The sequence below is a fragment of the Mesorhizobium calcicola genome, assembly GCF_042682105.1.
Lineage (GTDB): Bacteria > Pseudomonadota > Alphaproteobacteria > Rhizobiales > Rhizobiaceae > Mesorhizobium > Mesorhizobium calcicola.
In genome coordinates this window covers 114952-172622 of the sequence record NZ_JBHUGY010000028.1, presented here as the reverse complement: position 1 = coordinate 172622, position 57671 = coordinate 114952, and the positions used below count along the sequence as shown (strand labels likewise).

45 protein-coding genes, 1 tRNA gene and 5 pseudogenes (2 of these 51 only partly in view) are annotated in these 57671 nt (G+C 61.1%); 13 read left to right on the top strand and 38 right to left on the bottom strand.

Translation table 11 applies throughout. The annotated features are described in order from the left end of the window. The 3 genes from ACFSQT_RS19240 to melA form a co-directional block, all read right to left on the bottom strand. Positions 1 to 493, bottom strand: the start of a protein-coding gene (locus tag ACFSQT_RS19240; protein ID WP_379021055.1) for an ABC transporter permease. 515 nt of this gene lie to the left of the window's left edge; only the first 493 of its 1008 coding nucleotides appear in the window; its start codon is at positions 491 to 493; its stop codon lies beyond the left edge, outside the window. A 113-nt stretch (positions 494 to 606) separates the two neighbouring features. After that, positions 607 to 2691, bottom strand: a complete 2085-nt coding sequence (locus ACFSQT_RS19235) for an ABC transporter substrate-binding protein (RefSeq protein ID WP_379021053.1) — start codon at positions 2689 to 2691, stop codon at positions 607 to 609. Positions 2692 to 2804: 113 nt separating this feature from the next. After that, on the bottom strand, positions 2805 to 4271 hold the full coding sequence (gene melA, locus ACFSQT_RS19230; RefSeq protein ID WP_379021051.1) for an alpha-glucosidase/alpha-galactosidase: 1467 nt from the start codon (positions 4269 to 4271) through the stop codon (positions 2805 to 2807). Positions 4272 to 4516: 245 nt separating this feature from the next. Between melA and ACFSQT_RS19225 the strand changes: the two genes are divergently transcribed. Beyond that, on the top strand, positions 4517 to 5392 hold the full coding sequence (locus ACFSQT_RS19225) for an AraC family transcriptional regulator (protein WP_379021049.1): 876 nt from the start codon (positions 4517 to 4519) through the stop codon (positions 5390 to 5392). Between the two features lie 249 nt (positions 5393 to 5641). On the opposite strand, the gene ACFSQT_RS19220 is transcribed toward ACFSQT_RS19225, so the two are convergent. The 5 genes from ACFSQT_RS19220 to ACFSQT_RS19200 form a co-directional block, all read right to left on the bottom strand. After that, positions 5642 to 7669: an aldo/keto reductase gene (locus ACFSQT_RS19220; protein ID WP_379021047.1), complete on the bottom strand. Its 2028-nt coding sequence runs from the start codon at positions 7667 to 7669 to the stop codon at positions 5642 to 5644. Positions 7670 to 7702: 33 nt separating this feature from the next. Beyond that, positions 7703 to 8782 (bottom strand): ABC transporter ATP-binding protein, encoded by a 1080-nt coding sequence (locus tag ACFSQT_RS19215; RefSeq protein WP_379021045.1) that lies wholly within the window; start codon positions 8780 to 8782, stop codon positions 7703 to 7705. An 8-nt stretch (positions 8783 to 8790) separates the two neighbouring features. Beyond that, the gene (locus tag ACFSQT_RS19210; RefSeq protein WP_379021043.1) at positions 8791 to 9627 is read right to left on the bottom strand and encodes a carbohydrate ABC transporter permease; all 837 of its coding nucleotides are present in this window, start codon (positions 9625 to 9627) and stop codon (positions 8791 to 8793) included. After that, positions 9624 to 10484: a carbohydrate ABC transporter permease gene (locus ACFSQT_RS19205; RefSeq protein WP_379021041.1), complete on the bottom strand. Its 861-nt coding sequence runs from the start codon at positions 10482 to 10484 to the stop codon at positions 9624 to 9626. Before ACFSQT_RS19205 ends, ACFSQT_RS19210 begins: the two co-directional genes overlap by 4 nt. A 111-nt stretch (positions 10485 to 10595) precedes the next feature. Beyond that, on the bottom strand, positions 10596 to 11867 hold the full coding sequence (locus ACFSQT_RS19200; protein ID WP_379021039.1) for an extracellular solute-binding protein: 1272 nt from the start codon (positions 11865 to 11867) through the stop codon (positions 10596 to 10598). 85 nt (positions 11868 to 11952) lie between these two features. On the opposite strand from ACFSQT_RS19200, the gene ACFSQT_RS19195 reads away from it, so the two are divergent. The 4 genes from ACFSQT_RS19195 (at position 11953) to ACFSQT_RS19180 (ending at position 16271) form a co-directional block, all read left to right on the top strand. Further along, positions 11953 to 12846, top strand: coding sequence for a helix-turn-helix domain-containing protein (locus ACFSQT_RS19195; RefSeq protein WP_379021037.1), 894 nt, complete (start codon positions 11953 to 11955; stop codon positions 12844 to 12846). Between the two features lie 326 nt (positions 12847 to 13172). Continuing rightward, a tRNA-Phe gene (locus ACFSQT_RS19190) sits at positions 13173 to 13248 on the top strand. A 212-nt stretch (positions 13249 to 13460) separates the two neighbouring features. Then, on the top strand, positions 13461 to 14690 hold the full coding sequence (locus ACFSQT_RS19185) for a tyrosine-type recombinase/integrase (protein WP_095088668.1): 1230 nt from the start codon (positions 13461 to 13463) through the stop codon (positions 14688 to 14690). A gap of 240 nt (positions 14691 to 14930) precedes the next feature. Beyond that, complete coding sequence (locus ACFSQT_RS19180) at positions 14931 to 16271, top strand: IS1380 family transposase (RefSeq protein WP_379021035.1); 1341 nt, start codon at positions 14931 to 14933, stop codon at positions 16269 to 16271. 204 nt (positions 16272 to 16475) lie between these two features. On the opposite strand, the gene ACFSQT_RS19175 is transcribed toward ACFSQT_RS19180, so the two are convergent. Then, on the bottom strand, positions 16476 to 17102 hold the full coding sequence (locus ACFSQT_RS19175) for a GTP pyrophosphokinase (protein ID WP_095088670.1): 627 nt from the start codon (positions 17100 to 17102) through the stop codon (positions 16476 to 16478). After that, on the bottom strand, positions 17099 to 18118 hold the full coding sequence (locus ACFSQT_RS19170; protein WP_143748826.1) for a hypothetical protein: 1020 nt from the start codon (positions 18116 to 18118) through the stop codon (positions 17099 to 17101). The genes ACFSQT_RS19175 and ACFSQT_RS19170 overlap by 4 nt, the downstream gene beginning before the upstream one ends. 229 nt (positions 18119 to 18347) lie before the next feature. Here ACFSQT_RS19170 and ACFSQT_RS19165 point away from each other — a divergent pair, with 229 nt between their 5' ends. Continuing rightward, positions 18348 to 19223 carry a restriction endonuclease gene (locus tag ACFSQT_RS19165; protein ID WP_095088674.1) on the top strand — a complete coding sequence of 292 codons (876 nt, stop codon included), beginning with the start codon at positions 18348 to 18350 and terminating at the stop codon, positions 19221 to 19223. A gap of 112 nt (positions 19224 to 19335) precedes the next feature. Here ACFSQT_RS19165 and ACFSQT_RS19160 read toward each other — a convergent pair. Next, positions 19336 to 19650: pseudogene (locus tag ACFSQT_RS19160) on the bottom strand (helix-turn-helix domain-containing protein); the annotation flags it as partial. Positions 19651 to 19695: 45 nt separating this feature from the next. Between ACFSQT_RS19160 and ACFSQT_RS19155 the strand changes: the two are divergent. Next, the gene (locus ACFSQT_RS19155; RefSeq protein WP_245330990.1) at positions 19696 to 20001 is read left to right on the top strand and encodes a LexA family protein; all 306 of its coding nucleotides are present in this window, start codon (positions 19696 to 19698) and stop codon (positions 19999 to 20001) included. A 16-nt stretch (positions 20002 to 20017) separates the two neighbouring features. On the opposite strand, the gene ACFSQT_RS19150 is transcribed toward ACFSQT_RS19155, so the two are convergent. After that, the gene (locus ACFSQT_RS19150) at positions 20018 to 21142 is read right to left on the bottom strand and encodes an IS630 family transposase (RefSeq protein WP_379016738.1); all 1125 of its coding nucleotides are present in this window, start codon (positions 21140 to 21142) and stop codon (positions 20018 to 20020) included. 45 nt (positions 21143 to 21187) lie between these two features. Here ACFSQT_RS19150 and ACFSQT_RS19145 point away from each other — a divergent pair, with 45 nt between their 5' ends. Next, positions 21188 to 21493, top strand: coding sequence for a LexA family protein (locus ACFSQT_RS19145; RefSeq protein WP_245330990.1), 306 nt, complete (start codon positions 21188 to 21190; stop codon positions 21491 to 21493). Here ACFSQT_RS19145 and ACFSQT_RS19140 read toward each other — a convergent pair. From ACFSQT_RS19140 to ACFSQT_RS19070, 15 genes are all read right to left on the bottom strand, one after another. After that, positions 21468 to 21752 (bottom strand): DUF2274 domain-containing protein, encoded by a 285-nt coding sequence (locus ACFSQT_RS19140; RefSeq protein ID WP_095088676.1) that lies wholly within the window; start codon positions 21750 to 21752, stop codon positions 21468 to 21470. The genes ACFSQT_RS19145 and ACFSQT_RS19140 overlap by 26 nt on opposite strands. Positions 21753 to 21764: 12 nt before the next feature. Continuing rightward, a complete protein-coding gene (locus tag ACFSQT_RS19135) occupies positions 21765 to 22979 on the bottom strand; it encodes a TraB/TrbI/VirB10 family type IV secretion system protein (protein ID WP_379021032.1) in 1215 nt (404 codons plus the stop codon). Between the two features lie 11 nt (positions 22980 to 22990). Beyond that, the gene (trbG, locus tag ACFSQT_RS19130; protein WP_379021030.1) at positions 22991 to 24019 is read right to left on the bottom strand and encodes a P-type conjugative transfer protein TrbG; all 1029 of its coding nucleotides are present in this window, start codon (positions 24017 to 24019) and stop codon (positions 22991 to 22993) included. Further along, positions 24009 to 24740, bottom strand: coding sequence for a conjugal transfer protein TrbF (gene trbF, locus ACFSQT_RS19125; protein ID WP_378923814.1), 732 nt, complete (start codon positions 24738 to 24740; stop codon positions 24009 to 24011). The genes trbG and trbF overlap by 11 nt, the downstream gene beginning before the upstream one ends. Beyond that, a complete protein-coding gene (trbL, locus tag ACFSQT_RS19120; RefSeq protein ID WP_095088685.1) occupies positions 24741 to 26063 on the bottom strand; it encodes a P-type conjugative transfer protein TrbL in 1323 nt (440 codons plus the stop codon). Between the two features lie 30 nt (positions 26064 to 26093). Beyond that, positions 26094 to 26819 (bottom strand): P-type conjugative transfer protein TrbJ, encoded by a 726-nt coding sequence (gene trbJ, locus ACFSQT_RS19115; RefSeq protein WP_095088690.1) that lies wholly within the window; start codon positions 26817 to 26819, stop codon positions 26094 to 26096. Further along, positions 26816 to 29266 carry a conjugal transfer protein TrbE gene (gene trbE / locus ACFSQT_RS19110; RefSeq protein WP_379021027.1) on the bottom strand — a complete coding sequence of 817 codons (2451 nt, stop codon included), beginning with the start codon at positions 29264 to 29266 and terminating at the stop codon, positions 26816 to 26818. Before trbE ends, trbJ begins: the two co-directional genes overlap by 4 nt. After that, entirely contained in the window at positions 29260 to 29532 is a 273-nt protein-coding gene (locus ACFSQT_RS19105) for a VirB3 family type IV secretion system protein (RefSeq protein WP_095088697.1), read from the bottom strand. Before ACFSQT_RS19105 ends, trbE begins: the two co-directional genes overlap by 7 nt. Beyond that, positions 29532 to 29840: a TrbC/VirB2 family type IV secretion system protein gene (locus ACFSQT_RS19100; RefSeq protein WP_095088699.1), complete on the bottom strand. Its 309-nt coding sequence runs from the start codon at positions 29838 to 29840 to the stop codon at positions 29532 to 29534. The genes ACFSQT_RS19105 and ACFSQT_RS19100 overlap by 1 nt, the downstream gene beginning before the upstream one ends. 11 nt (positions 29841 to 29851) lie before the next feature. Further along, the gene (gene trbB / locus ACFSQT_RS19095) at positions 29852 to 30820 is read right to left on the bottom strand and encodes a P-type conjugative transfer ATPase TrbB (protein ID WP_095088701.1); all 969 of its coding nucleotides are present in this window, start codon (positions 30818 to 30820) and stop codon (positions 29852 to 29854) included. After that, entirely contained in the window at positions 30817 to 31230 is a 414-nt protein-coding gene (locus ACFSQT_RS19090) for a CopG family transcriptional regulator (protein ID WP_095088703.1), read from the bottom strand. The genes trbB and ACFSQT_RS19090 overlap by 4 nt, the downstream gene beginning before the upstream one ends. A gap of 119 nt (positions 31231 to 31349) precedes the next feature. Next, positions 31350 to 33377, bottom strand: coding sequence for a conjugal transfer protein TraG (locus ACFSQT_RS19085; protein WP_379021025.1), 2028 nt, complete (start codon positions 33375 to 33377; stop codon positions 31350 to 31352). An 882-nt stretch (positions 33378 to 34259) separates the two neighbouring features. Beyond that, complete coding sequence (locus ACFSQT_RS19080) at positions 34260 to 34616, bottom strand: IS110 family transposase (protein ID WP_167392229.1); 357 nt, start codon at positions 34614 to 34616, stop codon at positions 34260 to 34262. A gap of 361 nt (positions 34617 to 34977) precedes the next feature. Continuing rightward, the gene (locus ACFSQT_RS19075) at positions 34978 to 35694 is read right to left on the bottom strand and encodes a hypothetical protein (protein WP_095088709.1); all 717 of its coding nucleotides are present in this window, start codon (positions 35692 to 35694) and stop codon (positions 34978 to 34980) included. Positions 35695 to 35870: 176 nt separating this feature from the next. Further along, a complete protein-coding gene (locus tag ACFSQT_RS19070) occupies positions 35871 to 38510 on the bottom strand; it encodes a Ulp1 family isopeptidase (protein ID WP_379021023.1) in 2640 nt (879 codons plus the stop codon). 713 nt (positions 38511 to 39223) lie between these two features. On the opposite strand from ACFSQT_RS19070, the gene ACFSQT_RS19065 reads away from it, so the two are divergent. After that, positions 39224 to 39865, top strand: a complete 642-nt coding sequence (locus tag ACFSQT_RS19065; protein WP_379021021.1) for a plasmid pRiA4b ORF-3 family protein — start codon at positions 39224 to 39226, stop codon at positions 39863 to 39865. A gap of 302 nt (positions 39866 to 40167) precedes the next feature. Here ACFSQT_RS19065 and ACFSQT_RS19060 read toward each other — a convergent pair. Beyond that, a pseudogene (locus ACFSQT_RS19060) lies at positions 40168 to 40611 on the bottom strand (CBS domain-containing protein); the annotation flags it as partial. Positions 40612 to 41031: 420 nt separating this feature from the next. On the opposite strand from ACFSQT_RS19060, the gene ACFSQT_RS19055 reads away from it, so the two are divergent. Further along, positions 41032 to 42372, top strand: a complete 1341-nt coding sequence (locus tag ACFSQT_RS19055) for an IS1380 family transposase (protein WP_379020993.1) — start codon at positions 41032 to 41034, stop codon at positions 42370 to 42372. A gap of 301 nt (positions 42373 to 42673) precedes the next feature. Here ACFSQT_RS19055 and ACFSQT_RS19050 read toward each other — a convergent pair whose 3' ends face one another. The 9 genes and pseudogenes from ACFSQT_RS19050 to ACFSQT_RS19010 all read right to left on the bottom strand — a co-directional run bounded on the left by ACFSQT_RS19050 (position 42674) and on the right by ACFSQT_RS19010 (position 53057). Then, complete coding sequence (locus ACFSQT_RS19050) at positions 42674 to 42973, bottom strand: cold-shock protein (RefSeq protein WP_379021190.1); 300 nt, start codon at positions 42971 to 42973, stop codon at positions 42674 to 42676. Then, positions 42922 to 43230 (bottom strand): hypothetical protein, encoded by a 309-nt coding sequence (locus ACFSQT_RS19045; RefSeq protein ID WP_095088717.1) that lies wholly within the window; start codon positions 43228 to 43230, stop codon positions 42922 to 42924. The genes ACFSQT_RS19050 and ACFSQT_RS19045 overlap by 52 nt, the downstream gene beginning before the upstream one ends. Positions 43231 to 43318: 88 nt before the next feature. Further along, a complete protein-coding gene (locus ACFSQT_RS19040) occupies positions 43319 to 44257 on the bottom strand; it encodes a Ulp1 family isopeptidase (RefSeq protein ID WP_379021019.1) in 939 nt (312 codons plus the stop codon). Between the two features lie 783 nt (positions 44258 to 45040). After that, the gene (locus ACFSQT_RS19035) at positions 45041 to 46006 is read right to left on the bottom strand and encodes a hypothetical protein (RefSeq protein WP_379021017.1); all 966 of its coding nucleotides are present in this window, start codon (positions 46004 to 46006) and stop codon (positions 45041 to 45043) included. Positions 46007 to 46302: 296 nt separating this feature from the next. Continuing rightward, a pseudogene (locus ACFSQT_RS19030) lies at positions 46303 to 46764 on the bottom strand (transposase); the annotation flags it as partial. Between the two features lie 55 nt (positions 46765 to 46819). Continuing rightward, positions 46820 to 47531, bottom strand: a pseudogene (locus ACFSQT_RS19025) (IS6 family transposase). 302 nt (positions 47532 to 47833) lie between these two features. Next, positions 47834 to 50905 (bottom strand): efflux RND transporter permease subunit, encoded by a 3072-nt coding sequence (locus tag ACFSQT_RS19020; RefSeq protein WP_095088727.1) that lies wholly within the window; start codon positions 50903 to 50905, stop codon positions 47834 to 47836. Continuing rightward, positions 50902 to 51987, bottom strand: a complete 1086-nt coding sequence (locus ACFSQT_RS19015) for an efflux RND transporter periplasmic adaptor subunit (RefSeq protein WP_095088729.1) — start codon at positions 51985 to 51987, stop codon at positions 50902 to 50904. The genes ACFSQT_RS19020 and ACFSQT_RS19015 overlap by 4 nt, the downstream gene beginning before the upstream one ends. Next, a complete protein-coding gene (locus tag ACFSQT_RS19010) occupies positions 51984 to 53057 on the bottom strand; it encodes an efflux RND transporter periplasmic adaptor subunit (RefSeq protein WP_095088731.1) in 1074 nt (357 codons plus the stop codon). The genes ACFSQT_RS19015 and ACFSQT_RS19010 overlap by 4 nt, the downstream gene beginning before the upstream one ends. A 112-nt stretch (positions 53058 to 53169) precedes the next feature. Here ACFSQT_RS19010 and ACFSQT_RS19005 point away from each other — a divergent pair, with 112 nt between their 5' ends. After that, the gene (locus ACFSQT_RS19005; RefSeq protein WP_095088733.1) at positions 53170 to 53790 is read left to right on the top strand and encodes a TetR/AcrR family transcriptional regulator; all 621 of its coding nucleotides are present in this window, start codon (positions 53170 to 53172) and stop codon (positions 53788 to 53790) included. Between the two features lie 187 nt (positions 53791 to 53977). Here ACFSQT_RS19005 and ACFSQT_RS19000 read toward each other — a convergent pair whose 3' ends face one another. Continuing rightward, positions 53978 to 54922 carry a hypothetical protein gene (locus ACFSQT_RS19000; protein ID WP_379021014.1) on the bottom strand — a complete coding sequence of 315 codons (945 nt, stop codon included), beginning with the start codon at positions 54920 to 54922 and terminating at the stop codon, positions 53978 to 53980. Positions 54923 to 55037: 115 nt separating this feature from the next. On the opposite strand from ACFSQT_RS19000, the pseudogene ACFSQT_RS18995 reads away from it, so the two are divergent. Further along, positions 55038 to 56493 (top strand): annotated as a pseudogene (locus tag ACFSQT_RS18995) (ISKra4 family transposase). Positions 56494 to 56771: 278 nt separating this feature from the next. Then, positions 56772 to 57671, top strand: the 5' portion of a protein-coding gene (locus tag ACFSQT_RS18990; protein ID WP_379021012.1) for an ABC transporter substrate-binding protein. It continues 153 nt past the right edge of the window; only the first 900 of its 1053 coding nucleotides appear in the window; the start codon lies at positions 56772 to 56774; the stop codon falls past the right edge of the window.

Sequence of the window (57671 nt, the reverse complement as noted above, 5' to 3'; positions counted from 1 at the left end):
GGAGATAGACGATGATCAGCGCCATCAGGAAGCGCGGCACGGTCATGCCGAGGAAGGAGATGGCCGACAGCGTCGAGTCGATCCAGGTGTATTGCCTTGTCGCCGCCCATATGCCGAAGGTGATGCCCAGCACCGAGGCCAGCAGATGGCAGACCAGCGCCAGGAGCAGCGTGCGCGGCAGGCGCTCGCCGACGACATCGGCCACCGGCTTGTTGTAGTAGAGGCTGTAGCCGAAATCGCCGCGGGTGATGATGCCGCCGATCCAATTGAGATACTGGACGGGCAGTGGCTTATCGAGGCCATGCTCGACGCGATAGGCATTGGCCTGGGCGTCGGCCTCGGCGAAGGAGGCTCCGCCCTGGTTGATCAGTTGCGAGCGGATGTAATCGGCATAGTCGCCCGGCGGCGCCTGGATGATGGCAAAGGTGACCAGGCTCAAAATGGCGAGGACCGGGATTGCCGACGCTATGCGCGTGAGCAGGAATCGCAGCATGGACGGTCCGTTTCCTTGTCTCGCCGGTCGTGCCCTTGGGTTGCGTCCGGAGTTTGGCTTTGTCCGGCCGCGCCAGCGGCGCGACCGGAGTTCTCTCAGTCAGGGAGGTAAACCTAATTCATCGGGCCCTTGTCTCCGGGTTTGCCGGGCAGTTCTTCAGGGAACAATTCGTATTTTGCCTGCTTGTCGGCCGCGACAAAGACCCGTTCGCGAACGATCGAATCCTCGGCCCAGTTGAACATGAAGATCGGCGTGCCCTGGGGAATGTTCGAGAAGCGCTTGTTGACGATCAGCGCGCCTGGATATTCCGTCAGGCCGATATTGTAGACGTGTTCGGTCGAGATCTTCTGGAACTCTTTCATCAGGCTGGCGCGTTTGTCGTTGTCCTCCGACGCGACGAACTTGTTGACGATCTCGACGAGGTCTTTTTCGAAAGGCATCAGGTCGACCTCGCCGCTTTCAGGCGCGCGATGGTTCCAACTGGTCTTCGGACCGACGGGCGCGAGCTGTTCGGTGTTCTGCACGACCGATGTCAGTTCCTGGTCGTTGCGCCGGATCAGCCAGTCGAAGCGGCCCGAATATTGCGAGGCATCGCGCTGGGTGCCGTTGAGGCCGTTCAGCACGACCCGCAGCCCAAGCTTTTCCATTTGCGCGACGACACCTTCGGCAAGGCTTTTGTCGGTGCCGTAGTCGTTGTTGACCAGCATCACGATCTCGACGTTCTTGCCGCCGGCGGTGCCGGCCGGGAAGTTCACGAAACCGTCGCCGTCGGTATCCTTGAGGCCAGCCCTGGCGAGTTCGGCCTTGGCGCCTGCGAGGTCGAACGGATAATAGACGGTCGACTTCCGGTCATAGAAGCTGGTGCCCGAGGAGAAGCCGCCGGGATAGATGGCGGTGAACGGCCCTTTGACGAGGGAATCGCCGAGCGCCTTGCGGTCGAGCGCCATGGTGACGGCCTTGCGGAAATCCTCATTGCGGTTCAGCTCGCGAACCGCCTGGCTGCGTTCGTCCGGGTTGCCCCAGCCATTGGCGGAAAAGTTCATGCGCAGATTGTAGCCGATGAGCCGCGGGCCGAAGGCCAGGCGTGCCGGCGCATTCGCCTCCGCCGCACGCTTCAGCGAGGCGACGAAGTTTTCCGGCTGCTCCAGATTGGAGAAGTCGGCCGCGCCGGCGACCGCCTGGACGTCGCGGTCGGCCCAGGTCGACAGCTTGTAGTGCAGTTCGTTGAGGTAGGGCAGCTGATTGCCCTTCTCGTCGACCTTCCAGTAGTAGGGATTGCGGCGCATGACGATGATGTCGTCCGGTCGGTATTCGACTGGCACCCAGGCGCCCATCACCGGCATGTTCATGAATTCCGGCGGGAAGGCATTCTTGAACTGGTCGTAGGTGTTCTTCGAATATTTCGGATGCTGCGGCTTCAGGATATGCGCGGGGCCGGGACAGAAGGTGCCGTAGGCCATCGCATAGAGGTACTGCTTCGGGAAGGCTTCCTTGAAGGTCCATTCGACGGTGTAGTCGTCGATCTTCTTCAGCGTCGTGCCGACACCAAAGGTTTCCGGCGTCGCGCCGTTCAATGGCGAGACGTTGGGATCAACGACCTCGTCGTCCCAGTAGAACATCACATCATCGGCGTTGAAGGCAACGCCGTCTGACCATTTTGCGCCTTCGACAAGATGCATGGTCAGCTTGTGGCCGTCCTTCGACCAGTCCCAGCTCCTGGCCAGGTTCGGCAGCGGTTCGGTGTCCTTGGCCTCGACCTGGAACAGCGGCGCGGTGCGCGTCAGGCATTCGGAAAGGCCGATATCGATGCCGCCCCAGCCCTGTGTCTGGCCGGCGCCATAGTTCCAGCCTTCCGGCCGGCCACCGATGACATGGCGCATCGTATCGCCATAGACGCCGATGCCGTCCTGCATGTTGGCCGTCTTGAAGACCAGCGGTTCTTTCGGCAGCCTGTCTTTCACCGGCGGCAGCTTGCCGGTCTTGACGTATTTCTCGGTGACCCAGTCGGGCTCGTGATATTCGGGCAGCGCCTTGAACTCCAGAATGGAGTCACGCGCCACATATTTGATCTTGCCCTCGGCGGGGAACGGTGTCGGCGCCGGCGGAACCGTCGGCTCGGAAGCGTATGCATTGAGTGCCGAAACCGAGACGCTCAGCGCCAGTCCGGCAGCAAGGCCGATATTGCGTAAATTCCTCACTGTCTCTCTCCCTCTTGTTTGTTCCGGAGCGTTCGCCCCGCTTCTCCTCGTATTCAAGCGGCTTCGTGGCGGTGGAACTGCCTCCCGCGGATCCACCATCACCACTTGAGGTTTCAGCCGGCCTGCTTCAGCGCGGCTTTTTCGGCGCGCAGCTCCTCGATCGAGCGCACACTTCGCCGCGCCGCGCCCGCCCATTCGCGGGTCTTCACCCCCGAAGTCGACAGCCGCTCCCTGGCGGCCGGAACCGCGTGGGCATATTGCGGCAGCCAGGCTGCCTGGGCGACGACCATTTCGTCGACCATCTGCCAGACCTCCTCCGGGGTTGAAACCGCGCCGACCAGCGGATCATGCAGCACGGCGAGCTTGAGCAGGTCGATATCGCCCGATATCGCGGCATGGACCGACATGCGCTGGACATTGATCGAGGCGATGCAGGTGGCGGCGCAGGCTTCCGGCAACGTGATGCCGGCGGCCATGTTGATGCCGAAACGATCGACGAAACCGGGCGACTCGATGATGGCGTCCTGCGGCAGGTTGGTGATCACGCCATTGTTCCTGACGTTGAAATGGCCGCGATAGACGCGGTTGGTCTCCAGCGCCTCCAATATGTGGCTGGCATGCTCGTTGGAGCGTTTTTCCGGGTCGATCGGCTTGGACGCCGCTTCGAGGAACTGCGGATATTCCGTTTCGAACCAGTTGCGGGTTTCGGTCGAGTAGCGGAGATAGCCGCCCGTCTCACCGTGGATCCAGTCGGACATGTCGATCCAGCGCGTGATCTCGTCGGGGCGCTTGCGGTACCAGGGCAGGTATTCGGAGAGATGGCCGTTGCTTTCAGTCGAATAGACGCCGAAGCGTTTCAAGACATCGATGCGCAGCTTCTCCTGCCTGGAATAGACCGGGTGCGCCTCGAAGGCGGCGACCAGCTCGTCCTTGCCGATCTCGCGGCCGTTGAGGCGCAGATCGATGAACCAGGTCTGGTGGTTGATGCCGGAACAGACGTAGTCGAGTTCCTGCCTGGACTTCGCGCCCAGCACCTCGGCGATCTGCTCGGCGCCGTGCTGGACGCCGTGGCACAGCCCGACGGTGTCGACCTTGCCGTATTCGATCGCCGCCCAGGTGTTCATCGCCATCGGGTTGGCGTAGTTCAGGAATTTGGCGTTCGTCTCGGCGACCTCGCGTATGTCCTTGCAGAAATCCAGGATCACCGGAATGTTGCGCTGGCCATAGAGAATGCCGCCAGCGCAGATCGTGTCGCCGACGCATTGGTCGATGCCGTATTTCAGGGGAATCCTGATATCGTCGGCATAGGCTTCGAGGCCCCCGACCCGCACGCAGCTGATGACATAGCGCGCGCCTTCGAGGGCCTTGCGGCGGTCGGTGGTCGCAGTCACCCTGGTCGGCAGTCCGTTTGCCTCGACGATCCTGTCGAGGATCGCCTTGATCATCTCAAGATTGTGCGCGCTGACGTCGGTCAGCGCGAATTCGATGTCTTTGAATTCGGGCACGCACAGAATGTCGGTGAACAGCTTCTTGGTGAAACCGACGCTGCCGGCACCGATGATAGCGATTTTGAAACTCATCAGCCGGACCTCATCTCATTCGAATGGTAGGCAAGGAATGACAAGGGAAGGCTTAGCCACATGCCATAACATGTGTGCAGGACAAGCCGGAATCCAGCCTGCCATCCTCCCTGTCCGCTCCTTGACTGCGGATCTTTCTCGCTTTTCGAAGGGGATTATGCGCTTATTCGCGAGCACGACCAGAGAAGGATTGTGCTTTCAAGGGTAATTTTGTGCTGCACGATTTGATAGCCAACGGACAGTCCATGCGCACGATCTCGCTGCCGCGCGGCCGCCAGCGCCTGCACGCCATGCCGACGAGCACGGGCTATGAAGTGCGCGAGGACGAGATCTACGACTGGGACGGGCGCAAGCGCGGCCAGACACCGTTCACCGTGCTCCAGCACACGATCAGCGGGACCGGGCGGCTGCGTTACGAGAACCGCAACTACCGCCTGCAGAAGAACGACACATTGCTGGTGCTGGTGCCGCACAACCACCGCTACTGGCTGGCCAAGGATGAGCGTTGGGAATTTTTCTGGATTTCGATGAACGGCGATGAGGCGCTGCGCATCCACAAATCCATACTCGGCACTTCGGGCCCGGTGTTTCGGCTGCAGCCGGCGACGATCGATCACCTTGCCGATTGCAGCCTGCGCCTCATCAAGGGGGCCGCTTCGCCGGGCGCTGCTTCCGCCGTCGCCTATGAAGCCGCGATGGCGCTCTATGACGATGTCTTCGGCTCACATGCCTTTGCCGAAAAACAGAGCGCCATGCAGCCGGTCATCGATCACATCAGTGCCAATCTCGATGGGCCGCTGCCGGTGGCGGACCTCGTCCAGATCAGCGGCCTCAGCCGGGCCCATTTCTCGCGTTGCTTCGCCGAGAGCGAAGGCCTGCCGCCCGCCGAGTTCGTGCTGCAGCAGCGCCTGCAGCGCGCGGCCAAGCTGCTGACCAAGGCGGATTTCCTGCCGGTGAAGGAAGTCGCCATCCTGTGCGGCTTCGAGGACGCAAATTATTTTTCGAAGGTGTTCCGCCGCTGCTACGGCATCACCCCCAGCCAATTCCGCACCACCGGCATGTATGCCAGCATGCGAACCCCGGCCAGACGCGGCGCCAGGGTGCCGGACGACGAGACCTGACGTCGCCTTTTGGGATCCTTGTTTGTGCATGTCGACCCAAAGCACTGCTTGCTTCGAGCGACATGCACCCGTTTCATGCATGTCTCTGCGCACTTTTGGGGCGAGATGCACTTGTTTTCATGCATGTCGTTGTCCCAAAACCGCTGCGCACCCTCGGGTCAAGCCCGTGGGCATGCTTTTGGGCGACATGCATCTCGTTTCATGCATGTCGTTGTCCCAAAACCGCTGCGCACTTTTGGGCGACATGCATCAGGCAGCGTGCAGCCTGCCGCCGTCCAGCCACTCGAGATCGGCCGGCGAAAGCGTGATGTCGAGGGCAAGCAGGCTATCGTCCAACTCGCCCAGCGTGCGTGGCCCGATCAGCGGAATGGATGGGAAGGGCTGGTTGAGCACATAGGCCAGCGCAATATGGATCGGGCTCTTGCCCAGCCTCGCGGCAAGTTCGATCGCCCGGTCGCGGCGGCCGAAATTCCGCTCCGAGTACCAGACCCGCACCAGTTCCTCATTGTCGTGCCTGTCTCGCCCGGCGCGATCGGTGAAGAAGCCGCGCCCCTGGCTCGACCAGGCGAAATTCGGCATCTGGCGGGACGTCAGCCAGGCCTTCCACGCATCGGTCGAGGACGTCACGCAGCCAGCCCAGATCGGCTCCAGCATTTCGGCCAGCGAGAAGTTGTTGGACAGCGCGCCGGGCTTCTGCTTGCCGGTGCGTTCGGCATAGGCAATAGCCTCGTCCATGCGCTCCATCGTCCAGTTCGAGCCGCCGAACGGGCCACGGATGCGGCCAGCCTTGACCTCACGATCCATCGCATCGACGAATTCGCCGACGGGCACATCCGGATTGTCGCGGTGCATGAAGTAGACATCGACATGATCGGTCTGCAGGCGATCGAGCGACTGGGCAAGCTGCTTGCCGATCACATCGGGATAGCAGAGCGGCGAATGAGCGCCCTTGCCGATGACCACCGATTGCGCACGCACGCCACGGTTCTTCAACCACTCGCCAAGCAGAGTCTCGGTGTAACCGCCGCCGTAGACATAGCCGGTGTCGAAGAGATTGCCGCCGGCCTCGAAAAAGGCATCGAGCAGGATCGAGCCCGAGGAAAAGGTGCGGAAATCCTCGAAGCCGAGCGCCACCACCGACGCCGGCTTCGACAGACCCGGAATGGTGCGTTTGCCGATCGCCGTTCCGCCGGATCGCAAAGGCCGCCCGGAGATGGTGCTGGTGCGCTGCGGGGCCTTTTCGATCCCGTATTCCAGGCCCGCCGCCGCCCGCCATCTGTCAAGGACGCGCAAGGTGCCGAGACTGTCCGCCCAGCCCATGCCAGGCCAGGCGAATTCCTGGCGTCCGGCGAGGATGGCCTCGCCGGCGGCGTCGACCTCGAAGGAGTAGACATGGCGCTTCTCGTTGACGCTGATGGTCTCGCGCGAGCCATCGGACCCGATCACGTCGATCTTGCCAAGGCCGACGTCACGGTTGCCGCCGGCGAACCAGAAGTCCGGCACCTCGATGCGGCCCCTGGTGCCGAAGATTCGGAGCACATTGTCCTGGTTGAGCGAGATGCTGCAGGAAACTTCGGCAATGATGCCGCCCGGGAAATGCAGCAGCGCCGAGGCCCATTCGTCGACGCCTGACTGGCCAAGATGGGCGGCACCAACGACCTTGTCCGGCTCGGCGAAGGGGAGGCCTGCCGCCGCCCCGGCAATCAGCCGCACCATGGAGACCGGATAGCCGCCGACATCCAGAATGCCGCCGCCGGCAAGATCGTTGGCATAGAGGCGGTGCTCCGGCATGAAGCCCGGCATGGCAAAGCCGAAACTCGACTTGATCATCCTGATGTCGCCGATGACGCCCGATCTGATCAGTTCCACCAGCTTAAGCGTCTGCGGGTGCAGTCGGTACATGAAGGCTTCGCCGAGAAAGGTGCCGGCCTTGCGCGCGGCATGGATCATGGCGTCGGCCTCGAAGGCGGTCAGCGCAAGCGGTTTTTCGCAAAGCACATGCTTTCCAGCTTCCGCCGCCCTGATCGCCCATTGCGCATGGCCAGGGTGCGGTATCGAAATGTAGACGGCATCGATGTCGGGATCGGCGAGCAAGGCATCGTAGCCGTCGAGGATGCGGGCGCCGGGAAAGCTCTCGGCGAGGCCTGGCTTGGCGGGATTGCGCGCGCCGATGGCAACCAGCTTGCCGGTGCGCGAAGCGGCCGCGCCGCCGGCAAAGGCCTGGGCGATGCTGCCCGGGCCGAGAATGCCCCAGCGAATGGGCGTGGATGAAGTCATTGTCATTCTCCTTGAAGGCTGGAGGGCGGCCGATCAGCGCAGCCGCAGTCCTCTTTCGTCGAACAGGTAGGATTTGCGGATGGAAACGGTGATCTCGGACGCATCGGGAACCTTTGCCGCGTCGCGCTGGATCACCACGTCTTCACCATGCGCCGTCCTGGCATAGAGAAAACTTGTGCCGCCCAGGTGCTCGACCACGTCGATGCGAACCACAAGGTCGGTGTCGCCCTCTCCGGCACCGCCGAAATGTTCGGGACGCACGCCGACGATGACCTTGCTTCCTGCTTCGGGCGCAGCGCCCGTCAGCGGTTGCGCGATACGGGTCTTCTCCTGACCCGCAAGCTCGACCACGACACCATGTGCATCGCGCCCGACAATGCGGCCGTTGATGAAGTTCATCTTCGGCGAGCCGACAAAGCCGGCCACGAACTGATTGTCGGGATCGTCATAAAGATCGAGCGGCCGGCCGATCTGCTCGATATGGCCGGCGCGCATCACGACGATCCTGTCGGCGAGTGTCATCGCCTCGGTCTGGTCGTGCGTGACATAGATCATGGTGGTGCCCAGTTCCTTGTGCAGGCGCGATATCTCGACCCGCATCTGCACCCTGAGCTCAGCGTCGAGATTGCTCAGCGGCTCGTCGAACAGGAACACCTGCGGTTCGCGCACGATGGCGCGGCCAATGGCGACGCGCTGGCGCTGGCCGCCCGACAATTGCCTGGGACGCCGCTTCATCAGTTCGTTTATGCGCAGGATTTCGGCCGCTCGATTGACGCGCCGGTCGGTGTCGGCCGTCGGATTGCCGGTCATCCTGAGCCCAAAACTCAGATTCTGCTCGACGCTCATGTGCGGATAGAGTGCGTAGGACTGGAAGACCATGGCGATGCCGCGGTCGGCCGGCTCGATATCGTTGACGAGCTTGCCGCCGATGGCGATCTCGCCGCCGCTGATGTCCTCGAGCCCGGCGATCATCCTGAGCAGCGTGGACTTGCCGCAGCCGGAGGGGCCGACGAAGACGACGAACTCGCCGTCCTTGATGTCGATGTTGGCGCCATGGACGACCTCGAAGACGCCGAAGCGCTTGACGACATTGTTGAGCGTGACCGTTGCCATGCTGCCCCTTACTTGATCGCGCCGGCGGCGATGCCGGCGATGAAATGGCGCTGCAGGAGGACGAAGACGATGAGCATCGGCACCGTCAGCATCACCGCGCCCGCCATGATGCCGCCCCACGACACCTTGGTGAGGCCGATCAGCGTGCCGAGCGCCACCGGCGCCGTCATCGAACCGGGCTGGCTGTTGATCAGAAGCGGCCACAGGTAATTGTTCCAGGAGGCGAGGAACAGGATGATGGCGAGCGCCGCCAGCATCGGCCGCGCCAAGGGCAGCGCGATGAAGAGGAAGATGCGCCATTCCTTCACCCCCTCGACGCGCGCCGCATCGAAGAGGTCGTCCGGCATCATCGAGAAGCTCTGCCGCATGAACAGCACGCCGAGCGAATTGAACAGCGGCGGCACGATCAGCGCCACCCAGGTGTTGGCGAGCTTGAAGTCGCGCGCCACCATGATGAATTGCGGGATGAGCACTACTGCATAAGGCAGCGTGATGGTGCCGAGGATGATGGCGACGACCACGCCCTTGCCGAAGAACCGGTAGCGGGCCAGCGCCCAGCCGGCCATCGACGTCAGCAGCACCGACAGGAAAGTGTAGGTCACCGCCACCGAGACCGAAATGCCGATGGCGCCGACGAAGTCGGTGTCACGCTGCAGATTGTTGAAATTGTCCATGAAGTTGCCGTGTGGCAAAAGCTCGATGCCGGGGCTGAAGATGCCGTTGTCCGGCATGGTCGAGAACACCACCATCATCCACAGCGGAAACAGCCAGATCAGCGCCAGCGGCGTCAGGACCAGATGCAGCGCGACGCTGCGTCCCAGTCTGGCGGAGGAGCGCGAACTCATTTCGGTTCCCTCGTCAGCCAAAGCTGCACCAGCGTGATCGCAATCGCCAGCCCGGCCATGGTGTAGGCAACGGCCGACGCGTAGCCGAAGTTGAGCGACCGAAAACCCTGGCGGTAAAGCAAAAGGCCAAGCGTCTCGGTGCCGCCGCCCGGTCCGCCGCGCTCGGTGATCAGGAAGGGCTCGGTGAACAGCTGCATGGTGCCGATGATCGACAGCACGAGGCAGAAGACGATGACCGGCTTCAAGAGCGGCAAGGTGATGAAGAAGAACTGCTTGAGCTTGCTGACGCGGTCGAGCGTCGCCGCTTCGTAGACGTCTTCGGGGATGGACTGCATGCCGGCGAGCAGGATGATGGCGTTGTAACCGGCCCAGCGCCAGGTGACCGCGATGATGATCAGTGCCATCGCCGGCGTGACGTTGGAGAACCAGTCGACGCTGGGCAGGCCGACGCTGTTCAAGAGCTTGTTGATGATGCCGAAATTGAGGTTGAACATCAGCCGGAAGACCGCCGAATAGGCGACTTCGCCGACCACGACCGGGGCGAAGAAAGCGAAGCGGTACAGGCCGCGCGCCTTGAGCAGCGGCGAGTTCAACAGCACCGCCATCACGATCGCCAACGTGATCATCACCGGCACCTGGATGACAAGGATGAGCAGTGTGTTCTTCAGGGCGTTGAAGAAGGCGGGGTCGCCTATCAATCGGCCCCAGTTGAAGGCAGGCGCGAACCGCCACGGCACGGTGCGCGTCGCCTGGAAGGAGATCATGAAGGAATCGATGATCGGCCATACCCAGAAGATTGCAAAGATCAGCAGGTAGGGCGCGAGGAAGCGATACGCCGTGGCGTTCTGATAGCGCATTGTTGCCTCCTTTCCGCGTTCAAGGGGTGGCGCGCGCCTTGCTGAAACGCGCGGCGCGTTCGGGAATGGTCCCGGGCGGCATCAATGCAGCCCGGGACCATCTCGTCCAGATCAAGATTTGACGGGCAATCCGGTCGCCGCGGCGATCTGGCTTGCGGCATCGTCGAGCGCTGCCTTGGCGTCGGGGTAGCCACCGGCCAGGTATTTGGTCTGCACGGCGCGGACGATGATTTCGGCGTCGCTCTGGAACTGCGTGCCGCGGCTCGGAACAACCTTGGGCAAGGTGCCGAGGATGTCCTTCCACACCGCCTGGCCGCCCCAATAGGGCAGGCCTTGCGCGACATAGGGGTCATTGAGCGCCGACACCAGCGAGGGCACCAGGCCGAACTCCTTCAGCATGGTGATCTGGCCTTCGTTCGTTCCGAGCGTGTATTTCAAGTAGGCGTAGGCGGCCTCCTTGTTCTTGGACACCGATGTGATGGCCAGCGAGGAGCCGCCGAGATTGGCGGCGCGCGGCCCGTCGGCGGTGAGGCTCGGCATCAGATAGACGCCCCATTTGCCGTTTTCACCGGCCGATTCGGTACGAATGGTGCCTTCATACCAGCCGCCATAGATCTGGGTGGCGACCGTGCCGGCGGTGTTGTTGGTGATCTTGGTGCCCCAGTCGGCCGACGAGATGATGCCGGCGTCCTTCATCTCCTTGACCTTGGTCATGGCGTCGACGCATTTGGGCTGGTTGACCGTGATCGACTGTCCATCGGCGGAGAAATAGGCGCAGCCCTGTTCGTTGGAAATCATGCGGAAGAATTCGCTGTCGCCATTGAAATCGGCATTGGTCATCGAGACGCCCGGGTTGGCGGCCTGGATCTTCTTGCCGGCGGCGATGAAATCGTCCCAGGTCTTGATCGATGCCGGATCGACGCCGGCCTTTTCGTAGAAGTCGCGGCGATAGAACGCGGCGACCGGACCCGAATCCCACGGCATCGCATAGGCCTTGTCGCCGACTTCGAGCTCGGTGCGTTTGAAGTCGGGGAATGCCGCCTGGTCTTGCGCCGTGTAGCCCAGCGTATGCAGGTCGACGAAGCAGTCGGGGAACTGACTCCAGTAATTCTCGGCCTCGCCGTTCTCGATGGTGACGATGTCAGGCAGGCCGACGCCGCCGGCGGCGCAGCCGGCGATCGACTTGTCGTAGGTCGGCTGGTTGCCGAGATCCTGGACCGTCACCTTGACGTCGGGAAATTGCTTGTTGAAGCCGGCGATTGTCGCCTTCAGCGATGAAGCCGCGACATTCCAGCTCCAGATCGTGATTTCGCCCGATTGCGCGAAAGCCGGGGCAGAGCCCAGGGCAAGCGCGAGCGCGGCGCAGGTCATTGTGATGCGCATTGAATTCCTCCCATTCCATTTGCTCTCTCACTGTGAGCGTGGCTAGACTATGCGGTGGGCAGGGCCTGTCGCCGTCAAAGGGAATATGAAATTGGCGGAAAGTAAGATGTCGGAACGGCCGTTTTACCAACCTGGCGCCAGCAGCGTGGAAGGCCTGCCGCTGCTGCTGCAGATGTTTCACACCAACCCCCTGGTGATGCTCAAACCGCATTGGCACGCCCAGGTCGAGGTGAATTTCATCGTGCGCGGCAGCGTGCATTACCGCATGAACGACCACGAGATTTCGCTTTCGGCCGGCGAGATGTGCCTGTTCTGGGGCGGCCTGCCGCACCAGATGGACGATTTGTCCGACGACGCCATCTATGCCGGCGCGCATCTGCCGCTGGTGCATTTCTTCCGGCTGCACCTGCCCACGGATATCCGGCACCGGCTGATGACGGGCGCCACGCTGGTGACCAGCGCCACCGACCAGTCCGACCACCATAATTTCGAGCGCTGGAACCGCTATGCCCGGTCCGGCGACCAGGCCAGGGCGGAACACGCCGTCAACGAATTGCTGCTGCGGCTGGAGCGGGTGCGATTCGAACCTTACCGGCTGGTGCCCGAAACCGCGCCCGGGCAGGAAACGGGCAGCGCCTTCGATCAACAATCGTCGCGCAATGTCGGGCGCATGTGTGATTTCATCGCCGAGAATTTCCTCTACGACATCGATTGCGTGAACATCGCGGCGGCCGCCGACATCCACCCCAAATACGCCATGAGCCTGTTCAAGAAATCGACCGGCATGACGCTCAACGAATATGTCAACCTTTTGCGGCTGAGCTATGCGCAGGCGCTTTTGATGCATCAGGACGCCAATGTGCTGCGCGTCGCCATGGACTCTGGCTTCGGCTCGCTCAGCGCCTTCAACAAGTCGTTCCGCAAGCTGGCCGGCATGTCGCCCTCCGATTTCCGCAGAGGCGTGTCCGGCGCCAGATAGAACGCGGCGGCCGGCAGGGCATGCCCGGCGCCGCTAATGCATTGCCGGACCTCGATCGTCGGCTAAAAGACGGGCCGCGTCGTTGCGGCCCGCGATGGCAGCGGGGACAAGGACGCCGGCGGCCGAAATGGACCGGGCCTACGCTCGGTTCCGGCTGTCGCCGCGGCAACGCAACCGGACCATTGCACGGCGTCTCTTTTCCTGTCTGAAATCGCCATCTGGGCGCTGGACAGGCCGGATTCCCGTGCTATAACCCACGCGCTTTCAAGGGGCGCCCACGGCGCCTCGATGAAATCCGGTCAACGAGATTTCGTTTGCCGGAACAGGCCCAGATAGCTCAGTTGGTAGAGCAGCGGACTGAAAATCCGCGTGTCGGTGGTTCGAATCCGCCTCTGGGCACCATCCTCTCCTTCCCCCGCGCACTCTTTCGCCGAAGCCTCTACGCTCTGCTCGCTATAACCGCCTGAATTCGCTGCTATTTTCAGCACGAACGACGTGCTTGGGCGAATTTCGTCGTAGCTCGGCAAACTTGGTCCAACGAGGCGAGCTGTTGGTATTTTTGTTGGTATCTGAGAGTCTGTTGGTATCGAAGCGCCAAACAGGAGGTCCCACAAATGGCTCTATCCGACGTGAAATGCCGCAACACCCGGCCCGCGTCCAAGCTCCAGAAACTCTCCGACGGCGGGGGGTTGCAGCTGTGGGTGCAGCCATCGGGCACGCGGCTTTGGCGCCTGGCGTATCGGTTCGACGGCAAGCAGAAGCTTCTGTCCTTGGGCAGCTATCCTGTCATTTCTCTCGCAGATGCCCGCCAAGCGCGCGATGAGGCAAAACGCCTTCTTAAGGGTGCTGCCGACCCAGCGCAGGAGCGCAGGTTCCGCAAAGCCAATTCGCCAAAAGACACCTTTCGGTCAATCGCGGACGAATATGTTGACAAGCTGAAGAAGGAGGGACGTGCCGACCGGACGATCAGCAAGGTCAAATGGCTGCTCGACTTTGCCTATCCGACAATCGGCGATAAGAGCATTCGAGAGATCAATGCGTCCACAATTCTCACTGCCCTTCGTCGCGTGGAGGTTCGGGGGCGGTACGAGTCGGCCAGGCGCCTTCGTTCCACTATTGGCAGTGTGTTTCGATACGCAATCGCGACCGCACGCGCTGAGGCAGATCCAACGTTCGCCCTGAGGGGCGCACTCATCAGTCCAACGGTCACACCGCGTGCCGCCGTTACCGATCCGAAGGCATTGGGCGGCTTGCTGCGTGCAATCGAGACATTCGACGGACAGCCTACAACCCGAGCCGCCCTGAAGCTGATGGCGCTGCTGTTTCCTCGTCCCGGTGAGCTTCGCGCCGCAGAATGGGTGGAGTTCGACTTTGAAAATTCGGTTTGGATCATTCCGGAAGCGCGCATGAAAATGCGACGACCACACCGGGTTCCTCTTTCCAGGCAGGCGGTGACTATTCTGACCGATCTTGCAAAAATCTCCGGCAATGGGACGCTGCTATTTCCAAGCGTGCGATCGGCTTCCAGGCCGATTTCCGACAATACCCTCAATGCGGCCCTGCGTCGTCTTGGCTACAGCAAACGAGAGGCGACGGCGCACGGCTTTCGCGCAACGGCATCAACCCTACTAAACGAATGCGGCAAGTGGCACCCCGACGCCATAGAGCGCCAACTGGCCCACATCGAAAACAACGACGTTCGCCGCGCTTATGCCCGCGCGGAGCACTGGGAAGAGCGCGTAAGGATGTTGCAGTGGTGGGCAGATTATCTGGACGAAATTGAGAGCGCTGATACCCGCGGCGGGCTGAGTCAAAAAAGTCTCAGAGCAAACGCACATCCGTGAACATGAAAGTCTGGTTTGGGCCGCAAGCCGTCAGTCCGCTATCGGAGCGAGTTCTGCCCTTTGCTGCCATTGCACCGGATTACTCAGGGGATGAAGGATTCGGAGCTTCCCAGTACGCTGAGGCAGTGATTTAGCCCGGAAAATTCATGGGGGTTGGCGGATGTGGTGCAAGCCGTTGAAATGACGTAGGATTTGGTTGCTTAAGCCGATCCGAACCATTTCCCGGAGACCACACCCGCCATGAATGATCTTACGCTGCCGCTGAGCGGTTTGTCATCAGTCGGCGGCAAGTCCGTCGTCGCCCGTTTTGACGGCGGCATGTTGTCCTCGAACAGTGGTGTTCTGGCTCTGGCCGAGGTGGAAAAGCGGCTGCGTGTGGCCGACCGTGTGGCGCGTTGCATCGACGATCCGCGCCGCCCGGACCAGATCATCCACAGCCTGGCGGACATGATCGGCTTTCGCATGAAGATGATCGCCGCCGGTTATGAGGATGGCAACGACGCCAACCGGCTGCGCTGCGATCCGGTCTTCAAGATGGCCCAGGATGCGCTGCCTTCGGGTCGGGATCTGGCCTCGCAATCGACGATGTGCCGGCTTGAGAACCTGCCTGGCGTGCGGGAACTGGTCGTTATGGGCCGGGCGATGGTCGACCTCTATTGCGCTTCCTTCCGCCAGGTTCCGAAGCGGATCGTGCTCGACATTGACGACACTTTTGACGCCGTGCATGGCGGCCAGCAGCTCCGCCTGTTCAATGCCCATCACGACGAATACGGCTTCCAGCCGATTGTTGTGTTCGATGGCGACGGCCGGTTCGTCGGTGCGGTCCTGCGACCAGCGAAGCGGCCGAGCGGGGCAGAAATCCGCCCCCACCTGCGCCGCCTGGTGCGGGCGATCCGCAGCAATTGGCCGAACATCCGCATCCTGATCCGGGCCGACAGCCACTATTGTAGTCCGCAGGTCATCGACTGGTGCCGCGCCAACGATGTCGACTTCATCCTCGGCGTGGCGCCCACCACGACCCTGCGCAAGCATGTCGCGGACCTGGAGAGCAGCACGATGGCGCGTTTTGAAGTGTCATCGAAGACGAACAAGGTCCGCCGCTTCAAGGAGTTTTTTGACGGCGCCGCCAGTTGGAGCCGCGTAGAGCGCATCATCGCCCGCGTCGAGGTCGGCGCCCAAGGTGCCGATACCCGCTTCATCGTCACCAACCTTGCAAGTGGCAAGGCCAAGGCGCTCTACGAGGATGTCTACTGCCGGCGCGGCGCTGCCGAGAACCACATCAAGTCGTGGAAGACGCATCTCGCCGCCGACCGCACATCCTGCACAAGAGCGACGGCCAACCAGTTCCGGCTGTTCCTGCATGCCGGCGCCTACTGGCTGATGTGGGGCCTGCGCGCCGCGATGCCGAAACGCTCGAGCTTTGCCGTCGCCCAATTCGACACGCTGCGATTGCGCCTCATCAAGATCGCCGCCCGCGTGGTCGAGATGAAAACCCAGATCCGCCTGCACCTGCCGACATCCTGCCCCGACCAGCGTATTCTGCGCATCGTCCTCAGCCGCATCCCGCAACTCGCGACATAAACGATGGGGCGCAGACGTCCCGAAACAAACCCGCCGACCTCAACCCGCAAACCCCCGCCTTCCACCACGACGGATCATCGCCGGCGCCCGACGAGGCTTGTCAAAATGCACCCCAAGGGCGGCCAGATCGCCATGCAGGCCGCCGAAAGCCGATCGCCGTGCATCAAGCGGGTTAGCAGCGGGGTAGAAATCCCCACGCAGGCCTTAGCCCGCACTGCGCAGAACGCCCTCCCTCGCCAAGAACAGCTCATTGAACATCCGATCCGCCCCCCATGCTTGTGCTGAAGTATACGCCAGCTGACGAAGTTGGTCGGCCTCTAACGGTTGAGATCCGGGTTTGTACCCCAGATCATGTTCTGCCTCGGACCAAGCGTGCTGGAAGAGGGTTTTAATCTGGAGTTCGAAAAATTCCGGTACAAGAGCCTTGTCTATCGAAGAGTCGACCACATCGGCCGGTAACATCAAGATATAATGTTGTCCAAAGTAGCCAAACTCCCACTCGCGTTCCGGCACGATTTTTTGGCGTTCGATGGCATGGAAATAGGGTAGGACAGCGTCAGCGACCCGCGGCACGTCCTCGAGATAGAAGGTGATGATGCGGGCGCCGATCTGATCCTGGATCTGATGAAGCGGATCGTCGTATTTTGGTCTGTCATCCTTGAGTTTAGTTGCCTTGGCCACAAAGCGATCTATTGACTTAGGACGTGTCGAAACGCGGTCTATTCGTTGGATACCTTTCAAAAGGTCGTTCAGATAGGTCGCCAACGATCCTGCTATCGGTGTCAACGCCTTGTCATGGCGGAGACGATAGTCACCCTCGATATCACTCATCGGGATTTTTCCAGCTTTTCACTGACGATCTTGCCTTCGGTAGAAAATCGAATTTTATCATGGTGGCCGGCGACCGGCACCTGACTGAAGACCTGGTCGAAATCGCTTGCGCCAGCGGTTAGAAAAGCGCCTGAATCGAGCTCAACTGTCCGGTAAGGCAGCTGCTTTTCGAACTCGGCCGCGCTGAACTGGAAATTGTCGCCGGCAAGGTCCTCCCGACCCAACGCAGTCGTCACAGCACTTCGGGCTTCCTCGGTAAAATTATACCGGACACAGAATTCGTTCACGCTCATTGCCTGTCCGTCCAGATTGCCGGCGAGGGTCACGGCGGCGCTTATCTGCTTCTTGATGTCGATGTTTGGAGCGCTTTTGATGGCGTCCTTCAGCGCTATCGCCAACCTGCGGGTCCCCGATGCAGCGCTGGTTTTGAACGAAGAGCTGAGGAAGTCCTTCACCCAATAATCGGACGACTCCAAATCTTGGCTGTTAATCTGCTTGTCGACTGCCATGCCATCCCAGAAGCCCCCTGTGAGGGACTGATGGCGATACACCACCGCTTTGTAGGAATGCGCGTTTTTCATAAAAACACGGTCGATGAATTCGACTGTCAGCATATCGGCGGCTTCGTTGACTACGACGCCGTTGTTGGCGCGGAAACGCGAGACAACTACCTTGTGATGCACCCCCTCCATGCCACGTATCAAGAACATCAATCCCAGGCCGGACCTTTTCGTCGTTACACCCGATAGCCTTTCGGCTAGACCTCGCCCTGTAGCTATTGTCGGCGCATTTGCATAAGCTAAAAGTAGATTTCGGCATGGATTTGACTGGATGCCGTTAGCGGCCGGATTGAAAGCAATACCGATGTTACATTCCACGTCTGCTTTCGCGTAAACAGAGCTCAACAGCGCGTACATATCCCCCACATGAGGTACTTCATTGCCAACTACGGCAGCTGCGTTTTCGACCCCCTTGTTGGGGTGAACCAAGTAAGTATGGATATTTTGAATTGGCAATGTCCCCTCCTGGCCCGGAAGGCCTTCTTTAGCACAGGTATTTTCAAAACAAATCTGTTCTCGCAGGGTCGCCGGGCTAGGCCGATGGGTTTGGAACGACGCTCATGTGTTGGTGAGAACGGGCTGTCAGCGGGAATGTGGACAGGCGGATGCACCAACAGAAACGCAATTGCGTTCGTGTTCGGTGCTGGATCAAATTGGTCGCTGAGATAATTGGAATAGTGAGTCGATGAGCGGCGAAATCAAGGCGGTAGATCTGAAGCTTGTCGGCGATCTGTTCGGCGACGGTTACGTCATGGACTTCACTAACCGCACCTACCAAGAATTCTTCCGGGACGATGTGGGCGTCGATATCTACAACGACGCCTATCTGATCGACAACGCCAACAGTAAGGGCAAGCGCCTGCGCGCATTTATGCAGAAGGCCCAAAAGAGCGCGATCGTAAAGGCGCTGCACGGCCTTTGGGAATATCGCGTGGCCTATATTGCGGGACACGAAGATTGCGTTCCCCAGGGGCGCGAGCGACTGAGCGCACTGGTTGAGCGGCTGGGCGGCAAGCCGATTCCGGGCGCGGCCACCCCTGAACCCAATGCGCCGCTGGGCCGCGGGTTAACCGAATCCACACAGGTCGATCTCGAAAACGAGTTCATGGTGCTGCATGGAATGGACGATGCAGCACAGGCGCGTGGTTACGCTTTTGAGAAGTTTCTGAAGCGCTGGTTCGATGCCTGGGGGTTAGAACCGCGAAAGGCCTTCAAGCTCAAAGGCGAGCAGATCGACGGCAGCTTCCTGCACGGCAACACCGTCTATTTCCTCGAAGCGAAATGGCGCAATGGCCAGACCGGCGCTGCTGAACTCCGGTCGTTCCAAGAGCTGATCGGGCAACACTTCGAAGGCGCGCGTGGCCTGTTCGTTTCATATTCGGGATTCACTCCGGAAGGACTCCAAGCTTTCGTCGCTAGGCGCATCGTCATGATGGACGGCATGGACGTCGTCGAAGCGTTGCGTCGCCGGATTTCGCTCGAAAAGATCGTGGCCAAGAAGCTCCGCATCGCGATCGAAGAGCGGCGGCCGAAGGTGTCCGTGCGCGAGCTGTTTCCATGACGAATGGTTATCGACTTGGTCGTCGCGCTTCTCCGCAGGGCTTCGACATAATGGACTGGAAGTGGGACGAGTCGGTATCGGTTGGGGCAAGTAGACACTCACTAGGTCGAGGCGGCGGACTGGAACAGGCGGTGGCCACCAGCCGGGCTTCTTCCTTGCCCGTCAGCTTGCGTTGCGCGCCTGCGCGTGGCTCTTCGCTGAGCGCCGCCTCCAGACCCATCTCCACGAAGCGGCGCTTGGTGCGATAGACAGTGGAGCCGCCGACCACCACCGTCGCGGCAATGGCCTCGTCACCCAAGCCCGCGTCGACGGCGAGCAGGATCTGCGCCCGCTTGAGCTTGCGAGCCGGCTGCTTGCCGCCTGCCAGCATCGCTGTGAGTTCATCGCGTTCGGGTTGGTCGAGATCGACACGATAGCGTAGATTCATCCAGAAAGCCTCCTCGGTTGCCAAGGGTTCCGGATGAATCGAAAATTGAATCAATTACTTGACGGGCAAACGCCTGCGGGTCCCAGCTTCACCGAAAAACAGGGCCAGTACCTCGCCTTCATCTGGGCTTATATGCAGATCAACCGCCAGCCGCCGGCCGAACGCGACATGCAACGCTATTTCGGCGTCACCCCGCCGTCCGTCCACCAGATGGTGCTAACCCTCGAACGCTCCGGCCTCATCCGCAGGCAACCAGGTGTCGCGCGCAGCATCCAACTGCTCGTCGACCACGACATCCTACCCAAACTTCAGCCGGTTCAACCCGTCATAACCTCTGTGCAGAGGTACTAGTACCTCTGCACAGAGGTTATGACTCTTTGGAAGTCGGCTTGGGATAGGCTTTGGCCATCTTAAGGCGTGCGTTTTCGGTAGAGAACATCCAGTTGATGCGAGCGCCACTGGTGTTTCGCAGGTGCTCCCAGGCAGCGGTCTCCGCGACGAGGCGATCATAGCTATTGATGCGACGATCGAGGCACTGGCCGCGCAGGACGCCGATTTCGATCTCGACCATGTTGAGCCAGCTGGCGTGTTTGGGCGTGTAGTGGAATTCCAGCCGTCGAAGGACGCGTCGCGCCTGTGAAGCAGGCAGAGCCTGGTAGAGCGCGGCGGCCGAGTGGGTTGACAGATTGTCGAGCACCACCCTGACGCGTTCGGCCTGCGGGTAATGGATATCGACGAGGTCGCGCATGCAATGGGCAAAGTCTTCCGCGGCGCGCCGCTCGGTGACCTTGACTTTGCGCCAGGAGCGGTGTGCGTCGAGGAAGACGAACAGGTTGGCGGTGCCGTTGCGCTTGTACTCGCAGTCATACCGCTCAAGCCGGCCCGGTTCGGCCGGGATCGGCTGTCGCACCTCGCCGATGAGTTGGGTCGGGCTTTCGTCGAAGCACACCACCGGTCGCTTCGGGTCCGGTGCCTCGGCATAGAGGTCGAGCACGTCCTCCATGCGCGCGACATACTCGGCGTCGACCTTGGGGATGCACCACATGTCCTTGCGCCAGGGCTTGAGATCGTTGTCTGCCAAGCGTCGGCGCACCGTCTCGCGCGACAGTTCCTGGTGATCGGTCAGCTTGACGAACTCACCGGCCAGCAGTTCCAGGGTCCAGCGGGCGCGGCCCGGCGGCGGACTGGAACAGGCGGTGGCCACCAGCAGGGCTTCTTCCTTGCCCGTCAGCTTGCGTTGCGCGCCTGCGCGTGGCTCTTCGCTGAGCGCCGCCTCCAGACCCATCTCCACGAAGCGGCGCTTGGTGCGATAGACAGTGGAGCCGCCGACCACCACCGTCGCGGCAATGGCCTCGTCACCCAAGCCCGCGTCGACGGCGAGCAGGATCTGCGCCCGCTTGAGCTTGCGAGCCGGCTGCTTGCCGCCTGCCAGCATCGCTGTGAGTTCATCGCGTTCGGGTTGGTCGAGATCGACACGATAGCGTAGATTCATCCAGAAAGCCTCCTCGGTTGCCAAGGGTTCCGGATGAATCGAAAATTGAATCAATTACTTGACGGGCAAACGCCTGCGGGTCCCAGCTTCACCGAAAAACAGGGCCAGTACCTCGCCTTCATCTGGGCTTATATGCAGATCAACCGCCAGCCGCCGGCCGAACGCGACATGCAACGCTATTTCGGCGTCACCCCGCCGTCCGTCCACCAGATGGTGCTAACCCTCGAACGCTCCGGCCTCATCCGCAGGCAACCAGGTGTCGCGCGCAGCATCCAACTGCTCGTCGACCACGACATCCTACCCAAACTTCAGCCGGTTCAACCCGTCATAACCTCTGTGCAGAGGTACTAGGCGTTGATTGGCGCCGTGATTTCTCCGACGTGTCTGAGGTTGGCATGCCGTCCTTTTTGGCCTTGGCAAACGCGCGGTCGCTTTCCAGGAACTCCGCCAGCATGAACGGGATGAGCTCGGCCACCGTTTCAGACTCGCCATAGGTCTGGCGGTAAAGCGCCGCATAGTCGTTCAGTGCTTGGCCCAGGCCGGCGCTTACAGTGATGGTGATCTTGGAAGGGGTCCGGTCCGGAAGCTTCCCGAGTTTCAGGTTGGCCATGACTACTCCTGTTCAACCCGAATACGGCCGCAGCACGAGATCCTTATGTACGATGACGCGCAGTGGCCAACCGGGACGGACGGTGATGGTGGGTTGGATGTTCAGGTTCTTTTCGGTGATGCGCTGGCCGGCCTGACTGACGTTCTGCTGAGTGGATTCCCGGATTGCCTTGACAAGATCGCTTTCGTTTTCCCCAAAACTCAGCTCGGTGCCGACGCCCAGTAGAGTGCCTAGCGCAACGCCCTTGATCAGCTGCCATGTGTGGAAATCCACCTTGTCCTCAAGTCCCGCATAGCCGGCGGTGTCTGTGGCAGGCAGATTGTCGATTTCGATCGACGAGCCGTCAGGCATCACAATGCGTTGCCAAACCAGCAGCGCGCGTTTTTGGCCAAAAGCGACGACGCTGTCATAGGTGCCGATCAGCCTTGACCCCTGCGGGATGAGCAAGGCGTGGCCCGTGACCGTGTCGTGCACATTCTCGGTGACCTGCGCGACGACCAAACCTGGCAAGTCGGAATTGATGCCGGTGATCAGGCTAGCGGCGATCACGCTGCCGGCCATGAGCTGATATGGGGAAGCCAGCGTCTGCAGCGCATGCGGATTGTAGATTCCACTGGCGTTTTTCTGGTTGATAAAATCGAGCTTGCGCTGTTGGTTGTTTTGGTCACCCTCGGTCGTCGCCACCGAAGCCGACTGGCGTGTCGCATCGGATTGTGCGAGCGCCTCAAACGGCTGCTGCTTACTTGGCCCTGTGCCTGCAACAGGCGACGTTTCGAGCCGATTCTCGATCCTGAGCATGACTTGCGACTCGCGCGCCGCGATCGCCTGCTGGGCGAGGCGCTGTTCCTCGGCCGATGCCTCCTGCCCCGGCGCGATGCCGAGCTGGCGCTGACGTTCGAGGATGGGGCGGCCGAGATCGCCCGGCAATGGTGGCCCAAGCACCGGAGCCTTCGGCGTGATCCCGGAATAATCCTTGGGAAGCGTTTCAAGTCCTTCGGCGGTTGGCTTCCGCTCGGTATTGTACAGGTCTACCGCCTGCTCTTTGATACGCCAAGCCGGTCCTTGGAGCGCCATCATGGTAACGCCGAATATGGCGCCAGATCCGAGTGCAGCGATAGCAATGATCACGCCGCGCCTGAACCGCACAGCGCGGCGGGGGGAAGCCCGCAACTGCAACTGCTCGGGATCGAGTTTTGGCCGCGCATCGGGTCGGGAAGTATCGGTCATGAGTGCTCCCCTCACCTGCCAAGACGTGGAAAGAGTGTCATCCGCCGCGGCGGTTGCCGGCCGTCGGTCCTTGTAATGCGCACCACCTGCTGCTGCTTCGCACCGAGGCGCAGCTCGGCTGCGGCGAAGAGGCGGTCCACGATGTAGTAGTTGCCGCGCATGCGGTAGTTGACGAGCTGGCTAGTTCCGTCAGGACCGACGATGAAGAGTGGTGGTGCTTCGCCCTGATCGATGCGACCCGGAAATTCGATATAAACCTTGCTGCCATCGTCGAAGGCGCGCTTCGGTCTCCAGGCCGGGGTGTCGCCAGTAATCGAATAGCGAAAGCGAATGTTGTCCAGTGCCACATTCGACGCAACCGACGTGGCAGCCTCGGCTTGAGCGTTGCTTCGGCGCAGCGCGATGATCTGGTCCTCGCTGTAGGTCCAGGAGATTGCCGCCATTGCGGTCTTCTCAGTGCTTTGAAGTTGCAGATGGTAGGTCCGCCGGTCCGTTGTGATGACCAGATTGGTGCTGAGCCCCGGCGCGAAGGGTTTTACCAGCACATGGGTGCGCTGGTTGTTACCGGTGCCGCTGACGGTATCGCCGATGACCCAGCGCACCGTGTCGCCGGCCGACACGGATGTCAGCTTCTCCCCTGACTGCAGGGCGATGTCGACGACTCGCTCCGGCGCGGCATAGAGCTGATAAAGCGCGCCATCCGCAAAGGGATAGACTTGCACCGCGTTAACATAGCCATACCTGGTGGGTTGCTGCGTGGCCGCCTTGTTGGCATCTGCGACGCGTTCTTCTGGAGCGCGCTTGTCTTCCACCACCTTGCCCGGTTCGGGCTGCAACTGGCCAGGCAGCGGCAGTGGCTTCGGCACCTCGACGATTTTGACCTGGTTCTCCGGCGCCTTCTCAATTGCCGCCGGTCTGAAATCAGCAGCGTCATAGGAAATCTCAGGCGGCAGCACCGGTTTCGATGCACAGGCTGGTAGGACAGCTGCTGAGACCGACAGGATCAGTGCGGCACGGAACGATGGGGCTCTATTTGTCATTGGCTGGCTCCTTCGGGGAAACGGATGTCGGCGCGGCGCTGTCGAGCTCACGCGACCAGTCGACGGCGTTGATGAAGACGCCGAGCGGATTGTTGCGCAGCTGGTCCGTGTTGCTTGGTGGGCGGATCACGATGGTAAGGATCGCGGTCCAGCGCGTCGTGCTGGCCAAGCTGCCGCGTTCAAAAACCTGCTCGGTCCATTTGACCTGGAACGAGCTATTGGATGCCCGAACCACGCTGGTCACCTGCACCGACACGCTGCGCGTTCCGATCTGACCGAAGGGATCGTTCGCCTTGGCGTACTCGTTGAGGAAGAGTGCTGCGCGGTCGGTAGCAAAGTCATAGGCTGCCAGCCAGTTCTGCCGCACCAGCACCGGATCGGTGGAGACCGAACGGACATTCTGGATGAAGCGGCCGAGATGCCAGGCGATCTGGGCATCGGAGGGTTCGTAATCCCGGACTGCTGGCGCAACGGCGCGCGCCTCGCCGAAGCGGTCGACCTCGACGACGTAAGGCACGACGCGGCTTTGCATCGACTGCCATACAAGTCCGCAGGAAAGTCCAGTCGCCAAGACCAGACAGCCCAGGGCCATGAGCCGCCAATTGCGGGCCTGCACCCGAGATGAGCCGATACGCTCGTCCCAGAGCTGGGCGGCTTTCTGATACGGCGTGACCGGTTCGGGTGTCTTGCCGTAACGTTGAACGGGTCGCTTGAAGAGCATCTAGTCGTCCTTGTCATTGAGAGAGGGATTGGCGCTGCCACCCGGCCTGTCGCCATCACGGACCGCCTGCACTGCGGCGTGTCGATGGGCACGGGCGGTCTGTTCGGAACGCAATTGCCTTGCCCAATTGGGAGCGGCATCAGTGGCTGTACCGGCTGGGCTTCCGGCCATTGACGCGGTCGGCGTACCGCCAGTCGCGGTCCAGGCGGCTTCGCGGCCGGCGTCGGCGCTGCGCCCGAACGTTCCCGCGGCAGATCGTGCAGCTCGCATCGCGGCGCCACCGGCGGCACTGGTCACACCCTGCAGTCCAGCAGCTACACCGGACAGGCCAGAGTCGAGCGAGGTTGCGCGCCCCAGCTGCCAAGCCGTGGAAGCAGCCGATCCCATCGAGGTGCCCGCACGGACTGCGGCGAGACTGCCGCCGGTTGCCATGCGCGCGCCGGCAAATGCCGCGCCTCCGGCAACGAGTGATGCGCCGGCGGCAGCCGCAGTGGTTCCGAGTGCGGCGCCAGCGCCAAGCTGCGGCGCGCCAGAGACAAGGCCCGAAGCGATGCCTGGCCCGAAGATGCCGAGCCCAAGCAGCGACAGCGCACCAAGAACTTGTGACATGGCGGCGGCCAGGTCCGGCTCCTTGCCTTGCAGCGCGGAAGCGAACTCGCCGAAGAGCGTGGAGCCGATGCCCACGATGACGGCGAGCACCATCACCTTAATGCCCGACGAGATCACATTGCCGAGCACACGCTCGGCCAGAAACGCCGAACGGTTCCAGAGTGCGAATGGAACCAGAACGAAGCCCGCCAAAGTGGTGAGCTTGAACTCGAGGATGGTGATGAAGAGCTGGATGGAAAGAATAAAGAAGGCGATGATGACCAGGAACCAGGCCACAAGCAGCACGAAGATGGTGAGCGCATTGCCGAAGATTTCTGGGAAGCCCAGGAGCTGGCTTGCCTGATCGAGCAGCGGCCAGGCACCCTCGAAACCAGTCGCGGCAATGCGGCCCGGATGCAAAAGATTGTCGGCGGATAGATTGCCAGAGGACGCGTTGATGCCGAGACCGGCAAAGGACCGATAGATGATGTCGGCAAGGTTCTTGAAATTGTTCAGGATGAAGGCGAACACGCCGACATAGAGTACCTTGCGGATGAGCCGGCCGGGAACGTTGGGTTCGCCGCCGAGTGCCCAGGCCAGGCCGGCAAGTGTGATGTCGATGCCGATCAGGGTCGTGGTGAGGAAGGCGACATCGCCCGAGAGCAGACCGAACCCGCTGTCGATATAGCGGACAAAGGTCTCCATGAAGCGATCGATGACCCCAAGGTCGTTCATGCCGCCTTCCTCGTCGTGAAGAAATGGTGATCAGTTGCCGGGATAGGCTGTGCCGGTGCCCAGGAAGCGCTCGGTTGTCTCGCGGGCGGCCTCCTCGGATTGTGCCTTGCGAGCGGCATCCTCGGCTTCAGCTCGAAACTGCGTCGCGAGCAGCGTCTGAATCTGCATCTGCTGCTTGGTCGAAAGCGCGATCAACTGGTTGGTTGCCTGGCTTGCCTCAAGCGCACCGGCCGCGCCCTGGCTGCGGTTGATGAGATCGGTAAGCAGGTCACCGTCGCCGCGGACGTTCTCGACGATCTGCGACTGGACACCCATGGTCTGGCGAAACGCCTGCATGGCGCTCTGCCAGCGCTCGCGTGCAGCGCCCGCCACATCGCTGACCTTTATCGTCGCGTCATAGCTTTCCGGGTATTGATTGCGCCATTGGTCTTGAAGCTTGTCGAGATCAAAGCTCAGGCCACTCGCCTGATCCATCAGCCCGTCGATGCGATGGAGCGCACCGGTGAGTTGGCCAACGGAAGAAAAATCCAGATGCTGAAGGTTGCGCGCCATGTTCTGCAGCATGGTCGCCTGGTTCTGAAGCGATTGGACCTGGTTGTTGATCTGCTCCAGCGAGCGTGCCGCCGTTAGCACGTTCTGGGTATAGTTCGACGGATCGAACACGATGAGGGCGTAGGCTGGCTGGACGTAGTCGGCCATCGGTTTGGCGATCAGGGAAACGGTGATCAGGCTGGTGAAAAGGCGGCGTCCCATCATGACGATTGCTCCGTGTCTGGTTGAGGGAATTGCTGGAGAAGCTCGGCAGCCCAATCCAGGCCGCGTGCATTCAGGAAACGAGAGGCAAAGCTGTCCTGTCCGTGCTCGGACAGGACCCTTTCGATAAGGGTCTGCGTGGCCGGATCGGAAGCACCGCACAGCGCGAGTGTGATCGGGCCGAGCCCGAGCTCGAAAAGACGGTTGCCGCGGCGCGACTGCAGGTAATAGTGCCGCTTCGGCGTGGCGCGAGCGATCAGTTCGATCTGCCGCTCGTTCAAACCGAAGCGTTCGTAGGCTGCCCGCGCTTGCGGCTCCACCGCACGATCATTGGGAAGAAAAATACGCTGTGGGCAGCTCTCGATGATTGCGGGCGCGATTGCAGAGCCCACGATGTCGGCAAGCGATTGGGTGGCGAAGACAACCGACACGTTCTTCTTTCGCAGCACCTTCAGCCATTCGCGGATGCGGGCGGCAAAAAGCGGGTTGTCGAGATAGACCCACGCCTCGTCGAGCATGAGCAGCGTCGGCCGCCCGTCAAACCGCTCCTCGAGGCGATGGAAAAGATAGGTGAGCACCGGCAGGACAGCGCCTTGGCTGTGCATCAGCTCCTCGGTCTCGAAGCATTGCACATCCGATAAGGCCAGCCGATCGATATCGGCATCGAGCAGCCGGCCGAAGGGACCGTCGAGCGTGTAGGGCATCAACGCAGACTTGAGCGCATTGGACTGAAGCAGGACCGACAGGCCGGTCAGCGTGCGTTCCTGAGTCGGCGCCGTGGCAAGGCTGTTGAGCGCCGACCAGATTGCCTCCTTCACCTCCGGTGTGACGGTGACGCTCTCATGGGCAATCAGACCTGCAATCCATTCGGCCGCCCAACCGCGGGTAGCCTGGTCGCTGATGTTTCGCAGTGGCTGGCAGGCAAACGCACCGTCCGCGCCGAGCACATGATGCTCTCCACCCATCGCAAGTGTCGCCGCACGCGCCGAATTGCCTTTGTCGAAGACATAGACCTGCGCGCCGGCATAGCGCCGGAACTGCAAAGCGATCAGTGCTAGCAGAACCGACTTGCCGGCGCCGGTCGGTCCAACGATCAGCATGTGGCCGACGTCCTCGACATGAGTGGAAAGCCGGAACGGAGTCGACCCGCTGGTCTCGGCAACGAGAAGCGGCGGGGCTTCGGTCTGGGTAACATTGGCGAGATGCTCGTTCGTCGCCGGCCCGGCCCACACCGATGACAGCGGCATGAGATGGGCAAGATTCAGTGTGTGAATGAGCGGCTGGCGAACGTTGGCGTAGACATGACCAGGCAACGAGCCGAGCCACGCTTCCACGGCATTAACGCTTTCACGGATCGTAGTGAAGCCAAGTCCGTTGACGATGCGCTCGACCGCGCGAAGTTTCTCCTCGGCGGCTTGGTGGTCCTCGTCCCACACCGTCACAGTAGTGGTGAGATAGCCGAACCCGACATGATCGCCGCCCAGTGCTTGAAGTGCTTCGTCTGCATCGAGTGCCTTGTTGTCGGCGTCGCTGTCGATGAGAGGAACGGGTTCGTTGGTCACGACCTCGCGCAGGATAGCCACGATCGATTTGCGCTTGGCAAACCACTGCCGGCGCAATCGCGTCAGCGTCTTGGTGGCTTCCGTCTTGTCGAACGGAATGAAGCGCGTCACCCAGCGATAAGCGAAATCCTGGTTGTTGAGTGCGTCCAGAATTCCGGGCCGCGTGAGGTTCGGGAATCCGAGGATGGTAAGTGTGCGAAGATGCTGCTCACCCAGCATCGGCTCCAAGCCGCCGGTGAGCGGCGCATCGACCAGCATGCTATCCAGATACATAGGCGTTTCCGGTACGGCGACTGGATGGCGGCGGGTCGAGATTGTGCCGTGCAGGTAAGTCAGCGTCTCGGCATCATCGAGGGCGCGCATTTCCGGCATGAAGCCCGACAGTAGACCCAGAACCCGGTCGGTCTCGTCACGGAACCGCGCCAGCTCCTGGCGCCAGTCTCTTTCGCCTTCGGAATGATGAGAGTCGACCAGCGCGCTTTCCGCCCGCGCCTGGCCGTCCGGCGGCGGCATGAACAGCAAGGTCAGTTGATAGCGGCTCTCGAAATGCGCGACCTTGCCCTCGAAGGCCCCGCGCCGTTCTTCGTCGACCAGCCACGACGCCGCATCGGGGAACCGCGAATGCGGATAGCCCAGCGCTTCTATGCGCTCCGCCTCGAAGAACAATGCCCAGCCGGAGCTAAGGCGTCTGAGCGCATTGTTCGCCCGTGCGCAGATCCCGATGAGTTCGGCTTCGGTCGCGCTTTCGAGATCGGGACCCCGGAACCGCAACGTCCGCTGAAAGCTGCCATCCTTGTTGAGCACGATGCCCGGCGCGACCAGTGCGGCCCAAGGCAAATGGTCGGCAAGCCGGTCGGCTTTGCCGCGATACTCCGAAAGGTTCAGCATGCAAACCATCCCTTCATGCGAAGATGACGGACAAGCACGCTCGCGAAGTCCGGATCCCGGCGCGCGGCAAAGACCGCGAGCGTGTGGCCGGCAATCCAGAGTACCAGCCCGGCGATCCACTGCTGCAGGCCAAGACCGAGGGCCGCAGCCACCGTGCCGTTGAGGATCGCAACCGCTCGAGGCGCACCGCCCAGCAGGATCGCCTCAGTCAATGCCCGGTGAACAGGAACCTCGAAGCCCTCAATATGCTGCTCTCCGCTGGCCATCAGACGAGTGCCCCACCGCCGAAGGAGAAGAAGGAGAGAAAGAAGCTCGATGCCGCGAAGGCGATCGACAGACCGAAGACGATCTGGATCAGCCGGCGGAAGCCGCCCGCCGTATCACCGAAGGCAAGCGTCAGGCCGGTGGTGATGATTATGATCACCGCGACGATCTTGGCGACCGGCCCTTGCACCGATTCCAGTATCTGCTGCAGCGGCTGCTCCCAGGGCATGCCGGAGCCCGCGGCGAAAGCCGGTGCCGTGAGAAAAAACGCGAACGCGGCGGACGAAAGAAAGCGAAGCTTCTTGCGCATGAGATGACCTTTCAGAGCTGCTGGAGTTGCGGAAGCGTGAGCGGGGTGACGGCGTAATCGCCGCTGCCGTCAAGACCGGTGACCTCGGCGATCGCGTCGATGCGGCGCGACGAGCCGCGCCCGGCGATGAAGACGATCAGATCGATGGCGTCGGCGATGAGGCGGCGGGGAACGGTGACGACGGCTTCCTGCGCGAGCTGCTCGATGCGATAGAGCGCGGAGCGCGCCGAATTGGCGTGAACCGTGGCGATGCCGCCGGGATGCCCTGTGTTCCATGCCTTCACCATGTCGAGCGCTTCCGCACCCCGGACTTCGCCGACGATGATCCGGTCGGGCCTAAGCCGCAGCGTCGAGCGCACGAGATCGGCAAGCGTTACCGAACCCCGCCTCGTTCGTAAGGCAACGCAATCCTTCGCCGCGCATTGCAGTTCGCGCGTGTCCTCGATGAGGATCACCCGCTCGTCGCATTCGGCGACTTCGGCCAGCAGCGCGTTGGCAAGGGTTGTTTTGCCCGACGACGTGCCGCCGGCGACCAGAATGTTGCGCCGCTCGCGGACCGCCTTTTTCAGCGCATCGGCCTGCAGCGGCAACATGATGCGGTCGGCCACGTAGTTGGCCAGAGTGTAGAGCTTTGCGGCCGGTTTACGGATAGCAAAGCATGGTGCCAGCACGACCGGCGGCAGCAGACCCTCGAAGCGCTCGCCCGAAGGCAGTTCGGCGCTGACAATCGGATTGTCCTCATGCGCTTCGGCGCGCACGTGGGAGGCGACCAGGCGAATGATGCGCTCCGCCTCGGAAGGGTGCATGTGCACGCCGGTGTCGACCCGCCCCTCGCCCAGCCGGTCGAGCCTCAGCGCACCGTCGGGATTGACCATCACCTCGATGACCAATGGATCGGCTAGGGCTTCGGTGATCGCTGGGCCCATGGCGGTGCGCAGCATGGCGCGGCGGCGATGGTCGGCCTCGGGATGAGAACTCATCCTTCCCTTCCCCCGCCATTGGCCTCGCCAAGCGATTTTTTCCCGGAGGCGATCTGGCGACCGACCTGCTCGACGAATTTGTCGAAACGCTCCTGGGCAATCGCTTGCGTCGCCCTGTCCGGAACCGGCGTGTGGGCATGAAGCGTGATCGAAAAACGGATGAAGAGCGCCAGGCTCTCCAGAACCATCTCGACATCGCGCCTGATATGATCGAGCTCGCGGGACAGACGATCGAGCCGCTTGCCGTAGCGCTGGTCGAGATCGTTCTCGCCCCGCCGCTCTATGAAGGCCTCAACCGCCTTCGCGACGACCGCGGATTTGGTGGTCGATGGATCGCGGCTGAGGTTGTCCAGCTTCTCGCTCAGCCCGGGTTCAAGCAGAAACTGATGACGGATGCGGTGGGGCTTCATGCGGCTCGTTCCGGCTGACCGACGCTTGCTGCACCGGCGACGGAACAAGCATCGTCGAGGTGCCCGAAATCGCGTATGGCCGTTATCTACGCTGAGGTGCGCCCAACTCGAAGCGGGGTTCAGAAGCCGGGCACGATGTCCTTGTCGTCGCCCCTTCCCTCGTTGATGCCGTAGGCACGCGCGGCAGTGGAAATCCGGTCCATAACGAGCTTGTCGGGGAGCGCCTCGCTGTCATCGTCGGTGGGCTTGAAGAGATCGTCCTGATCCGGCTGCTGAGAGACGACGGGGTGTTCATCGGGCAGACCTGGATGACGCTGCTGCTGAACACCGCCGTCGTTTTCGGTTGCCACGCCGCTTTCGTCGCCGGGAACAAGACGGCGATCAACGCCGCACACCTGTCCGCTCCAATCATCCAGACGCGACGCAGGGCAATCAGCGTAAGGACCGTCCCGAAGCAGTGGCGAAGGCAGCAACCGTTCGGTGAAATTCTGATCCTGGTAATAGCGCAACTTCTTGGCACGGATCGGCGGCAGCCCTGAAACCAACACCAGTTCGTCAGACGGCGGCAACTGCATTACCTCCCCGGGCGTCAGCAGAGGTCGTGCCGTTTCCTGGCGGCTGACCATGACGTGGGAAAGCCAGGGCGCCAGCCTATGGCCGGCATAGTTGCGCATGGATCTGAGCTCCGTCGCCGTGCCGAGCGCATCGGAGATGCGTTTTGCCGTGCGCTCGTCATTGGACGAAAAGGCAATCCGCACATGACAGTTGTCGAGAATGGCGTTGTTCTCGCCGTAGGCTTTTGAAATCTGGTTCAAGGATTGCGCGATCAGATAGGCGCGAATGCCGTAGCCGGCCATGAAGGCGAGCGCAGTCTCGAAAAAATCGAGCCGTCCGAGCGCCGGAAATTCGTCGAGCATCATGAGCAGTTGATGTTTGCGGCTCTTCTTTGGATCGCCCTCCAGCCGCTCGGTGAGCCGCCGGCCGATCTGATTGAGCACCAGTCGCACCAGCGGCTTGGTACGTGAGATGTCCGATGGCGGCACGACCAGATAAAGCGACATTGGTCGCTCTGCATCCATGAGGTCAGCAATGCGCCAGTCGCAAGCCGATGTTGCCGCAGCTACGGTCGGATCGCGATAGAGCCCGAGAAATGACATGGCGGTCGAGAGAACGCCTGAACGCTCATTCTCTGACTTGTTCAGCACCTCACGAGCCGCCGAGGCCACGACAGGATGGACCTGAGGCTTTTCACTAGCTCCGAGATGGTTGGTGGTCATCATCCGTTGCAGCGTTGCAGCAAACGAGCGCTGTGGGTCCGAGAGGAAGGTAGCGACACGGGCTAGCGTCTTTTCCTCTTCGGCGTAGAGCACGTGCAAGATGGCGCCGACCAGCAGTGAGTGGCTGGTCTTTTCCCAATGGTTTCGCCGCTCCAGCGCGCCTTCCGGATCGACGAGGATGTCGGCGATGTTCTGGACGTCGCGGACCTCGTCTAGGCCCTGGCGTACCTCTAGCAGCGGGTTGTAGCGCGCCGACCTTGAATCGGTAGGATTGAACAAAAGGCAATGTGAAAACTTCGAGCGCCAGCCGGAGGTCAGCTGCCAGTTTTCACCTTTGATGTCGTGAATGACGGCCGAGCCGGTCCAGGAAAGGAGGGTTGGCAGAACCAGCCCGACACCCTTGCCGGAACGTGTTGGCGCAAACGCCATGACATGCTCTGGGCCGTCATGGCGCAGATACTGGTCCTTCAATTTGCCAAGGAAAACGCCGGCCGTCCTGAATAGCCCCTCCTTCTCAATCTCCCACTTTTCGGCCCATCGTGAAGAGCCGTAGGTAGTGACCGCTCCACGCTGCCGCGCACGCCAAAGTGAACCGGCCATAGCAGCGCCACAGCTTAGGAAGCCACTGGCGCCGGCAAGTGCGCCCGCCTTGTCGAAGACCTCTGGCGCGTAAGCGTCGAAATGGAACCACCATTCGAAAAGTTTCCACGGCTTATAGATTGCCCAGCCGGCCGCGACAAACCATGGGGCGCCGAGTGGCGGCTGATGGCCCAGCATGTGGGCGCACCATTGTGTTGCCATCCATACGCCGAGGACTGCGATGGCAAACACAACCACGATCTGGCCAATCAGCAGCTTCGTCGGTGTCATTGGCTTTTGCTCCGCTGTTCTGGACAGGCGGATCAAGCATCTGGCCAAAGCACAGGGAGTAAAACCCACCGTACGCACGACGAGGTGCGATGGGGCAATCATTGGGTATTGCTCAGATTTGAAACGCGGGAACGCGCCGCTGTTCAATCGATAAGACATAAGGCCGGTGCTATGCTCTCGGATTCGACGCGTCCGGAGGTATCCCGGACGAACTGAAACAGCACCTTCTGCTAGATTTTCTGCAGACCCTGGCCAACTACAAGGGCTGCGCTCTCTGTACGGCGCAAGACAATTTCCCGAAGGCGCCAAGGTTCGGCCAACCCGGTCGAATGATCCGGGTTGATTCACGCTTGCAGAGGCGACAGCAAAAAAGAGGCCACGAGGCGCGGGGAGCCTGCCCGGGGGCCCCTTCGAGGGACGGTCATGCCCGACGTAGCACCCGACAAATCTGGGATCAGAGGATCGGACCGTGATCCGGAATTGCCGAAAGACCGTCAATCAAGACGGGCTGCTTTCAAAAACCACCGAATGCTAGCCGCCTTGATGCACGGCGATGAGCTTTTGGCGGCCTGAGGCGGTGATCAGGTCGCCGTTTCGGTGCGTTTTGACAACCCTCGTCAGGCGCCGGCGATGATCCGTCGTGATGGAGGGCTGGGTTTGCAGGTTGCGGTCGGCGGGTTTGTTTCGGGACGTCTGCGCCCCGTCGGCTATGTCACGAGCCGCGCAATGCGATTGAGGACGATGCGCAGGATGCGCTGGTCGGGGCAGGAGGTCGGCAGGTGCAGGCGGATCTGGGTTTTCATCTCGACCACCCGCGCGGCGATTTTGCATGTCGGTCAATCATTATGACCAATGGTTCTCTACATTTCGCTGCTGCGTTCTCTACATTTGGCTGCTGTTGCGCAGGAGCCCACGGACCTGCCCGTAAAGCTGGCGCTTGACATTGACCAGTTGCTCACGCGCGCCAAGCAACGCCTTCAGCCGGTGGCTTTCCATGGTCTTCACATGCACCGCAGAATACAAACCGCTTGCCAGTATCTCGGCAAGCGCCTGCGCATCCGCCTTGTCCGTCTTCTCAGGCCGCGCCTTCAGGGCATCTGCAGCACGCCGCGCATCCATGCAGATGACCGGAAAACCCTGATCCTTCAGCTCGTGGTAGAGCCAAGGCGTCATAGAGCCTGTCTCAAGGCCGACTTTCGCAAGATGACCGTTCCATCTTTTCAGCCGCTCCGCGATCATTGACGGCTGCGTGTCCGCGCTCCCGCGCCACACCACCTGTCGATCCTGACCATAATGCAGATGTGCGTGCTCTTGAGACTGACGTCCACTCCAACGTAATATTCCATCGCTGCTCTCCTTAGGTCTTCGACAAACCAGGGCAGATGGCCTCATTCCGCCGATGGGAGCAGCAACCTCATGTATGGGATGTAATAGTGGGTTCGCGGGCGACGCGGCGGCCGGAGATCAAGCTATCCGGGATCGTGGCCAGTCTCCACCGTGCTGAAACAACCTCTATACGCGTTCAGATCGCTCGAACTACATGGCTTTTTATTTCCGGGCAGTGCCCGACCGACGGCTCATGTTCGCAGCAGGAGAGTGCCTATTGCGAAGACGGACGCGGAGCCGGGAAATCCAGCACGCGGCTGGTATAGCTTTCGATCAATGCACTGAATGGCACGCCATCCGGTAGTTTGAGCACGGCGTGATGTTCGAGAAGGAAAGGGGGAGGGACAAGAGATCCAGTACCGGAAGCCGGCAGGCTGGTTTGCATTTCCCATCCTTTCGAGAGAGGGGACCAAAGCAGCTTCGCCGATAGGTTCGTGCGACTGAAATTTAGAGCCTGAACGGCTCGACCGAATGCTATATCGCTCGTATCGAGCGCCTTGTTCATCTCGGCCGTCAGCCTTGCCGGCACGTACCAGTTGTCCGCCTCGGACAGGACGTGCTCGCCGCAGGCCAGACGAACGCGCCGATAGGCTATGGGTTCGTCCGAGCCTACGGCAAGTAGCTTACGGATATGGACATCCGCCGGCTTGTCTTGACCATGTACACGATGAGCCACGATCTTCGAGCCTTCCGGCGCCAGCTTGTGTGTTGCGCACCAGCGATCAAGTGTCAGCGTAGCACTGGCATTGCTGAGGAGATCGGCATTCAGGGCTTGAAGGACTGCAAGAGCTTCCAGTCGTGATGTCGGCGTGTCCGGCCATGGCGACGGAGTGGACAGATTCTGCGCCATGGTAGTTTGCGTGCCGGGCACGATGGCGGCTGAGCTGCCAAAGGCGAGGAGGCGGACGAGTAACAAGGACCGGAAGAACATGGCTATGAAATCCTCTGTAAAACAGACTGTACAGGTCGGGGCTAGTCTAAGATCACGCTCGATCGTCAGCTGGCCGATCTGAGCATGCAACTTCTCAAGCTCGCATTCGCGCGTGTCCTTCGCTGGCTGGTGTCGGCGAGAGTCGCCTCAGCCAGCTCTATCAGCAGAAGCCGACATCAACTCCTGAGTCGGTTTTGCAGTGCCTGCCGATCGGCGACGAGCTGGTCCAGGTGGATAGAATGCCCTCCTTGCGCCAATCGCCTAACCAGCTCACGCATACCGTCCACGACAAAGACGCCGCAATCATAGCTGTTCTGCTGCTGGGCCATGAGGGGTGACTCCAGGCGGGCGCCCAGCCGTCCTGCGAGCTGTTCTGCAGGCCGGGCGTTGTATCCTTGCGCGGAGTCGTAGTGATAGGCGACCGGCTTTTGCCGGTCGCTGCGATCAACGAACAGCAGCGACCAATGGCTGCCGCGTTGATTAGGATCCGAAACATGGGCATTATTCACTGGCAGGAACAGGAAGTCGGCTGTATCGTTACCCTGCCGATTATGGACGATACTGTGGAATGTACTTAGCGTGTCGCCCCAGTTCAGCTGAAAGGCTACGAGGGGATCCACGAACCGCGTCCGGGCGGCGAGACTCGGATTGGTCCCCTGCAACTCCTGCGCCAGGAGCTGGTAATCCGTGAGGATATGCCTGTCGCCCAGCCATTGCGTGTCCCCGAGCACCAGCCCGCGGTCGTGGGACGAGGCTTTCGGATCCAAAGCCCCGATCTGAGCATCGGAGGAGGTGGTCGAGAATGCCCGCACAGAATTAACCTCGTCGCGTAATCCGGATGGCGTGGGCCTTGTCAGATCAACCAATGGAAGACCGCCGTAGGTGTCTGAGCGGGCCTTGGCAGAGTGCGCTGGCGCAAAGTGAGCATCGTCGCGCAATTCGGATGGCGTGGGCGCATTCAGATCAACGATTGACTCAAGACCCCCGTAGGTGTCTGAGCGAGCCTTGGCAGAGTGCGCTGGCGCGAAGTGAGCATCGTCGCGCAATTCGGATGGCGTGGGCGCATTCAGATCAACGATTGACTCAAGACCCCCGTAGGTGTCTGAGCGAGCCTTGGCAGAGTGCGCTGGCGCGAAGTGAGCATCGTCGCGCAATTCGGATGGCGTGGGCGCATTCAGATCAACGATTGACTCAAGACCCCCGTAGGTGTCTGAGCGAGCCTTGGCAGAGTGCGCTGGCGCGAAGTGAGCATCGTCGCGCAATTCGGATGGCGTGGGCGCATTCAGATCAACGATTGACTCAAGACCGCCGTAGGTGTCAGAACGGGCCCTGGCAGAGTGCGCTGGCGCAAAGTGAGCATCGTCGCGCCCCGCGACCTCACGGAAGACGTCTGAGGGAGCCATGGCAGTTGATGATGACGGGGGTTCTTGCATCGCCTGGCTCCAGAAGGCCCGAGCTCCCTCGCTCGGGGTAGCGGGCAGCGAGGCGAGCTCCTTCAGCGCGCCGGTCTGCCGAGCTGTCTGCGCGGCTGGCAAAGCCGACTGCTCATGTGATTGCAGCCCCAACCCTTGGTTCGCCTCGACGAGTTTTAAGTAGCTCCGAAGATGCGACAAATCGGGAGCGTGTACTCTGCTTCCAGTCAGTTTGAACGCTTCCACATCGTTCCGCAGCGTTAACTGCTCATTGTTAGAGCCGTTAAGTCGACCAGCTATGCTCCCCCCCCTGCCCGTTTTTTGAAGCCACTCACTCAGCGCACGAAGACGTGTAGCCCGCTTCTGGGCAAACTGCCTCTGCGCCGCAGTCGGGTTCCTAAGATCGTTCAAGGCTTGGCCGAGCGCACCATCAATGAGGGGGCCGTCTTCGGGATAAGGAGCCAGGTGACGGGGCCGCCCAATGCCACGGGGTTCGGATCCGGGCGCTTCGGCTTCTTCACCCCCAGGCAAGAGCCGCGGGAGATTAGCCAGAGCGCATTTAAGGCGATTCTGAGGGTCTCCCCCCAGGCTTCTGTACTCCGAAATTTCATTGTCTAGCGAACCGCCTCGCAACAGAGAAGCTAGAGGGTCCCTATCGTTTGCTTGGAGCCACCGAGCAAACACCCTAAATCTGGAAAGACTGTTTTTGATGTCCCCTTTGGCGGCATTGCGCTGCTCGGCGCCTACCCGGAACCTTGCCAAGAGATCGGCGTCTTCGGCAGGGAGCTCCCCAATTAGCTGGTCTCGTGAAGGAAGGCTCCCGGGGGCAACCTTGTTCAGCTGCGCAACGACAGCAAAGCGGCCACCATCCTTCAGATAGTCCCGCACATCGGCGACAAAAGAAGCATGGCCAGGCGAATCGCGGTCAAACCGGCCGGTTATAGGGCCCCGATTTTCCTGGAACAGCCAGCCGCTTAAATGGTGCAGATCACCTACCAATCTCTTGACAGTCCTCTCGTGCGTCTGCGCTTCGCGGGCTGCTTTCTTGAAGGTGGAAACAAGCTCCTTGTCCTCGGCAAAGGGCCCAAAGCGTTCGCGCTTTGCGCCCACGCGGACCTCTTTATTCACCGCAAACTCCGGTTGCTGTCTACCGCTATTGCGCCATGGACCCGGTCCTTGCGCCGCCTCCGGGCCACTGAACGGGTTATCCCGCAAGCCCGCGCTCTGGATCCCTCCACCGCCCTCCTCAGACGAAGGGGGCTGTAACTGGCTCAGCTGCTGCTCAAAGCTCGCTTGCCGGCTCGAGTCGTCCGCCTGTTGCCCAACCGGCATCTCGGTATTCTGCTGCGCGAAGCCTGATGCAAACGGATTCAACTGCCGAGGATTGAACTGCGAACCATCCATACCGCTCTCCATTTGAAAATGAAATATGGGCTGCTCGCAAGTCTGCGCAGAGAGCCACCAATTCGACCATACATAACGATTCTCACTCCTGAGAGGCTCATTGAGTGCGGTCTGGTAAGCCCTGCAGCAACGATACGCAGCCTAGCTGACTTTGACCTGACGTAGGCGTTCTGTGAATTCGAAGAGAACCCTTGAGGCCTAGGCGCCGGCCGCGACCGGTGCCTCTTTCCCGTGGCCGGCCTCGAAAAGCCTGGCGCTGAAGTTTGTGGGGGACCACCTCTGGGACCCGGCCGGACACGAAACCGATCCCCAGCACGGCATGCCGGTTGAGGTCGCGGCCGCGCTGCGCGAAAGCGAGATGCAGCGGATACCGGACCGCGTGCGCCGTCTATAGTGAAACGACGTCTCGCAAGCCTGGGGACCTTGCATCGGGAGAACGGGTAGGAGGGTCCGTTCGCCTCGCCTAACCTGCGGTCGGTGCTGCGGCTGGGGTCGCCGATAAGCGCGTGCCGCTGGTCGCGTCGGGCGATTTGCGTCGCGGCGCGAACCAGCGACGCCGATGCTCTATTTGCCGGGTACCAGAGGAGATGCGCAATCTGGCCAAGCGTGTCGAATTGCTCTTCACCGCGGTCGGACGCACTTCGACACTGCGTTCGAAAGTGGCGCGACACCGAGGTTGACAATCTTGAGGCAAAACAGTTCCAAGTAACGTCATGCTTTTCCAGGAACCCAATGCGCTACAAATCAGGATCGAGCTCGCAGGCATCGAGCCGGCGGTTTGGCGACGCGTGGTCGTTCCGTGGAACTGGCATCTTGGACAATTGCATCTCGTCATCCAGGCCGCCTTCAACTGGTGGAACTACCACCTGCATGAGTTTCGGGTTGGCGGTTTGTCCTATGGCGATCCCGAACAGCTTGGCGAGATGGAATATGAAGGCGGATCCCGTTCCTTCGATGAAAATGAGGTCCGGCTTCTTGATTTCGAGCACCATCCAGGCCTCTCATTCATCTATCTCTACGACTTCGGCGATCACTGGGAGCATCTAGTCACCATCGAGAAATTCCTCACCCTCGATCCGATTCCGAGGACAGCGGCTTGCATCGACGGCGCCCACGCCAGGCCACCGGAAGATGTCGGCGGCATCGGCGGTTTTGAGAGTTTCCTGGCCATCATGGCCGACCGGGAAGATCCCGAGCATCGCGACATGAGGCGGTGGTGCGGTGGCCATTTCGATCCTCAATGGTTCGATCTGACGGTCGCCGGCAAGGACGTCAGGAACGCGCTCAAGCCGAACGTCCGGCGACGCCTTCACCAGCCCAAATCCAAACGTAGGGCCGGCGAGCGCGACCGGTAAGTTGAGAAAGCCCGGTCTGCTTGGGAGGAGTTCAGCCCATCGAGCAGCCGACATTTCCGCCTGCTCGACTCGACAATGGGCACGAGCGAGGCTCGCCGCGAACGGGATTGATATGGACGAAAGGTCCCTGGCATAGACCCTCCTGCACAATGTCCTCGGCCTCCGCGGACAAGCTGTATGTCGCCGGAAGCGGGCGGCGGGCAATGTCGCCTAAACAAATATAGGCTCCGGATCGAAACCCGGTCGAACATTGGACAGGCTTGCCGGGAAAGCTTCCCGAACATTTTTTTCGGGGGTGGCGACTATTGTAGCGCTGCCGCCAATGGCTTGTCTGCACCTTGCGGCTGGTCTGCAGCCCGCGCGGGCGCGGTTGCAGCCAGCAGGTCGGTCTGCGTGATCAGGCCGAGGATGCGCCTGTCGTCATCGACGATGATGGCGGCGTGGCTGCGACCGTCGGTGAGCACCGGCAGCAGGCTCATCGCGGGTGCGCTTGCCGTAGCGGTCGCCGCCGGCGACGTCACGCTTATTACAGCGTCCGCCGCTCGTGCCAGCTCCCTGAGCCCGCCCGGCGCCGACCAGCCTCGCTTCCAGATCGACGACCGGTAGCGACCGGATGTTGTAATCAAGCAGCAAATACGGCGCCTGGTCACATCGCGCGACATGATGTCCTCGCACAGCAAGGTCCGGTGTGAGCGCACCGTCGCCTGCAACTCGACCTGCCGCAGCAGCCGCTCGAGATCGTCGCGCCGGCAAGGATGGGGACAAAAAGGTGGAAGGCCATGGGATGCCTGAAAACCTCAGACTTGATGTGGAACGCGTCAGTCAGGCGCGATTGCCTGCAATCCCGCCATACCGTTGAATTGGGAATCCAACCGGATCCAAGAACCCGCAGCTTCGGGAAAATAATATTTCGCGATGCCGCCAAACGGATCGGTGCGGTTCGGCTCGGCCGAACCGGTCTTTACAGCAGGTTACGCGGGTTTTCGGATCGGTTTGGCAAGCAGCCCGCTTCATGCGGCGGCGGCCGCGGCGAGGCCGCACGCCAAATCGGCCTAGCTAGCCCGGAAAATTCATGGGGGTTGGCGGATGTGGTGCAAGCCGTTGAAATGACGTAGGATTTGGTTGCTTAAGCCGATCCGAACCATTTCCCGGAGACCACACCCGCCATGAATGATCTTACGCTGCCGCTGAGCGGTTTGTCATCAGACGGCGGCAAGTCCGTCGTCGCCCGTTTTGACGGCGGCATGTTGTCCTCGAACAGTGGTGTTCTGGCTCTGGCCGAGGTGGAAAAGCGGCTGCGTGTGGCCGACCGTGTGGCGCGTTGCATCGACGATCCGCGCCGCCCGGACCAGATCATCCACAGCCTGGCGGACATGATCGGCTTTCGCATGAAGATGATCGCCGCCGGTTATGAGGATGGCAACGACGCCAACCGGCTGCGCTGCGATCCGGTCTTCAAGATGGCCCAGGATGCGCTGCCTTCGGGTCGGGATCTGGCCTCGCAATCGACGATGTGCCGGCTTGAGAACCTGCCTGGCGTGCGGGAACTGGTCGTTATGGGCCGGGCGATGGTCGACCTCTATTGCGCTTCCTTCCGCCAGGTTCCGAAGCGGATCGTGCTCGACATTGACGACACTTTTGACGCCGTGCATGGCGGCCAGCAGCTCCGCCTGTTCAATGCCCATCACGACGAATACGGCTTCCAGCCGATTGTTGTGTTCGATGGCGACGGCCGGTTCGTCGGTGCGGTCCTGCGACCAGCGAAGCGGCCGAGCGGGGCAGAAATCCGCCCCCACCTGCGCCGCCTGGTGCGGGCGATCCGCAGCAATTGGCCGAACATCCGCATCCTGATCCGGGCCGACAGCCACTATTGTAGTCCGCAGGTCATCGACTGGTGCCGCGCCAACGATGTCGACTTCATCCTCGGCGTGGCGCCCACCACGACCCTGCGCAAGCATGTCGCGGACCTGGAGAGCAGCACGATGGCGCGTTTTGAAGTGTCATCGAAGACGAACAAGGTCCGCCGCTTCAAGGAGTTCCTGGATGGCGCCGCCAGTTGGAGCCGCGTAGAGCGCATCATCGCCCGCGTCGAGGTCGGCGCCCAAGGTGCCGATACCCGCTTCATCGTCACCAACCTTGCAAGTGGCAAGGCCAAGGCGCTCTACGAGGATGTCTACTGCCGGCGCGGCGCTGCCGAGAACCACATCAAGTCGTGGAAGACGCATCTCGCCGCCGACCGCACATCCTGCACAAGAGCGACGGCCAACCAGTTCCGGCTGTTCCTGCATGCCGGCGCCTACTGGCTGATGTGGGGCCTGCGCGCCGCGATGCCGAAACGCTCGAGCTTTGCCGTCGCCCAATTCGACACGCTGCGATTGCGCCTCATCAAGATCGCCGCCCGCGTGGTCGAGATGAAAACCCAGATCCGCCTGCACCTGCCGACATCCTGCCCCGACCAGCGTATTCTGCGCATCGTCCTCAGCCGCATCCCGCAACTCGCGACATAAACGATGGGGCGCAGACGTCCCGAAACAAACCCGCCGACCTCAACCCGCAAACCCCCGCCTTCCACCACGACGGATCATCGCCGGCGCCCGACGAGGCTTGTCAAAATGCACCCCAAGGGCGGCCAGATCGCCATGCAGGCCGCCGAAAGCCGATCGCCGTGCATCAAGCGGGCTAGCGCCTGGGGCAGATGGAACCATCGGGCTTGTTGCCAGGCAGGCTTGTCGTCACCTTCACATTTGCGATACGAAATTGTGCATTGCAATATCGGCGGCCCGTGGGTATCATCTTGCTGTCGGCCATCTACTCCTCCCAGATGGATGCCGATACTGAATGCGGTGCACCTCCTCCCGCGCCGTATTCGAAAATCGAGCCCGCTGCCACCTCCTCCCGGCAGCGGGCTTTTCTTTTGTATGAAGGTAGTTTCGGCCAAGGCCGATCTATCGCCGCCTGGACCAGGCGAATGCTCCGAACCTCCAGGCCGTTCTTGCCTTGCCTGTATTGGAAAGACACTTTCTGCCCCTCCATCAGCACGCTTAGCCCTGAGCGGATCAGCGCAGTAGCGCGAACGAAGGCGTCCTTTTCACCGTTCTCGGGAGCAATGAAGCCGAAGCCCTTTTCGGGAATAAACCACTTGACCGCTCCGCTCCATAGGTGAGATCGAGGCCAGCTTGCAGGGCGCCAAAGGCGATCTCAGCGTGGTTGTCCGCTTCGATGGTGATAGTGGCGGGATCGACAAGGTCGTTGCCGAGACCATCGTCTGCGACAGGTTCGAGGGCAGGGTGAAGTGTATCCGAAAGCCGCCCGTTCTTCCCCCTTAAAGGCGTTTGCGACAGATCCAGCCGATCTGCGTCGGTCACGTCCTGGTACCGCGGCGGCTATTCTTGTCCGATTCTCTGCCGGCGAGAGCCGCTCCAAACAACTTGATCAGCCCAATCATCGAGTTCGCTAAGGGCCAGCAGACTGGTCTCGCGGAGGCGGCTGAGCCATGAGCCGCTCCTGAAGTGCCCGCCGATCGGCGACGAGATTGTCGAGGTGCAGCGACTCGCGGCGTGGCCGCGGTTCTTGGGCCAACCGTCGAGCCAGCTCCCGCGTGGCATCCAGCACAAAGACGCCGCAATCAAAACTGTTCCGCTGCCGGGCCATGCCCATTGGTTGCAGGCTGCTGGCGCCCAGCCGTTCTGCGAGCTCTGTTGCAATGGTGTGGTGGAGCGGGCGGAGGGAGTCGTAGTGATAGGCGACCGGCCTTTCCTGATTGCGGCGATCAACCAGCAGCAGCGACCAATGGTCGCCTTCGCGAATAGCACTGGCATTGTTCACTAGCAGGAACAGGAAGTCGGCTGTATCGTTACCATTCCGATCATGGACAATGCGATGGAATGCGCGTAGCGCGTCGCTATCGGCGCCGTGGTTAAGCTGAAAGGCTATCAGAGGATCCACGAACCGCGTCCAGGCGGCGAGATCCGGATTAGTCCCACGCAACTCCTGCGCCACGAACTCGTAATCCCGCTGAATATGATCGTCGCCGAGCCATTCTCTGGCTCCGAGCACCCGTCCGCGGTCGTGGGAAGAGGCACTCGTAGCCGAAGCACCGATCTGAGCATCTGGAACCGAGGATGGGCGAGGATGATGGATAAATTGAGCATCGCGGCGCCCTCGCGGCCCCAACGTGATAGAGTAGGTCTCACCGTTGATAGAGACAGGCCGCGGAACCATGCGCGGACTCGGCAACAGCATCTTGTTGTCCAGTACATCGAGCAGGAAGTCCGGAACCGGCTGCGAGCCATGCTGCCAATCCTCGCCGACGAGATATCCGATATCCTCGAGCTCCAGAGGCTCGCCTGATGGCCCGATGGAGAACGGCGGACTGGCGGCCGGACCAGGCACCTGCGCTGACTGAGCGTCGTCACGCGTCTCCTGCGGTGTGGACGGCAGATCAACGAAGAATGGAGGCCGCGGTAGATCTCTGACGACCGAGCTGGCGCGCCCTCCGGGGTTGGCCGCATACTCGCCTCAGAGTCGGGCGGCACTCGCGGCGACCGGGTCGAGCTCGACACAGCCGTTTCGTGTCGTCCGGCCTGCGGGCCTTCCGGCGTCGGCCACTCATTTAGGTCAAAGTCTGACGGCACCCGCGGTGACCAGGATAAGCTCGCGCCGGCTAGCTGCGGTTCCCGACCCGGCTGGTCAGGGAAGGCTACACCCAGCGCCCTGTTTGCCTCGACGACTTGCACATACTGCGCAAGCCTCTTGAAGCCAATGCCAACGTTGCCGTTGGCTTTCGTGAACTCCTGGTAATCTCTGTCCAATGATTCGCGCTGATGCCAATCGCCGTTGATCCGGCTCGCGATGCTCTCCCTGCCCATTGTTCGGAGCCAATCGCTGAACTTTCGTTGCCCCGAAGCAGTATTGCGGACGGTCTTGGCAGTCCGGCCGGATCCGAGCTTGCTCAACTCTCCCTCGACCAAGCCATCGATGATGTTGGCGGCATCGTCATAAGGATGCAGCCCGTGCTGGAGTTCGTCGCCCTGGGGTGCCGAAGCTTGTTGATACCCAACCCGACGTACGGTTGGCCAATGGCTCGCTTGAACTCCGAAATATCTTTCTGCAGTTGTTTTTTCTGCTGCTCATTGCCGTTGAGTCGACTCGCTATGCTCTCCTTTCCCTCTCTTTTCAGCCAGTCACTAAGCTTGCGCTGATTGCTAGCGATCTTGAGGATAGGCGCCCTCTCTTTGGCAGTCGCTGCCGGTCCAAGCTTCCAAGCTTACGCAAGGCTTCGTTGGTCGCGTCGTCGATGATGTCGGCGTCGCTCTCATAAGCGCTCAAAGTACGGCGCCCCATGACGCGGGGCCCGGATCCGAGCGCTTCGAACCCTGCCGAGTCAGGCTGAATCCTTCGGAGATGATTGAGGGCCGTAAAGAGGCGGCCCTTGGGGTCATTCTCCTCGCCAAATGCCATGATGTCCTCGGCTATTTCTTCGGTTCGAAACCGAGACGTCAGGGATGGCTTCTGGTTGGCCGTGAGCCACTTGGAAAAGCTATTAAGAATCTGCGTATGAGACCTGATAGTTTTGTCGGGCACCTCAAGTGCCCGGGCTGCTGCCGCGAACTGGTGAATGAGTAGCGGGTCTCCGGTAGGAGCAGGCGGCTGAGAACGACGAGGTGGCGCAGAAGGCCGAGGCAACAACTCGCCGGCGCGGAACTTCCGAAGCGCTTCCAATGCCGCACGCACTCGCTTGATGCCCCCCGCGTTCACAAATTCATCCGCATGGGCTTTCAACTGAACAGGGCTTTCAACCAGACCGGCCAGTGTCAAGTTTTTAGAGTTGAGGAACTCGCTGAACCGGCTCAGTTGCTGCACCATCCCCTGAAGGGTACCGGAAGCATAACTTCCTGCCGCCGCGCGCACGAACTCGGAAATGAGGGCTGCGTCCTCTTCGGACGCACGGGTGCGCTTATAGGCGTAGATACGAAGCTCTGAATCGACTGCATCCGACGCTGAGCCGCCCAACGACTTTTCACCGCGACTTCCTCCAAACACTTTGCCAAGCCCCGACTTAACCCGAGAAAGCAGTCCACCGCCTTTTCTATCCTTCGTGCGCGCGGCAGGCTTCGGTTCCGATGACGCTGTGTCGCGCATGCTACCCAGTGCCCTGTTGCGCAAGTCAGATGGAGAACCTTGCATGGCCGCGCCAAAGTGAGCGCGAGGAATGTCGACACTGTGCCGCGTACTGCGGAACCGATTGTCCTGCGGGTTGGATTGCGGCGGCATGGGGTTTGAAGGGTCGTTCTGGCCGCACAACCGGTGCTTCTTGGCAGCGCGTGATGGCACGAGGCGTGCAGATCGCGAGCGAGAGCATTTGGTGCGGCCATGCCAGCATAGGGTATCGGCCAGCGCCTGCCGGCGTGCCACTGAACGCGACCCGATGAGTGGCGTCAGACCGGTTTGAGGCGGGTGAAGAGTGCGAGATTGTAAGCCACCACAGAGGACCAGACATAGGTCTTGAAGTGGTCGAGCCCGCCCCAGGTGCAGCGCGCCAAGCCGTAGGCACGTTTGAGGCAGGAGATGCCGGCCTCGATGCCGGCGCGGAAGTTGCGCAGCTTGCGATAGACCCACTTGCTTTTGACCATGTCTTCGACCTTGAGGCCGCTCTTCTTGTGGAAGGCCATGTCGCGCACGCCGCAGGCCTTGGCCCGGCGCAGATTTTCGCGGCTGGCATAGCCGCCGTCGGCCGCCGCCTGCCGCGGCGCCTGGTCCCAGATGCCGATGTGGCGCTCCGGCATCGGCAAGAACCGCTCGCTGTCGGCCGGGTTTCCGGCTTCGATGACGAGGTCAAGGATCAGTCCGCTTCGGCCGGTGGTCAAATTGAGCTTGTGGCCATAATCGACGTCGCGGCTGTGGCATTGTAAACTTAGTGACGACCGGCACAGAGCCGTCTGCGGGTCTCTACCATTAGGTGCTCTGAAGACGGGCGATTTGACGCCACATCTGCATCGCAGCTCCTCGCAGCTCGCGATGATGGTCAGTGGAATGTTTTGGCGGGGAATGTGAAACAGGTTGGCGATGGGATCGTGGATGGAGACGAAGCGTTGAAGCTGTCGCGCTGACCTGAACCGCTTCATAGTCCTCTCGCGCCGTCGGACCGGTTGGTGAGAATTCTCAGCGCGATTGTTCAAGCCCTTGTGTGAGCGATGCTGGACGCCCGGCATGATATCGCGCTTGGCAGCACTGTAGGATCGAAGCTTGCAAGTGACCATCACACGCGGCGAGCGGCATTGACCTTTGAGAAGCTTTCGCATCAGACGCCTGGCAGCCTTGGCATTGCGGCGGCGTTCCACCAGAACGTCGAGAACGAAACCGTCATGATCGACCGCACGCCAAAGGCAGTGTTTCTTTCCCCGCGCCGAGTGGTGATGACGGCCTCGTCGAGGTGCCATTTGTCGCCGAGCTTTCCGGCTGAGCGCATCCGGATGTCATTGGCAAAATGCCTTCCGAATTTCTCCGCCCACAGCTTCACCGTCTGGTGGGAGACCGTGATGCCACGGGCAGCCAGCAGATCTTCGACCATTCGCAAGCTGAGCGGAAACCGGAAATAAAGCCAGACCGCATGGGCAATCACGTCAGCGGGAAAACGGTGGCGGCGATAAAGTCGATCAAGGGGCAACAGTCGTCATGCCCACTCATCGCATACCTAAATCGACCGTCGGTTAATGTTACGATGCCCAGATCGAAGAAATCATAGCCTTCATAAAGGTCAATCCTTCTCGCCCTGGACCTGCTTGATCGCCGCGGGCTCAAGCACCGCGGATGTTGGCCGAGAAGCGCATCCCATCAGGCTGACCGTGACGGCAAGAATGACAAGGCTGTACCGTGATCTGCACGGGTAGATCGAGAGGAGGGAGTGCATCGACGTGCCTTAGGGTAAATCTGGAGAAAGAAGGGCGCTCGCAAGCGCCCTTTCGCTAATCAAGCACGTGCAGCATCTGGGGAGGCATCCGGATCTTCTCGTGGTATCCGGAACCAGGCCACGTATAGGGCCGGGAGAAAGAGAAGCGTCAACACCGTGCCGGCCACAATCCCGCCCATCATGGCATAGGCCATGGGCCCCCAGAAAATTTCCCGGGAGATGGGGATGAGGGCGAGCGTCGCGGCCGCGGCGGTCAGCAAGATCGGCCGCATGCGGTGTTCCGTGGCCTCGACAACCGCACGCCACGGCGGCACGCCCTCGCTTCGCAGATTCTCGATCTGGACGACGAGGATGACCGAGTTGCGGATCAGGATACCGATCAGTGCGAGCACGCCGAGGATCGCTACGAAGCCCATCGGCGCATTGCTGAGCAGGAGTGCCGCCACGACGCCGATCAGCGCGAGCGGAGCGACTGCGAAAACCAGGAACAGGCGGCTGAAGCTCTGGAGCTGGATCATCAGGATCGTCGCCATGGCGAACAGCATCAGCGGGGCGACCGCGGCGATCGGTCCCTGCGCGTCGGCGCTCGATTCTACCGAGCCGCCGATCTCGACCTTGTATCCCGCAGGAAGAGCTTTCGTGAACTTTTCGACCTGGGGCTTGAGCTGTTCCACGATCGTCGCGGGCTGTGTCGGCCCGGTGACCGCGGCCTTCACCGTGACCGTAGGAATGCGATCCCTTCGCGCGATCATAGGCTGTTCGAGCTCATAGCGGAACTTGGCGACTGCGGAGAGCGGTACGGATTTGCCGTTTGATCCCGGAAGCTGGAGGTCTCTTAGCGTCTCGATCGAGCCACGCTCAGCGTCTTGGGCCCTGCCGATCACGTCGATGAGGTAGATGCTGTCGCGGATCTGCGTCGCCGAGGACCCTTCGACGATGCTGTTGAGTGCGTTAGCGATATCCTCTGAAGAGACGCCGAGCTGGCGAGCCTTGTCCTGGAGCACGTCCACCTTCACGACGCGCGAGGGCTCGTTCCAGTCATAGGTCATGTTGGCGATGAGAGGATGCCGGTTGACGATGGCTCCAAAGCGATGCGACAGCTCACGCACCGTCTGGATGTCCGGGCCGCTGATGCGGTACTGGACGGGCTTGCCCACCGGTGGGCCGATATCCAGGAGTTTGACAAAAGCGTCGGTACCGGGAAAGGTCTTCGCTACATAAGCCTGCAGGTCTGTGCGCAACCTGTCCCTTGCCTCCAGGTCCTTGGCCACGATGACGACCTGCCCGAACCAGACAGCCGGGGTCTGCACGTCATAAGACAGGATGAAACGCGGCGCGCCCTCCCCGACATGTGTGGTCCAATGGTCGATATCGGGATTGCCGACGAGTTTCTCTCGTTCGAAATCCGTCATCTGGCGGTTCGTTTCCGTAATCGTGCTGTTTTGGGGCATACTCCAGTCGACGACTAACTCGACGCGGTCGGACGCCGGGAAGAACTGCTGCTGCACAAGGCCAAGACCGCCCAGCGAGAGGCCGAAAACAGCGATGGTGGCGATGATCGTAACCCAGCGCCAGCGCATGGCAGCTCCCAGCAGCCAGGCAAATCCCCGTGCGCCGCGTCCCTTGCGCTCATGGTGCGACTTCATCGTCTTGGGCAGGATCGCCACGCCCAGCAACGGCGTGAACAGGACGGCCACGACCCAGGATACCACGAGCGAAACGGCAATGACGACGAACAGGGTGAAGGTGAATTCGCCCGCTGCGCTACTGTTGAGGCCGATCGGGATAAAACCGGCGACGGTGACAAGCGTGCCTGTCAGCATCGGAAAGGCAGTCGACGTATAGACATAGGTGGCGGCTTTGCGCAGCTCGTCGCCTGACTCCAGGCGCGCCACCATCATTTCGACGGCGATCATGGCGTCGTCAACGAGGAGCCCCAACGCGATGATCAAAGCGCCGAGCGAAATGCGCTGGAGAGAGATGCCCGTATATTCCATGACGACGAAGGTGATCGCCAGTACGAGCGGGATCGAGATCGCGACCACCAGCCCAGCGCGCAGCCCAAGGCTAATGAAGCTGATCGCCAAAACGATAGCGATTGCCTCAAACAGTGCCTTGGTAAAGCCGGACACTGCTTCTTCCACCACGGCCGGCTGGTCGGAAACCCGTTCAACACTCACGCCTATCGGAAGATCGGCCACGACGCGCTTCATCTCCTCGTCCAGCGCCTTGCCGAAGTTCGTCAGATTGGCACCCGCCGTCATGCCAATTGCCAGGCCGATTGCAGGTTGTCCGTTGAAGCGGAAGAGCGAGGCCGGCGGGTCGACATAACCTCGCTTGATCGTCGCGATGTCGGTCAGCGGGAAAAATCGATCGTTGACCCTGAGGTTGATGGCTTTCAGGCTTTCTTCGCTCGTAAATTGGCCACTGACGCGCAACGCGATCCGCTCTGGTCCTGCATCAACGAAGCCGGACTGCGCCACAGCGTTCTGGGCTTCAAGCGTTTCGATGACGGACTGGCGGTCGATGCCGAGCGCTGCGATCTTGCGCGTCGAGAATTCAAGATAGACGGCTTCATCCTGAGCCCCGATGATGTCGATCTTGCCCGCATTCGGAACCGTTAGAAGCTTCGCCCTGGAGTCTTCCACCAGATCGCGAAGCTGGCGCTGCGTCAGGCCGTCGGATGTGAACGCATAGATGTTGCCATAAACGTCGCCGAAGGTGTCATTGAAGAACGGACCGACGACGCCGCTGGGAAATTCGCCCTTGATGTCGTTGATTATGTTGCGGACGCGAAGCCAGTTGCCCGTCACGTCCCTTGCTTTGGTGGTCGGAAGCAATTCGACGTAGACCGTGGTCTGGCCGGCGATCGTCTCGCTTCGCGTGTAGTCCAGCGCGTCAAGCTCCTCCAGCTTCTTCTCGATCCTGTCCGTTACCTGACGGGTCATTTCTTCCGCAGACGCGCCCGGCCACTGCGCGTTGATAATCATCGTCTTGATGGTAAAGGCAGGGTCTTCTTCGCGACCGAGGTTGAAGTAGGAAAACGTGCCTGCAAGGATGAAGACGATCATGAAATACCAGACGAGTGAACGGTGATCGAGCGCCCAGTCTGAGAGGTTGAACGGTTTCAATTGATGGTCTCCTGGTCGACGCGAACGGCCTGGCCGTTTTCGAGCGTGTTGACGCCAGCGGTGACGATTCTGTCACCAGGGTTAATCCCGTCGATCACGGTGACGGGGCCACCTGGAACAGTTTGTTCGGCAAGCCTGACCGGGCCGGAAGTGACTTTGCCGGTCGTGTTGTTGACGATCCAAACGAATGCCTTCGATCCCTCGGTCCGAATCGCGGACAAGGGCAGCCGGATCAAAGTCTTGGCCTCCCCCATGGATCTGGCCACTATGACCGAGCCGAGCCTGAGTGCTTCAGGCGGATCGATCAGCGTCAACCGGGTGCGTCGCGTACGCGTCGCGTCGTCCGCTTCGGGCGTGATTTCGCGGACCACGCCCCTGGCGTGAATGCGGGGATCAAGTTGCAAGGCGACGTCGAAGGATGCGCCGAGCGTCAACTGGTCACCGGCGGCTTCGGGCACATCGACGACCGCGTCGCGCTCTTCCGGTCGCGCGACCGTCGCGACACCCTGCCCCGGCGAGACGACTTGCCCCACCTCGGCTGTCGTCGCGGTGACGACGCCGTCGAACTCGGCGAGCAGGCGAGAATAGCTCAGCTGTTCGTTCGCCTTGTCGAGATTTGCCCGGGCCTTGGCGACCGCGGCTTCTGCGGTCTTGCGCTCCTGCTCGGCAGTTTCGAAGGTGGCCTTCGCCCCGGTTTGTCTCTCGAGCAGAGTTCTCTGCCGGTCTTCGGTGATTCGGGCGTTGGCCAGGTGCGCCTGACTATTGGCGAGATCGGACTGCGCGCTTTTGACAGAGAGCTCGAGCGCCACCGGATCGATGGCTGCCAGGACGTCGCCCTTCTTGACAAGGTCGCCTACCTGGACGTTGCGGGCGATGACGCGGCCCAAAATGCGGAAGCTAAACTCGGTCTCGATGCGGGCTTGGACAGTGCCGGGCAGAGTGAATGCCGCCTGCGCGAATGGTTCGGCTATCTGAAAGATGACGGGGCGAGCGGGCACCGATGCTGCGTCCTCTTCCTTCTGGCAAGCGGACAGCAACGCGGCCGCCGCCAAAAGCGCGGTCAGGCGAGGATCGATTTTCATCGGGCGGTTCTTTCGTAAGACACGACGTCGCCGTCGCTGAGGAATTTCGTACCGTTGGAAACAACAATGTCCCCCATAGACAGGCCAGATTGGACGGAGAAGCGTCCACTGGTATAGGCCGCGACCTCCACGGGATGGAGGGAGACGACGCTCGTCTTCGTATCGACGAGCCAGACGGCCGTCCGCCCCGCATAGGAGGCCATGGCCGACCACGGCAACTCGATGACGGCCTCGGGCTTGTACCGCGCGGTGGCAATCACGGCGCTTCCCAGGGGAGCGTCAGGCGCATCTTCGAGAGCGAGCTTCACCCGGATCGTCCCCGTCGTGGTATCGATGGTTGGCGACACCTCTCGGACCTTGGCCCGAAACTCGTCTTTGCCCGACAGGAGCCTGACCTTGGCAACGTCTTCGAGCTCGCGCCCGATAAGAGCGGACTCGTCGGCATTGATCACGGCATCTCGGGGACCGTCATGGGCGAGCGTGAAAACAAGTTGGGCAGCCTGCGCCACCTGACCTACTTCGGCATTGCGGGCGGTAATGATTCCGTTGGCATCCGCCCTGAGGTCCGTCTGGCCAAGTGTATCGCGGGCCGTATCCAGCTGGGCCTGCGCCGACTGAACCGTGGCCCTTGTCGTCAAAAGGGCTTCGCGTGCGTCATCTAGAGCAGCCCGCTTGGTCACGCCTGCGGCAAAAAGGCTCTGCTGTCTGTCAAATGCCTGCCGGGCCTGCGTTTGCTGCGCTTCCGCAGATTGGAGGTTAGCAAGTGCAACCTGGAGGTCAGCCTTCTGCTCTTGCGCATCGAGGCGCGCGAGAATCTGCCCGGCCTTGACGCGATCACCAACATCCACCAACCGCGCGATGATGCGGCCACTGACGCGGAATGAAAGATCGGACTGGATTCGGGCACGGATCTCGCCGGTCGTCGAAATGGTTTCCGACACCGGTACGGCTTGAACAGCTACCGTCTCCACGTGTCGCGTATCTTTCTGTCGAGTTTCTTCCTTAGGAGCGCAAGCCGCGAGCCATGCCATTGAAAACCCTAAAAAAAATCCCGTTGTCAATTGTCCCATAATTCGCCTCTCAAGTCGCTTTTTCCAGCTGATTACGGTTGACTTACCAGAAAGTCAATGAAATAATTATGACGTGTTAGGCTATAGGATCTCTTGGTTAGGTAATGTGAACATGAACAAGCTGACGCGCGCTGAACAGAAGGCCCTCCGGCCTGCCCAGATCCTCGATGCTGCATTTGAGGAATTTATCGAGCAAGGCTACACGGCGGCGCGCGTGGAAGATATCGCCGCACGGGTAGGCGTGACAAAGGGGACGGTCTACGTCTACTTCCCCACTAAGGAAATTCTGTTTTCTGCCATGGCACGGCATATCGCGCTACCGTTCGAGGACGTCCTAGCCGACGCCAAGGATCTGACGGGAAGTTACGCCGAGCGGCTCAGGTCATTGATCCTGCTTTTCTACGAACACGTTATGGGGGATCGCAGAACCCGGGAATTGCTCCGCTTCGCCATTTCTGAGGGCGTACGTTTTCCCCAGCTCATTAATGCGCATCACGTCGAACTCATTGAGCCGATCCTCGCCATGACGCAGGCGCTCATCGACGAAGGTGTCCGTCAGGGTGAATTTCGGGACGGGCCTGCGGCGGTTGCACGCGTCATACTTGCGCCTGCGTTGTCCTTGATCGTCGAAACATTGATGCACGACGGTCGTCTCGATCTCGAAACGCCGAGGTATATCGAAGCCCATCTCGATCTCGTTATGCACGGTCTCGCTGCCGCTAGAGCGGGATGAGATTAGTTTCGGTCATAGCCTGAGTTTTCGATTGAGCGTCTTTCGCGCCGCCACGGGACGCCAAATGCGCCGAAGCCCCGCGGGGGTATCATCATCAAATCAGCCGTAGCTGTCTTTGGTTGATAAAGGCCGCGTGTCTGCCGGAACAATTCTTGTTCCGACCCCATCGTGCTGCAACCGGTCAAGCTCATCGGCCCCAAGCATGGTCTCGATCGCTGCCTGGACAATCAATCTTGCCCGTGCGCGCATCGCGGCTGTGCGGGTCGATCGCAAGCAGCGTATGCGCAAGGGCGGCCCCCGCGCTCCCCGCCTTGATCGTCCACTCCCGCCCCGTCGCGTCCTGCCTCAGCCGCATGTGGCCGTCAGCGGCCGTCGTCAGCGTATAGCCGTTGAACGTCTCCTCGACCGTCTTGCGCTTGTGGCCATCGAGGTCTTGTGTGATCGTGCGCCGGCGACGCCCCTGCCCATCCACGACATCGATCGTCACCTTGCCCTTGGCGTCATCGCTGCGCGAGATCTCGTCTGGCATCGCGGCTACCAGCTCCGTCGACTTCACCCCTCCCTTGTCGCCGCTGCGCACCCCAAGCCCGACAGCCGCAAGCTCGGCCTCGATCTGCTCACGCCCAACACCTTGCCGCGCCGCGATCGCATCCAGGCTGTCGCCCCGCTCAACAGCCCTGGCAATTGCCGGGCTATCCTTGCCCATGGCATCCTGACCCGCGCCAAGCGTCGTCTTCCTGCCGTCGACCGTCGTCACAACCGTCTGGCTCGAGCCGTCGCGGTGCGTCGTCCTGTCGATCTCCACGCCGCTCGCAAGCCGTGTCCGCTCGACCACGTCGCCGCTGCCAAGGTCGTCATCGGTGCGCGTCGTCACCGCGCCCGTCCTGGCATTGCGGCTCACATTCGTGCGCAGCCCCTGGCCATCGCGCACGGAGCCAGCCTTCTCCTGGCCCCCTCCCTGGCCATTGGGCGTCTTCACCGAGATGTAGTAGCTGTCGTGCTGCAGGTCGTCATACTCGTTCACCGTGCGACCGTCATGAAGCCTGACCGTCGTCTTGCGAACATCCCGGTTGCCGCTCGTGGGAGCGCTCGTCTCGACGCTGTCGCTGGCCCGCTCAAGCCCGGCAAGCACCTGATCGCGCTTCTGTTGGTGCTCCCGCGCGAGAGACCGGTAATTTCTCTGGGGTTGAGCACGGATTGTTAGGCCCGAGCAGTTCATCACCGTCGCTTTGTTCGGAGAAGCAACGATGGCGGTGGAGTGGACAATTACAATCGAGGGAAAGAGCGAGTTCGGCGACGTTTGTCGTCGGGAGGTCCGGGTCGACAAGAGCTGGGAGCGCCTGTTCGACGGCGAAATCGGCCTGTCGATCGAAGTCGGCAAGAAGATCATGACGGCGCTGCAGAGCGCGGTCGTAAACCAGGAGGTGAATGCCTATGCTCTGTTTCGGCGGGTTTGCCCGGACTGCCACATGTTCCGGCCGGTCAAAGACTATACGGCGCGCCGGATCCGAACTGTGTTCGGCACGGTGGAGGTGCGCAATCCCCGCTGGATGCTGTGTGGGGATTGCCATCCAGGGATGGTCGTTGCTTTCGCGCCACTGAAGGAAATCTGCCCGGATCGGGCGACGCCCGAGCTGATGGAACTGACGGCGCGGCTGGGAAGCATGATGCCGTACCGGCAGGCCGCCAGAGTGCTAACCGAATTTCTGCCCATTGAGCCTACCGAGACGCATGCGACCGTGCGCAAGCGCACCATCAGGATCGGTGAACGGCTGGAGGAGCAGGTTGCAGAGGAAGAACGGCGCGCAAGGGCGCAAGCTGATGATCGACGCCAGCTCGAAATGGAGCTTCCCGGCGATCGGCGCAAAGAGTTTATCATCAGCATCGACACAGCGCATGTGCGCAGCGCCGATCCCAATGCAGCGCGAAACTTCGAACTCGTTGTAGCCAGATGCGGTCGCGGCGGTCGAGGCGAACCCGGTGGCCGCTATTTCGTGACCAGCAGCACCGACCAAACCGCAATCCGAGATCGAACGCTCCACGCGCTTCAGCAAGAAGGATATTGCGGCTTTGGCGACGTCACCGTGATCTCGGATGGCGCCGAAATCCTGAAGCGCCTGCCCCGCGCCATGCCAAGGCCGACCAGCCATATCATCGACTGGTTCCACATCGCCATGAAGCTCCAACCAATGCAGCAGATCGCCGACCACATGGTTCGATCTCGCGGACGGTGCCAGGCCCCTTCCAACCATCCACAGGGACGTCAGAGCCGTGAAGTGGCGCCTGTGGCATGGGCGCGTCGATCGCGCGATCCGCGACCTGGAGCAACTCTTGGAGAGAGTGAAGGATTCGCAAGGAGACAGCGAGTTCTCGATCGCACGGCTTCATAGCCTCGGCTCGCAGCTCCTGAACTATGTCAGATCGAACCGCGGCGCGATCGTCAACTATGGCAAGCGATACCGAGCTGGGCTTCGTGTCGCCACCAGCCTCGCCGAGTCAGCAGTGAATTCGCTTGTCGGCAAACGCATGGTCAAGAAGCAGCAGATGCGCTGGCCTCTCCACGGTGCGCACATGCTCATGCAGGTCAGGACGGCGGAGATCAATGGCGAACTTCGCGGTCGGCTGCGGGCACCGTTCCGACAGCCAGAACCGAACGTGCCTCCATTATTCAAGCCCAAACCGCCCCTTCTGCGCGCCGCCTAACCCCAGAGAAGTTACCGGTCCCAATCGTCGCGACATGGGGCGCAAATCTTTCGTCGACCGCGTCTGGGCATGGAAGGCCGAGTCGGGCGGGACTATCACCCGCCAGTTGCGACGTCTTGGCGTGTCGAGCGACGCATGCCCCCAAATGGGCATCGGAGGCGAACAGCGTTTCCCTCCGGCGGCAAAGAACAGCATCCGATACTTTATCGTCTACAAAATTGATAGACATAATAAACCGCGAAAATTGGAAGCCATTTCCAAATTGGAGCAAGACGAGGATGTTAGCTGTGGAGAGATTTTCGAGAAGAAGGTTTGGCGCCCTCGTGGCCGCTTTTGCGGTGACCTTGGTCGCTTCTTCCCCGCCTTTCGGGGCTCAGGCGGGTAGTTCGGACGCGGGTAAACTACCGACCGAAATCCCGGAGGGCACCGTGCTTCGCATCGGCGATCCCGAGACGCAAAGGGCGCTGGAACTCTCGGGTCTGATCGATCAACTGCCGTTCAAGGTCGAATGGGCCAATATCAGCGGCGGTCCACAGACAATCGAAGCTTTTCGCGCCAATGCGTTGGACGTCGGATCGGTCGCCGACATTCCGCCCATCCACGCGACCTGGACCGGGCTCAAGGTCAAGATCATAGCCGCGAAGTTCCGCAAGGATCCGGTTGCGCACCCGATTTATCAACTCGGCATTGCACCCGGCGTCGAGGTCAGGACGCTCGCGGACTTGCGCGGCAAACGGATTGCTTTCAGCCCCGGCCAGGCGCAGGGCGCGCTGGTGCTGAGGGTGCTGCAGGCCGCCGGCCTGAAAAAGGAGGACGTCAATCTCATCGAACTGCCCAGCAACGGCGATGCCTATCCGGTGGCACTTGCCAGCAAGCAAGTCGATGTCGCGCCGATCTGGGGCGTCCTCATCAAGCACTATCTGCACCAGTATGGTGCCGACGGCGCTACCACCATCCCGCATGGCTTGCGCGACGATCCAGCCCATCTCTATGCGCCACAGTCGGTGCTGGACGACCCGGCCAAAGCTGCCGCGCTCGGCGAGTATGTGCGCTACTGGGCACTTGCGACCCGATGGGTGGAGGAGCATCCGAAAGAGTGGATCGAAGGCTACTATGTCGCCACGCAGGGGCTCAACAGCGAAGATGGCCAGTATCTCGTCGACGCCGACGGCCAGTTC

Bases quoted from the DNA above. Each gene is read 5' to 3' on its own strand.
- melA (WP_379021051.1), bottom strand. From the start codon at position 4,271: ATGAGTTTCAAAATCGCTATCATCGGTGCCGGCAGCGTCGGTTTCACC.
- ACFSQT_RS19165 (WP_095088674.1), top strand. From the start codon at position 18,348: ATGAGCGGCGAAATCAAGGCGGTAGATCTGAAGCTTGTCGGCGATCTG.
- trbE (WP_379021027.1), bottom strand. From the start codon at position 29,266: ATGCTGAACCTTTCGGAGTATCGCGGCAAAGCCGACCGGCTTGCCGAC.
- ACFSQT_RS19105 (WP_095088697.1), bottom strand. From the start codon at position 29,532: ATGGCCAGCGGAGAGCAGCATATTGAGGGCTTCGAGGTTCCTGTTCAC.
- ACFSQT_RS19215 (WP_379021045.1), bottom strand. From the start codon at position 8,782: ATGGCAACGGTCACGCTCAACAATGTCGTCAAGCGCTTCGGCGTCTTC.
- ACFSQT_RS19205 (WP_379021041.1), bottom strand. From the start codon at position 10,484: ATGCGCTATCAGAACGCCACGGCGTATCGCTTCCTCGCGCCCTACCTG.
- trbG (WP_379021030.1), bottom strand. From the start codon at position 24,019: ATGACAAATAGAGCCCCATCGTTCCGTGCCGCACTGATCCTGTCGGTC.
- ACFSQT_RS19225 (WP_379021049.1), top strand. From the start codon at position 4,517: ATGCGCACGATCTCGCTGCCGCGCGGCCGCCAGCGCCTGCACGCCATG.
- trbL (WP_095088685.1), bottom strand. From the start codon at position 26,063: ATGAACGACCTTGGGGTCATCGATCGCTTCATGGAGACCTTTGTCCGC.
- ACFSQT_RS19090 (WP_095088703.1), bottom strand. From the start codon at position 31,230: ATGAAGCCCCACCGCATCCGTCATCAGTTTCTGCTTGAACCCGGGCTG.
- ACFSQT_RS19140 (WP_095088676.1), bottom strand. From the start codon at position 21,752: ATGGCCAACCTGAAACTCGGGAAGCTTCCGGACCGGACCCCTTCCAAG.
- ACFSQT_RS19085 (WP_379021025.1), bottom strand. From the start codon at position 33,377: ATGACACCGACGAAGCTGCTGATTGGCCAGATCGTGGTTGTGTTTGCC.
- ACFSQT_RS19005 (WP_095088733.1), top strand. From the start codon at position 53,170: ATGAACAAGCTGACGCGCGCTGAACAGAAGGCCCTCCGGCCTGCCCAG.
- ACFSQT_RS19010 (WP_095088731.1), bottom strand. From the start codon at position 53,057: ATGGGACAATTGACAACGGGATTTTTTTTAGGGTTTTCAATGGCATGG.
- ACFSQT_RS19080 (WP_167392229.1), bottom strand. From the start codon at position 34,616: ATGATCGCGGAGCGGCTGAAAAGATGGAACGGTCATCTTGCGAAAGTC.
- ACFSQT_RS19185 (WP_095088668.1), top strand. From the start codon at position 13,461: ATGGCTCTATCCGACGTGAAATGCCGCAACACCCGGCCCGCGTCCAAG.
- trbB (WP_095088701.1), bottom strand. From the start codon at position 30,820: ATGAGTTCTCATCCCGAGGCCGACCATCGCCGCCGCGCCATGCTGCGC.
- ACFSQT_RS19175 (WP_095088670.1), bottom strand. From the start codon at position 17,102: ATGAGTGATATCGAGGGTGACTATCGTCTCCGCCATGACAAGGCGTTG.
- trbF (WP_378923814.1), bottom strand. From the start codon at position 24,740: ATGCTCTTCAAGCGACCCGTTCAACGTTACGGCAAGACACCCGAACCG.
- ACFSQT_RS19135 (WP_379021032.1), bottom strand. From the start codon at position 22,979: ATGACCGATACTTCCCGACCCGATGCGCGGCCAAAACTCGATCCCGAG.
- ACFSQT_RS19075 (WP_095088709.1), bottom strand. From the start codon at position 35,694: ATGTTCTTCCGGTCCTTGTTACTCGTCCGCCTCCTCGCCTTTGGCAGC.
- ACFSQT_RS19055 (WP_379020993.1), top strand. From the start codon at position 41,032: ATGAATGATCTTACGCTGCCGCTGAGCGGTTTGTCATCAGACGGCGGC.
- ACFSQT_RS19150 (WP_379016738.1), bottom strand. From the start codon at position 21,142: ATGAATCTACGCTATCGTGTCGATCTCGACCAACCCGAACGCGATGAA.
- ACFSQT_RS19100 (WP_095088699.1), bottom strand. From the start codon at position 29,840: ATGCGCAAGAAGCTTCGCTTTCTTTCGTCCGCCGCGTTCGCGTTTTTT.
- ACFSQT_RS19200 (WP_379021039.1), bottom strand. From the start codon at position 11,867: ATGCGCATCACAATGACCTGCGCCGCGCTCGCGCTTGCCCTGGGCTCT.
- trbJ (WP_095088690.1), bottom strand. From the start codon at position 26,819: ATGATGGGACGCCGCCTTTTCACCAGCCTGATCACCGTTTCCCTGATC.
- ACFSQT_RS19065 (WP_379021021.1), top strand. From the start codon at position 39,224: ATGCTTTTCCAGGAACCCAATGCGCTACAAATCAGGATCGAGCTCGCA.
- ACFSQT_RS19180 (WP_379021035.1), top strand. From the start codon at position 14,931: ATGAATGATCTTACGCTGCCGCTGAGCGGTTTGTCATCAGTCGGCGGC.
- ACFSQT_RS19220 (WP_379021047.1), bottom strand. From the start codon at position 7,669: ATGACTTCATCCACGCCCATTCGCTGGGGCATTCTCGGCCCGGGCAGC.
- ACFSQT_RS19035 (WP_379021017.1), bottom strand. From the start codon at position 46,006: ATGCGCGACACAGCGTCATCGGAACCGAAGCCTGCCGCGCGCACGAAG.
- ACFSQT_RS19195 (WP_379021037.1), top strand. From the start codon at position 11,953: ATGAAATTGGCGGAAAGTAAGATGTCGGAACGGCCGTTTTACCAACCT.
- ACFSQT_RS19015 (WP_095088729.1), bottom strand. From the start codon at position 51,987: ATGAAAATCGATCCTCGCCTGACCGCGCTTTTGGCGGCGGCCGCGTTG.
- ACFSQT_RS19210 (WP_379021043.1), bottom strand. From the start codon at position 9,627: ATGAGTTCGCGCTCCTCCGCCAGACTGGGACGCAGCGTCGCGCTGCAT.
- ACFSQT_RS19070 (WP_379021023.1), bottom strand. From the start codon at position 38,510: ATGGATGGTTCGCAGTTCAATCCTCGGCAGTTGAATCCGTTTGCATCA.